The organism is Citrobacter sedlakii NBRC 105722 (genome assembly GCF_000759835.1).
In the GTDB taxonomy this organism is placed as follows: domain Bacteria; phylum Pseudomonadota; class Gammaproteobacteria; order Enterobacterales; family Enterobacteriaceae; genus Citrobacter_A; species Citrobacter_A sedlakii.
This window is the reverse complement of record NZ_BBNB01000002.1, coordinates 287,438-344,119: the sequence shown is the minus strand read 5'-3', so window position 1 is coordinate 344,119 and position 56,682 is coordinate 287,438. Positions and strand designations below refer to the sequence as shown.

Sequence of the window (56,682 nt, the reverse complement as noted above, 5' to 3'; positions counted from 1 at the left end):
TGCTACAGCGAACCGCTGGCAGGCGGGGACGGCCAGCCGCTCGGTTTATCTCAGCCGCACCATACCGCCTATATCATTTTCACCTCCGGGTCGACGGGCAGGCCGAAAGGCGTGATGGTGGGGCAAACCGCCATCGTCAATCGTCTGCTGTGGATGCAAAACCATTATGGGCTGACGGCGAGCGACGTGGTGGCGCAAAAAACGCCGTGCAGTTTTGACGTCTCGGTCTGGGAATTCTTCTGGCCGTTTATCGCCGGCGCGAAGCTGGTGATGGCCGAGCCGGAGGCACACCGCGATCCGCTCGCCATGCAGCGCTTCTTTGCCCATTATGGGGTGACGACTACCCACTTTGTGCCGTCGATGCTGGCGGCGTTTGTGGCGTCGCTAACGCCGGAAAGCGCCCGCGAAAGCTGCGCCACGTTGCAACACGTCTTCTGTAGCGGCGAAGCGCTGCCCGCCGAGCTGTGCCGGGAGTGGGAGCAACTGACCCATGCGCCGCTGCATAACCTGTACGGGCCGACGGAAGCGGCGGTAGATGTCAGCTGGTATCCCGCCTGGGGTGACGAACTGGCAGCGGTCACCAGCAGTAGCGTACCGATTGGCTTCCCGGTCTGGAACACAGGGCTGCGCATTCTGGATGCGATGATGCATCCGGTTCCGCCTGGCGTGGCGGGCGATCTCTACCTGACCGGTATTCAACTGGCACAGGGATATCTTGGGCGACCGGATCTCACCGCGAGCCGGTTTATCGCCGATCCGTTTGCCCCCGGCGAGCGCATGTATCGTACTGGCGACGTTGCGCGCTGGCTGGATAACGGCGCGGTGGAGTACCTTGGGCGCAGTGACGATCAGCTCAAGATCCGTGGACAGCGCATTGAACTGGGTGAGATCGACCGCGTGATGCAGGCGCTGCCTGATGTTGAGCAGGCGGTGGTTCATGCCTGCGTCTTTAATCAGGCGGCGGCGACCGGCGGCGACGCCCGTCAACTGGTGGGGTATCTGGTTTCACAGTCCGGCCTGCCGCTGGATATTGCGGCGCTACAGGCGCAACTGCGCGAGACATTGCCGCCGCACATGGTGCCAGTGGTGCTGCTACAACTGGCGCAGTTGCCGCTCAGCGCCAACGGCAAGCTCGACAGAAAAGCGTTGCCGATGCCGGAACTGGCCCCGCGCGCCAAAGGCCGTGCGCCGCTGGCGGGGGTTGAGACGCAGGTGGCGCGGGCGTTCAGCCAACTGCTGGGCTGTGAAGTTAACGACATTGATGCCGACTTCTTTGCTCTCGGCGGTCATTCGCTGCTGGCGATGAAGCTGGCGGCGCAGCTCAGCCGTATTTTCGCGCGTCAGGTGACGCCGGGGCAGGTGATGGTGGCGTCGACGGTTGGCCAACTGGCCGCGTTACTGGAGGCCGAAGACGACGTACAGAGCCAGCGTCTGGGTTTTGAAACGCTGCTGCCGCTGCGTAAAGGCAGTGGACCAACGCTGTTCTGTTTCCATCCGGCGTCGGGATTTGCCTGGCAGTTTAGCGTTCTGTCACGCTATCTCGGTTCGCAGTGGTCGATTACCGGCATTCAGTCTCCCCGTCCACAGGGGCCGATGCAGACCTGTGCCGATCTGGACGCGGTCTGTGAACGCCATCTGGCGACACTGTTGGCGCAACAGCCGCACGGCCCGTATTACTTACTCGGCTATTCGCTCGGCGGCACGTTAGCGCAGGGCATTGCGTCGCGCCTGCGCGCGCGTGGTGAAGCGGTCGCTTTCCTGGGCCTGCTCGATACCTGGCCGCCGGAAACGCAAAACTGGTCGGAAAAAGAGGCCAACGGGCTGGATCCGGAAGTGCTGGCGGAAATCGATCGCGAGCGGGAAGCGTTTCTGGCCGCCCAGCAGGGGAAGGCTTCCCGTGAATTGTTCAGCACCATCGAAGGCAACTATGCTGATGCTGTGCGGTTACTGAGCACCGCGCACAGCGTCCCGTTTGACGGGCGAGCGACCCTGTTTGTGGCGGAAAAAACGCTGCCCGCAGGGATGAGTCCGACAGGCAGTTGGGCGCCGTGGATCGCTGAACTGGAGGTGTATGGTCAGGACTGCGCGCATGTGGAGATCATTTCTCCTGCGGCGTTTGAGAAGATTGGTCCGGTTATCGCCGGGAAGCTGAACGGCATTGAGGCGGATGAATAAATAAACCCGCCAGCCGGACAGGGCATATGCACCTTGTCCGGCTAAGCCATTTCGTCGTTAACCTCTGTTTGAACGTCCAAGCGGCACGACCAGCGGCGTACCCGCGACCGGATCGTCAATGATGGTGCAGCGCAACCCGTAGATTTCCTCAATCAACCCGGCGTTGACAATCGCGCTGGGGGCGCCCTCGGCGACAATTTTTCCGTCCCGCAGGGCAATCAAATGCGTAGCGTAACGGCAGGCCTGGTTCAAATCGTGCAACACCGCCGCAAGGGTATAGCCTTTCTCGCGATTCAGTTCGCTCAACAACTCCAGCAGATCGATTTGATGGCTGATATCCAGCCAGGTGGTGGGTTCGTCCAGCAGCATAATCGACGTTTCCTGCGCCAACACCATCGCAATCCATGCGCGCTGGCGCTGCCCGCCGGAAAGCGTGTCCACGCTCTGGTTGGCCAGATGGATAATACCGGTGGCGCGCATCGCCTGCGAAACGGCTTCCTCATCCTCTTTGCGCCAGCGGGTAAACAGCGGCTGGTGCGGGTAGCGACCCCGCGCCACCAGTTCCTGAACGGTAATATCACCGGGGGTGGTGGCGTTTTGCGCCAGCAGGCCGATGCGCCGCGCGACCTCTTTACTGGCATAACGCTGGATGTGCTCGCCATCCAGCCAGACGTGTCCGTGTACGGGCGTCATCAGGCGGCTCAGGGTACGCAGCAACGTCGATTTGCCGCAGCCGTTTGGCCCGATAATCGCGGTGAAATGCCCGTCCGGAATGGCGACGCTAAGATTGTCGGCAACGGTGAATTTTCCATAACCCAGCGTTAACTGGTCGCCACGCAAACGGGCTACTGATTCGGTCATTTTTTGCGGGACTCCTGAATTAACAAGGCGATAAGGTAAATACCGCCGAGGCTCACGGTGACAACGCCCACCGGAAGCTGGTACGGCATAAACAGTTGCTGTGCGCCGAGATCCGCCGCCAGCAGCAGCAGCGCCCCGCAGAGCGCGGACTGGGTTAATCCCCAGCGGGCGGTACCGCTAAGTCGGCGGGCGATGTGCGGCGCGACGAGCGCAACAAACGAAATCGGTCCGGCCAGCGCGGTGGCGGCGGCGGTTAATACCACGGCCACCAGCATCATCATCAGGCGGGAACGCTCGACACTGACGCCCAGCGCGCAGGCGCTGTCATCGCCCATTTCCAGCAGGCGCATTCGGCGTACCAGTAGGGCGGCGCAGATCAGCATGAGAATAATCAGCGGCGCGGACGGCCAGGTTTTTGCCCACGTCAGACCGTTCAGCGACCCGGCGTTCCACAGTCCGGCGGTCAGCGCCGTCTCCAGCGAGGCTTTCAACAGCAGCCAGGTGTTGAACGCCACCAGCATCGCGCGTACGCCGATACCGATGATGATCAGGCGGAAGGTCTCGATGCCGTTGCGCCAGGCGAGCAGCCAGACCAGCAGCGAGGTAAGAATACCGCCCGCCATTGCCGCCAGCGCGATGGCGGTCAGATGCTGGCCAAACAGCACCATTGCCACCAGCACGCCGCTCCAGGCGCCGGTGTTAAAGCCCATCACGTCGGGGCTACCTAAGGGGTTTCGCATCAGCGACTGAAAAATCGCCCCGCTGACCCCGAGCGCTGCGCCGATCAGCAACGCCATCAATACCCGCGGCAATCGCCATTCGGTGACGACCATCGTGATACTGCGCGGCGCATCGCCGAGCAGGGCGGCGATAATCTGCGAGGTTTCGAGCGTTACGGCGCCGCTGCGCAGACTCCACATACCGACTAGCAGGCAGGCAAGCAACAGTAGCAGGCAACTGATAAACAGACGACGGGAGATATGCCTCATGCGGCACCTCGCGGGCGTCGACGAACCAGAAAAATCAGCACCGGCGCGCCGATAAAGGCGCTGACGACCGAGACCCGCAGTTCGCCGGGGACAATCAGCCGTCCGATGATATCCGCAAACAGCAACAGGGCAGGGGTGGCGATCAGCGTGACAGGCAATGACCAGCGGTGGTCGGCGCCCACCAGCCAGCGCGCCATGTGCGGCATCATCAGGCCGATAAAGGCGACAGGCCCGACGATCGCCGTGGCGCTGCCGCAGAGCACGGTGATGGCCAGCAGGCCGATAAGCTGTGTGCGCGCGACTTTGCTGCCCAGCGCTGTAGCGGTATCACTGCCAAGACTCAGACTGTTGAGCGCCCGGCTCAGCATCAGCGCCGTCGCTCCCGCGATCAGTACCGGTACAATGACCACCTTGAGCGTTTGCAGGCTGCGGATATCCAGCGAACCGGCCTGCCAGAAGCGCAGTTGATCGTAGACGTCCGGGTTAAGCAGCGCGATCCCGCTGGTGAGGCCTTCCAGCACCGCCGCCAGCGCGACGCCGGCGAGCGTCAGGCGCACCGGACTGAGCTGTCCGCCGCCCTGGCTACCGGTAAACGCCACGATCAGCGACGCCACCAGCGCGCCCGCAAAAGCCATTACCAGTTGCTCCTGCGGTGTGGAAAAGCCAAACAGCGCCGCCCCCAGCACGATGGCGAAACTGGCGCCGGAATTGACGCCAAGCAGGCCGGGATCGGCCAGTGGGTTACGGGTGAGCGTTTGCATGAGCGCCCCGGCAAGGCCGAGCGCGCCCCCCGCCAGCAGACCCGCCAGCGTGCGCGGCAGACGGGCGTCAAGCACGATCGTGCAGTCGGCGCTGTGGCAACTGCCGCGAAGCGCATCCAGCACCACGACTGCGGGGAGGGGCTTGGCCCCGATGATGAGACTTAATGCCGTGGCGACAATCAGTAATAACAACAATCCGGGCACGGCAATGGCGCGCGTCACGGAAACAGAGCATGACATATCCACTTCCCTGATAATGATAGTAATTATCGTTATCGATCTTATTTGAATATGTTACCATGTGCAGCCACGGAATTGATAATAAAAGTACCCATCAAGGTTTTGTAATGAATCGACAATCCTGGCTCCTCAACCTCAGTCTGTTGAGGACGCATCCTGCTTTTCGCGCGGTCTTCCTCGCCCGTTTTATCTCGATCGTCTCGCTGGGGTTGCTCGGCGTGGCGGTACCTGTTCAGATCCAGATGATGACTCATTCCACCTGGCAGGTCGGTCTTTCGGTGACGTTGACCGGCAGCGCGATGTTTATCGGGCTGATGGTTGGCGGCGTGCTGGCGGACCGCTACGAGCGGAAAAAAGTGATCCTGCTGGCGCGCGGCACCTGCGGCATTGGCTTTATCGGACTGTGCCTGAATGCGATGCTGCCGGAGCCGTCACTGATGGCGATTTATCTGCTCGGTTTGTGGGACGGTTTCTTTGCCTCGCTCGGCGTGACCGCATTGCTGGCGGCAACGCCTGCGCTGGTCGGGCGCGAAAACCTGATGCAGGCCGGGGCGATCACTATGCTGACCGTACGTCTGGGCTCGGTGATTTCGCCGATGCTCGGCGGACTGCTTCTTGCCTCTGGCGGCGTGGCGTGGAACTACGGGCTGGCGGCGGCCGGAACATTTATAACTTTGTTGCCATTGCTGAGTTTACCCGCTCTGCCGCCTCCGCCGCAGCCGCGTGAGCATCCGTTGACGTCGCTGCTCGCGGCATTTCGCTTTTTGCTTGCCAGCCCGCTAATCGGGGGGATCGCGCTGCTCGGCGGATTGCTGACAATGGCCAGCGCCGTGCGCGTGCTGTATCCGGCGTTGGCGATCGGCTGGCAGATGTCAGCGGCACAGATTGGCTTATTGTACGCCGCCATTCCGCTCGGCGCGGCGGTTGGCGCGTTGACCAGCGGACAGCTGGCGCACAGCGTGCGGCCGGGGTGGATTATGCTGCTTTCTACCGTGGGATCGTTTCTGGCGATCGGTCTGTTCGCCCTGATGCCCATCTGGGCGCTGGGCGTTGTCTGCCTGGCGCTGTTTGGCTGGCTGAGCGCAATAAGTTCGCTGTTGCAGTACACCCTGCTGCAAACCCAGACGCCGGAACAGATGTTAGGACGGATTAACGGTTTGTGGACCGCGCAGAACGTGACCGGGGACGCCATTGGCGCGGCCTTATTAGGCGGACTGGGCGCTGTGATGACGCCCGTGGCGTCGGCCAGCGTCAGCGGGTTTGGTCTGGTGATGATTGGCGTACTGTTGATGCTGTTGTTAAGCGAGCTGCGGCGGTTTCGCCAGCAGCCAGCCAGTGCCTGAGTCGCGACGCGCCGTCAGGCACAATAACATGTTAAAACAGGTCGGCGAGGCGGTCTAAAACCCGCATTGCGCTGTAATAGTCCAGACGGAAGGATTCGGTGCCCATCGCATAAACGCGTTTGTTCTGAACCGCAGGCAGGTGCGCCAGCAGCGGGTTGGCATAAATCGCTTTCTCGTCCTTTTCGTCACCGGCAAACAGGAACAGCGCCTGGCCATTCAGCCCGGCGGCGAGATTTTCTCCGCCAAGCTGGATGATGTCGTGACGTTTGCCCTGGCTCTGGCTGGCCTGTAACCCGGCAGGCAGTGTCGCCAGCGTAAAGCCAAGCTGTTCCAGCATCTTGCCCTGTGCCGAGTCCGGAGTCCACAGGTTGGCGGTGTGGGCGGCGGCGGTGTAAACCAGCGCGCTCACCGGCTGCGGCGGCAGGGTTAACTGCTGTTTCACGCTCGCCAGCTTCTTATCGAACTCGGCGATGCGCGCGGCGGCCTGTTTTTCCTGGCCGGTGATCGCGCCTAGCTGGGTCAGCAGCGTCTGCCAGCTTTTATCGTCGTAGTTGATGATAAGCGTCGGGGCGATGGTTGACAGCTGATCGTACAGCGCCAGCGCCGAGTCGCCGCCGGTGGCGCTGATCAAAATCAGGTCAGGCATCTGCGCCGCGACGGCTTCTGCGCTCGGCTCGCCAATGTACAGTCGCGTCAGTTTGCGTACTTTCGCCACGTCGCTCCACTGGCGCAGAAAGCCCTGACTGTCCGCCACACGGTTGTTCGGGGTGGTGGCGCCACTGGCAATGACCGGGGCGTCTATCGCCAACAGCGAACCGGTGAGCGTGACGCTGGTGGAAACGATGCGTTCGGGTTTGCGCTCCAGCGTGTGGCTTCCGCGGCTGTCCGTGACCTGGCGCGGCCAGTCAGCGGCCTGGGCTGAGGAGAATCCGAAAACGGCAAGCGTAATAAGCAGGGTGGGGAGAGAAGACAGTCTCACTAATCGGTTCCTGTACTGAGTGATTAATGCTTCTCATTTTCATTATTAAGGATAAGGGATGCAAGCCTTAGTCGCACATTGTGCTACCCCAGGAGTTGACATACTGCCTGTTTGCTTTTAGGTTAGCGCCCGAAAATATAAATGATAATCATTATTAAAACCTTTATCATTTTGGAGGATGATATGGATACGTCACTGGCCGAGGAAGTACAGCAGACCATGGCAACACTTGCGCCCGATCGCTTTTTCTTTATGTCGCCGTACCGCAGTTTTACGACGTCAGGATGCTTCGCCCGTTTCAATGAACCTGCCGTCAACGGCGATTCGCCAGACAGTCCTTTCCAACAAAAATTACATAATCTGTTCGCCGATGCCAAAGCGCAGGGCATCGCTAATCCGATAATGGTCGGCGCTATTCCGTTTGATACCCGCCAGCCTTCTGCGTTGTTTATCCCGGAGGCCTGGGAAACCTTCTCGCGACAGGAAAAACAGCAGGCCTCGCGTTATTTTACCGGTCATCAGTCGCTGAATGTGACCGAACGCAGGGCGATCCCGGAGCAGGACACCTTTGAAAGTATGGTGGCGCGAGCCGCTGCGCTTACCGCCACGCCGGAGGTTGATAAGGTTGTGCTGTCGCGCCTGATTGATATCACCGCCGACGCGGAGATCGACAGCGGCGCGCTGCTTGAACGTCTGGTGGCGCAAAACCCAGTTAGTTACAACTTCCATGTCCCGCTGGAGGACGGCGGGGTGCTGCTCGGCGCCAGTCCTGAGCTGCTGCTGCGCAAAGAGGGCGAGCGCTTCAGTTCGCTGCCGTTAGCCGGTTCCGCCCGTCGCCAGCCGGATGACGTGCTGGACAGGGAGGCGGGTAACCGTCTGCTGGCATCCGAGAAGGATCGCCATGAACACGATCTGGTGACCCAGGCGATGAAAACCGTTCTGCGCGATCGCAGCAGTGAACTGCATCTGCCGTCTTCGCCGCAGTTGATTACCACCCCGACGCTGTGGCACCTCGGCACGCCGTTTGAAGGTAAGGCGAACGCCGGAGAAAACGCCCTGACGTTGGCGTGCCTGCTGCATCCCACGCCGGCGCTGAGCGGCTTCCCGCATCAGGCGGCGATTAAGCTTATCGCTGAACTGGAACCGTTCGACCGTGACCTGTTTGGCGGCATTGTCGGCTGGTGCGACGCCGACGGAAACGGTGAGTGGGTGGTGACGATCCGCTGTGCGAAGCTGCATAAAAACCAGGTCCGCCTGTTTGCGGGCGCAGGAATTGTCCCGGCCTCTTCGCCGGTGGGGGAATGGCGTGAAACTGGCGTCAAGCTCTCCACCATGTTGAACGTTTTTGGATTGCATTAAGGAGCGATGATGAGCATTCCTTTCACCCGGTGGCCTGACGAGTTTGCCCGGCGTTACCGTGAAAAAGGGTACTGGCAGGATCTGCCGCTGACGGACATTCTGACCCGCCATGCGCAAAACGACAGTACGGCGGTGATCGACGGCGAGCGCCATTTGAGCTATCGCCAGTTGAATCAGGCGGCGGCGAATCTCGCCAGCAGTTTACGCCGTCAGGGCATCAAGCCGGGCGAAACCGCGCTGGTGCAACTGGGCAACGTGGCCGAACTGTATATCACTTTCTTTGCCCTGCTGGAGCTGGGCGTGGCGCCGGTCCTCGCCCTGTTCAGCCATCAGCGTACCGAACTGAACGCTTACGCGAAGCAGATAGAACCCGCGCTGTTGATTGCTGACCGCCAACACGCGCTGTTTGCGGGCGATGATTTCCTGAATACCTTTGTGGCGGAGCACAACACTATTCGCGTGGTGCATCTGCTTAATGACCACGGCGAACATTGCCTGCAGGCAGCGATTGACACCCCGGCGGAGGCGTTTACCGCCACGCCGTCCCCTGCCGACGAGGTGGCTTATTTTCAGCTTTCCGGTGGCACCACCGGGACGCCGAAGCTGATCCCGCGAACCCATAATGACTACTACTACAGCGTGCGTCGCAGCAACGAAATCTGCCGCTTCACCGCGCAGACGCGTTTTTTATGCGCGATTCCGGCGGCGCACAATTATGCGATGAGTTCGCCGGGGTCGCTGGGCGTGTTTCTCGCCGGGGGAACCGTGGTGCTGGCGGATGATCCGAGCGCCACGCTGTGCTTTCCGCTGATCGAAAAACACCAGATTAACGCCACGGCGCTGGTGCCGCCTGCGGTCAGCCTGTGGCTTCAGGCAATTAACGAATGGGGCAGCAACGCGCAGTTGGCCTCGCTGCAACTGTTGCAGGTGGGCGGCGCGCGTCTGTCCGCGTCGCTGGCGGCCCGTATTCCGGCGGAGATCGGTTGTCAGCTCCAGCAGGTGTTTGGCATGGCGGAAGGGCTGGTGAATTACACCCGCCTTGACGACAGCCCGGAGCGAATCATCAACACCCAGGGACGTCCGATGTGTCCGGATGACGAAGTGTGGGTAGCGGACGCCGACGGTAATCCGCTGCCGCAGGGCGAGACCGGACGGCTGATGACCCGCGGTCCGTATACCTTCCGCGGTTACTTTAAAAGCCCTGAGCACAACGCCAGCGCATTTGACGCCAACGGGTTTTACTGTTCGGGCGACCTGATTTCCATCGATAAAGACGGATACATCACCGTTCAGGGACGTGAAAAAGATCAGATCAACCGCGGCGGCGAGAAGATCGCCGCAGAAGAGATCGAAAACCTGTTGCTGCGCCATCCGGCGGTGATCCATGCGGCGCTGGTCAGCATGGAAGATGAGCTAATGGGCGAGAAAAGCTGTGCGTATCTGGTGGTGAAAGAACCCCTGCGCGCCGTCCAGGTGCGTCGATTCCTGCGCGAGCAGGGCGTCGCGGAATTTAAGCTGCCGGACCGTGTAGAGACCGTCGAGGCGCTGCCTCTGACGCCGGTCGGTAAAGTCGATAAAAAACAATTACGTCAGTGGCTGGCTACGCGCACGGCCTGAAGGAGAACACGCAATGGCAATCCCAAAATTACAGGCATACGCGCTGCCGGGCGCGCAGGATATTCCGACCAACAAGGTGAACTGGGCCTTTGAACCCGAGCGCGCGGCGCTGTTGATTCACGATATGCAGGATTACTTTGTCAGCTTCTGGGGGGAAAACTGCCCGATGATGGCGCAGGTTATCGCCAATATCGCCGCCCTGCGGGAATACTGTAAAGCACATCACATTCCGGTCTATTACACCGCCCAGCCGAAAGAGCAGAGCGATGAAGACCGCGCGTTGCTCAATGATATGTGGGGGCCGGGCCTGACCCGTTCACCGGAGCAGCAAAAGGTGGTGGATCTGTTGACGCCGGATGAGGCTGACACGGTGCTGGTGAAATGGCGATACAGCGCGTTTCACCGTTCGCCGCTTGAACAAATGTTGAAAGAGACGGGGCGTAATCAGTTGATTATCACCGGCGTGTACGCGCATATCGGCTGCATGACCACCGCCACCGACGCCTTTATGCGTGACATCAAGCCGTTTATGGTGGCGGACGCGCTGGCGGACTTTAGCCGCGAAGAGCACCTGATGTCGCTGAAGTACGTCGCAGGGCGTTCCGGCCGGGTGGTGATGACGCAGGATCTGCTGCCCGCGCCAGTCCCAGCCAGCAAAGATGCGCTGCGCGCCCTGATCCTGCCGCTGCTGGATGAGTCCGATACGCCGATGGATGATGAGAACCTCATTGATTACGGTCTGGATTCGGTGCGGATGATGGCGCTGGCGGCGCGCTGGCGCAAAGTACATGGCGATATCGACTTCGTGATGCTGGCGAAAAATCCGACGATTGACGCCTGGTGGACACTGCTTTCACGCGAGGTGAAGTAATGGCCGGGTTTGACTTTCAGGGCAAAACGGTGTGGATTACCGGCGCCGGTAAGGGCATTGGTTATACGACCGCGCTGGCGTTTGCGAAAGCGGGCGCACAGGTCACCGGTTTCGACCGTGAATTCGCGCTGGACGACTACCCGTTCGTCACCGAAACGCTGGACGTGGCGAATGCAGGGCAAGTGGCCGAGGTATGCCAGCGTTTACTGGCGCAAACCGAACGACTGGACGTGCTGGTGAACGCCGCCGGGATCCTGCGTATGGGGGCCACCGATGCGCTGAGCGCCGACGACTGGCAGCAAACCTTTGCCGTCAACGTCGGTGGCGCGTTTAATCTTTTTCAACAGACAATGGCGCAGTTTCGCCGCCAGCAGGGGGGAGCGATTGTCACCGTGGCGTCCGACGCCGCGCACACCCCGCGTATCGGCATGAGCGCCTATGGCGCGTCAAAAGCGGCGCTGAAAAGCCTGGCGCTGACCGTTGGGCTGGAGCTGTCGGGTAACGGTGTGCGCTGTAACGTGGTGTCGCCTGGCTCCACTGATACCGATATGCAGCGCACGTTATGGATTAGCGACGATGCTGAACAACAGCGCATTCGCGGCTTTGGCGAGCAGTTTAAGCTCGGTATTCCGCTGGGCAAAATCGCTCGTCCGCAGGAGATCGCTAATACCATTTTGTTCCTTGCTTCCGATCTGGCGAGCCATATCACGCTGCAGGACATCGTGGTGGACGGCGGTTCGACGCTGGGAGCATAACGATGATCTGGAAACGTCACTTAACGCTGGATGAACTGAATGCCACCAGCCAGAACACGATGGTGGCGCATCTGGGGATCCTCTACACCCGCCTGGGCGATGAGGTGCTGGAAGCGGAAATGCCGGTCGATGCCCGCACTCATCAGCCGTTTGGCCTGCTGCACGGCGGCGCGTCAGCGGCGCTGGCGGAGACGCTGGGCTCGATGGCGGGCTATCTGATGACCCGGGACGGTCAGTGCGTAGTGGGGACCGAGCTGAATGCCACCCATCATCGTCCGGTCTCTCAGGGAAAAGTACGCGGCGTCTGTCAGCCGCTGCACCTGGGACGCCAAAGTCAAAGCTGGGAGATTGTGGTGTTTGATGAGCAAGGGCGGCGTTGCTGCACTTGCCGGCTGGGAACCTCGGTGCTCGGTTAAGGTAAATACCCCTCCCTGTGCAGAGAGGGGTTGACGCTTACAACTGCGACACGATGCGGCGTAATAAGCGGATCCGCGGCGCGATCGAGGCGATATCCAGCCATTCTGCCGGGCTGTGGAAACCCGCCCCGACCGGACCAAGACCGTCCAGCGTCGGAATGCCTAACGCGGCGGTATGGTTGGCGTCGCTGCCTCCACCGACGGCCTGCCAGGTAATCGCAATACCTTCTTCTTTACCCGCCTGCTCCACGAGGGCCATCAGCTCGCCCGTCGCTTCACTTGCCGCCATCGCCGGTTTGTGATTGACCTGAACGAGCGTGGTGGTGACTCCGTCAAGGAAGCCGCGCTCGCACATCTCCTGCAACGCCTGATGGACGCGGGCATCTTCGTCGTTTTGCCAGAAGCGTACGTCGAGTTCGGCAAAGGCGCTGTCCGGCACCACGTTAGCAGCGCTGCCGCCGCGAATGACCCCTACGTTAAGCGTCGTTCCGGCGCGGCTGTCGGCGAGGGCATTGATCGCGACAATACTGTTCGCCAGAGCGGTAATCGCCGAGCGTCCTTTTTCCGGTTCGTTACCTGCATGGGCGGCAACGCCGGTGAAGGTCAGGTGATAACCTGCCATTCCCTTACGCGCCTTCACCAGCGAGCCGTCGGCGCGCGCTGCTTCGCAGACCAGCACGCAGCGTGATTTTTTCGCCAGTTCGCCAATCCATTCGTGAGAATAGACGCTGCCGGTTTCTTCATCGGGATTCATGGCGACCGCGATGCTCAGGCGTTCGCGATGTTCCGGCGCCAGCGTGCGCATTGCCCAGAGGATGTTCAGCAGGCCGCTTTTCATGTCAGAGACGCCAGGACCATACAGTCGGTTTTCATCGCGGCTCATCGGGCGTTCGGCCACGGTGCCAGCCGGGAAAACGGTGTCCATATGCCCGACCATCAGCACGTCGAATTTTTCGGCGCCCGGTTTATTGGTGACAAACAGGCCGGGACCGACCTTGTCGCCCAGATCGACGGACTCGACGTGCCAGCCCTCCTGCAGCCAGAGCTGGCGGATGATGCCGGCAACCTGCGCGACACCTTCAAGGGTGGCGGTGCCGCAGTCCACGTTGACCAGGGTTTCCAGTTCGGCAAAATACGTTTCAAGATCCATACATCGTCCTTAATTCAGAGAATGATGCGCATCAGCAGCATCGCGATAAAGGCGTTGACGATCGAAATGACGATCATCAGCGGAATGCGTTTGGCCTGGGTGCCAATCACCCCGAGGATACGGCCCAGATATTGCACCTGCGAGCCCATCAGATAGATAGCCGGAGCGAGGATCGCCAGATGTTCGCCGCTGATGATCCCCTTATCGAACAAACCGATAGCGACGCCAATGCCGCCGCCCATCGACATCCAGCCGCCGATCAGCACAGCGGCGGCTTCGCCGGGTAAACCAAACAGCCCCATCAGCGGGGCGAAGACCATGCCCATGCCTTTCAGCGCGCCGGTGATCTCCAGCGCCTTGATGATAATGAAGGCCATCACGACATTGGGCAATGTGCTGCTGGTGGCGATGTTCCAGCCTTTACGCGCGCCTTCAACGAAGACATCGGTAATAACCGGTTTAGCATTTTGGGCGCTCATCAGGCTTCTCCTTTTTCCGCGGTGACGGCAGGGGCTTTTTTCCCGCTGAACGTCAGGATCAGGCGCATCAGGTTGGCGCCGAAAATTTTCATCACGAACATCACCATGATGCAAACGCCGATAGACGTTGGGACCGCGGGCGTACCGTCCATCGCCATCAGCGTGAACAGGATCGCGCCGGAGGAGAAGAAGTTGGTGATCATTGCGCCGGCGGAAAACTGGAACATCGCGAAGATATCTTTCTCTTTTTCCGTAATCTGACCTTCATCGGACAAATTGCGGGTCAGTGAAGCTCCTACGTCAGTGCTTTGCAGGCTGCCGATCATCGCCAGTCCGGTGTTGCCAGGGATCCCCAGCAGCGGGCGCAGCAAGGGCGTTAACAGGCGGCGCGCGGCGCGCAACGCGCCATAATGCTCCAGTACGTTGATCATGCCGAGGGCGAACATCACCGCCGGAATGAGGCCCAATGCGAATAAAAAGCCGTCCATCGCGCCGTTCCCCCCCACGCCGCGAAAGGCGCTGGTGGTGGTGGTGATCGCGTCGCCTTGCTGACTCACGCCGCTCACGACGCGTCCGAACGCGCCGTTGAGCGTGGTGAAGTCAAAGACCCCATACCACTCTTTTCCACCCAATAACCCGGAAAAAAAGACGGCGGCAAACGCCAGGGCGAAATACGCGCCGGGTCCTGTTCTTTGTTCCTTTACCTCTGTACTACTCATTTCCTTCTCCTTGTAGATATGCGTTTAGCTCACTTATTCTGACGATGTAAGCAATTAAAAAGATGATTCAAATCATTTCATTGGCGGCTACAACGGTGAGGAAACAAAAATTGTGAGCTGTAAAAAAAGTTTCACATTTTGTGCGGTTTTCCTGCGGATAGTGATCCGCTTAACAATGCAATGTAAATATCAGGTGATGGTTCAGGTTTATTAGGTTGTCAGGTTGTTAAAACTGAAAAAGATGTTATAGAAACAAAATGTAACATCTCACTTCTCTGGAACATGCAAACGGATAACAACCATGAATAAATCAGGGAAATACCTCGTCTGGACAGTGCTCTCGGTTATGGGGGCGTTCGCTCTGGGCTACATTGCATTAAACCGTGGGGAACAGATCAACGCGCTATGGATCGTGGTGGCGTCGGTCTGCGTCTATCTCATTGCCTACCGTTTTTACGGCCTGTACATTGCCAAAAATGTGCTGGCGGTTGACCCGACGCGCATGACGCCCGCCGTGCGTCATAACGACGGGCTGGACTATGTGCCGACCGACAAAAAAGTGCTGTTCGGTCACCATTTTGCGGCGATTGCCGGGGCAGGGCCGCTGGTGGGGCCGGTGCTGGCGGCGCAGATGGGTTATCTACCGGGAATGATCTGGCTGCTGGCCGGGGTGGTGCTCGCCGGGGCGGTGCAGGACTTTATGGTGCTGTTTGTCTCGACCCGTCGCGACGGGCGTTCGCTCGGCGAACTGGTGAAAGAGGAGATGGGGCCGACCGCCGGGGTCATTGCGCTGGTGGCCTGTTTTATGATCATGGTGATCATCCTCGCGGTGCTGGCGATGATTGTGGTGAAAGCGCTGACTCACAGCCCGTGGGGGACGTATACCGTGGCGTTCACCATTCCGCTGGCTATCTTCATGGGGATTTATCTGCGCTATCTCCGTCCGGGACGCATTGGCGAAGTGTCGGTGATCGGTCTGGTATTCCTGGTGTTTGCCATTATCTCCGGCGGCTGGGTCGCGGAAAGCCCAACCTGGGCGCCATACTTTGACTTTAGCGGCGTACAGTTGACCTGGATGCTGGTGGGGTACGGCTTCGTGGCGGCGGTGCTGCCGGTGTGGCTGCTGCTGGCGCCGCGTGATTATCTCTCCACCTTCCTGAAGATCGGCACCATTGTTGGCCTGGCGGTAGGGATTTTGATCATGCGCCCAACCCTGACCATGCCTGCGCTGACCAAATTTGTCGACGGTACGGGGCCAGTCTGGACCGGTAACCTGTTCCCGTTCCTGTTTATTACCATTGCCTGCGGCGCGGTATCCGGGTTCCATGCGCTGATCTCCTCGGGCACCACGCCGAAGATGTTGGCGAATGAAGGACAGGCCTGCTTTATCGGCTATGGTGGGATGCTGATGGAATCCTTTGTGGCCATCATGGCGCTGGTTTCCGCCTGCATCATCGATCCGGGCGTCTACTTCGCAATGAACAGCCCGATGGCGGTTCTGGCTCCAGCCGGAACTACGGACGTGGTAGCGTCTGCCGCGCAGGTGGTCAGTAGTTGGGGCTTTGTGATTACGCCGGATACGCTGAACCAGATCGCGAACGAGGTCGGCGAGCAGTCGATCATTTCCCGTGCGGGCGGCGCCCCGACGCTGGCGGTGGGGATGGCGTACATTCTCCACGGTGCGCTGGGCGGGATGATGGATGTCGCCTTCTGGTATCACTTCGCGATTCTGTTTGAAGCGCTGTTTATTCTCACCGCGGTGGACGCCGGGACGCGCGCTGCACGCTTTATGTTGCAGGATCTGCTGGGCGTGATCTCGCCGGGGCTGAAACGTACCGATTCGCTGCCCGCTAACCTGCTGGCGACGGCGCTGTGCGTGCTGGCCTGGGGTTACTTCCTGCATCAGGGGGTCGTCGACCCGCTCGGTGGCATTAACACCCTGTGGCCGCTATTTGGTATCGCCAACCAGATGCTGGCGGGCATGGCGCTGATGCTTTGTGCGGTGGTGTTGTTCAAGATGAAGCGCCAGCGTTATGCATGGGTGGCGCTGGTGCCTACCGCGTGGCTGCTGATTTGTACTCTGACCGCCGGCTGGCAGAAAGCCTTCAGTCCGGATGCGAAAGTGGGCTTCCTGGCGATCGCCAATAAGTTCCAGGCGATGATCGACAGCGGCAATATTCCGGCGCAGTACACCGAATCGCAGCTGGCGCAGTTGGTATTTAATAACCGTCTGGATGCCGGGTTGACGATCTTCTTTATGGTGGTGGTTGTGGTGCTGGCGCTGTTCTCCATCAAGACCGCGCTGGCGGCGCTGAAGGTGGACACGCCGACGGCGAAAGAAACGCCGTACGAGCCGATGCCGGAAAACGTGGATGAGATCGTCGCGCAGGCGAAAGGCGCGCACTGAGTTATGCATCACCCTCTCCCGCACCGGGGGAGGGTGTTTCTGTTAAGGGGGAATGATGTTTGATACGCTTTCGAAAGCCGGTAAATATCTGGGCCAGGCGGCGAAGCTGATGATTGGCGTACCGGATTATGACAACTATGTTGAGCATATGCGGGTGACGCATCCTGAGCAGACGCCGATGACCTATGAAGAGTTTTTCCGCGAGCGTCAGGATGCGCGATACGGCGGGAAGGGCGGCGCGCGCTGCTGCTGATGCTCATCCTGATTTCTGTGGCTGGGGCAGTGACTTCCTGCGCCTTGTAGGATGCTGAGCATCAGTCGTTCTGCTTATTTCACCGTCCAGGCCTTCGAGAATCGACGATTGGCGAACAGTTCCTGCAGACCGTTGATCTGTTTCAGGCGCAGCACTTCATCGTCGTCCATGCCCAGCTCTTTGCCTATTTTAGCGTCATCCCAGCCCAGTAACGCCAGTTCGCGGACAATTTCTGACATCGCGTGGATCTGATGCCGTCCCCTTGCCCGGTTATGGCGAATGGTGGCCGCCATCCGATCGTGGCGTTCGCCTTCCAGGCAGGTAATGGGTAAATACCCTTTCAGCCGCGTTTTTAGCGCCGCCCGGCCTTTGCCCAGCTCGTGACGGTGAAAGCCATCGACAATTTCATACTCTTCTTCACTGGCCTGAGACACCACAATGGGTTGGGTGAAACCATCCTCTTCAATGGATTTCAGCAGCAGTTTCTTTTCCGGTGGCGCGACGGTATTGGGGTTGTAATCATTGGGCGCGATATGCTCGTTTTTGATCCATAAAACGCAGTCTACCGGTTGGTCGCGAAACGGGCTGACGCGATGAATGGCCATTCTGAATTCGTTGATGGCTTTAATGCGCTCTTCTTCGGACAACGCAGAAAGAAAGTGCGTGAGTTCCTGTGTTAGTCGTTGTTGCATAAAATTCCCCACTCTTTACGTTTTGCTTTCATGCGATCGCTGTAACGTTGGTAACTCTTTGGCTTCGTCGGACTGAAAGAGAGCGCCCGACACCAGTAATCATTATTCAGTAAAACCTTACAGATGCGCCGCCAGGACGGAATGTCTTTCGCGCCAATATCACCCGCCTGGGTTTCCGGGATCTCCCCGTCACCTTTTTTCTTATACCACTGCAAATAGACGGCGATTTTGTTTCGGTAATGCTCTGCCGTTTTCTCCGGCATGCTTTGCAAGAGCAGCATAGCGTACTGCTGCCAGCTTAAATGGTCGGGCTTGAGGATCTTCCGATGCCCGTAAAAATGATTGTTTTGTCCGGCGTATATTCCGCCGCTTCTGACGCCGCTGACACGTTCACACATAAGCGCCCATCTTTCAGGTTCAATAACATGATACAGCCACAGTCCCTGGCGTTGTTCAGGGCCAAACGGTTCGCAAATGCGCATATAGCGAGCCGGAACGCCAGCCTGATACATCAGGTTATAAAGCGGATTGCAGGGCAGTTTTGTTTGTGCGAACCAGGTCCAGATATCCGCGGTTTTCCAGTCATATATCGGGTAGATATACCAGGTGTGTCCGCCCGGCGCGGCGGTGGTCCAGGGTTTATCATCGGCAAAACGTTGCTTACTCAGGCTGGCGATGGCGACAAAACGGTTATAAGACTCGTCTGCACGAATACCGACCATCATGGCGGCCGGGCGTTTATTAGAAAACCAGTCGGCGAATTCGCGTACGAATTGTTCAAACGTCATCCCGGACTGATAGAAGGAAAAATAGCCCGGGTCGGTAATCGCATCCGGCGGCGGCTGGCGCACCCAGCGGGTATTGGGTTCCCAGCATTGCCATTCTGGCTGGAATTGTGAGAGTGAATTTTGCGTTGTCAGGGGCAACGCCACCCAATAGAAATGCTCAATGACGTCGGAATATGTCTGGCGCAGTGCGTCAATATAGTCGATGGTGCAGGAAAACTGCGCCTCCCAGTCAATAAACAGTATGCTAATTTTTTTGTTTAACTTGCGTGCAAGCTGTGCAGTTAAATGCAGCATGAGCCCGGAGTCTTTCCCGCCTGAAAATGAGACACAGACGCGTGGAAGATTCTCAAGGGTCCATGATATTCGTTCTTCTGCGGCTTCAAGAACGTTTTGATCTAAAGGAATCTTATAAACAGACATATAAAGCCTATCCCTGAACGGTAATACCATTAATATAATACAATAAGTAATTATATACGATAGGCCGTTTGAGGGATTGTGCAAAATTCATATTTATTATGAATGTGTTGGCGCTAAGTATTTATATAACAAATGCTTAGCACTCAAAATATTAAGCATCATTATCAATACGAGAAATTATCTCGGCAAACGTTTTATTATTCAACGAGGCGCGATTGTATAAATAATAAAGTTGAATAGTAGGGAGCGTAAAGGGATAACTGATGCGCTTGAAATGTAAAAGTGGTTGATAGAAGTCATAGATGACCTTGGGTATAAATCCAATAATATCTGTAGCCGCAATGACATTTGCAATAGCAATAAGTGACTGGCTGCGGAAACCAATACTTCGACCTTTAATAATATTTTCTGGATGGGTCTGATATTCTTTAAAACCTGGATCATCATGCATAAGCATCGTGAATTGCTCTTCCAGAATATCTTCCAGGGCAGAGTTTTCGTTAATACGGGGATGGTCTTTGCTGCATACCAGAATACATTCAACGGGATTAAACGGCTTACAAAGAATAGAGCGGTTATTCACTGGATATAAAGAAATGACCAAATCGGCTTTGCGGTAAGCTAACAAATCCTCAGCCGATTCTTTGCCAGTGAGAATGTCATGGTGTTCGATTTCTATGTTGGTATTTTGACGAACTTTATTAATTAAACTTATCACATTATCAGCAATAATGATTTGAGGTCCGTAAATAATGAACTTTTTCCTGATTTCTGTCTCATGCATGATATTTATCGTCTGCTCAAGACTGTTCAGATTATTTTCCAGGTGGTGATGTAAGTTAATCCCCATCGTTGTTGGGGTAATGCCTTTACCAGAACGGATAAATAACGGATCGTTTAACTGCGTCCGTAACCGCTGTAGAGACTGGCTCACCGCTGAGGGTGTGATGTAAAGCGTTTCAGCCGCCTTACTGATGCTGAGATGCTGATAAATACATTCAAAAATAACCAACAGGTTAAGATCGAATTTTTTGAGATCGTAAAGGTTAGCCATGTTTTTTTCCTGTTTCCATTTCTAAGATGAAATTATCTGTTGCATGAATGTTTTAGGTGTTGTCACTGAATAAAATTTTTCAATGCAAACTTAAAGTGACATTTAGTATGGCTAAAGTAACACATTCCATTTTTTTTTGGAGAAGAAATTAAGAAGTATTGAGGGCGATTATGGTCAATTTAATTTTAATCACCCCACAAAATGTTAATGACTTTTCATCATGGTTTCCAGTTGCGCGTTATCAGGTAAACCGACGACCTGCTGCAGCACATTGTCCTTATTCATATAATAGATAGCAGGCGTCACGTTTGCGCCCAGATCGTCCATAATTTTTTGATGCATATTCAGGATCTTCATTTGTTCAGGCGGGACGGAGGCCGGCACGTTAAGTGGCATTTTGCCACCCGAGGCTTCATAGTCATGCCAGACTTTAGCCGGATCTTTTGCCGCCAGAATGGCGGCGGCGGTCGCCGGGCTTTCCGGCTTAATGACCCCGACAAGCAAAGTACGTAGCTGCACTTTTCCGGATTCCACCCACGGGCGGGCCTGCTGCCAGAACTGTTTACAGTACGGGCAGAAGGGATCGGCAAAGACGTACAGCACCACCGGCGCATCTTTTTTGCCATCCAGCAGCCACGTGGCTTTTTCTATCCGCTGCCAGATTTCCCGGCCAGCCGGGGCATAAATCTCTTTCTCGATCAGTTGATTGCTCAGATTGTCGCCTTTTTCATTGTACATATAACCCGAAATCGCCTGTTTTCCGTCCGGCGTCAGGTAGATAGTCACCCCCATGTCCTGGTATTTTCCCAGATACCCTTTCATCCCACCCGGCGCGTCGAAAGACTTGATGATAGTAATGCCTTGTTTTTCGATGGCTTTAACCGGCGCCGGAAGCTCTTCGCCATGAGCGAGAAAGGGCAGCAGGGTGAGCAGAAGTGTGCGTTTAAACATTTTTATTCCTTATAAATCCAATGCGTTACGAGCATGATGGGCAAACCTATCACAGCCATAGGCAACATCTCGGAGGGAATGATTGCCCTTTTCCCGGCAGGGTGTTGTAATCCTTTTCGCTGTTACAGCCTTTGTTAAGGTAATGTAGAGCGCAACACTTAGCCAGTTTCACTGGCGCTGAAGTTACCTACGGGTAGTTCAGGTAACGGGGCCGCCTGCGAAGGCGGCCCTTTTTACGTTGGATTGTTCAGGTTCACCACGTTGGTGAGAGAAGGTTGTTAGCTAACGCTTATTGATTTGATAAAGGAAACGCATTAGCCCTGTCAGTCATTTTTCGTTACCTTACAACTCAACGAAAACACGGAGGAAGTACAGATGTCCTTGATTAACACTAAAATTAAACCTTTTAAAAACCAGGCGTTCAAAAACGGTGAATTCATCGAAGTTACCGAAAAAGATACCGAAGGCCGCTGGAGCGTGTTCTTCTTCTACCCGGCTGACTTTACTTTCGTATGCCCGACTGAACTGGGTGACGTTGCAGACCATTATGAAGAACTGCAGAAGCTGGGCGTAGACGTTTACTCTGTGTCTACTGACACCCACTTCACCCACAAAGCATGGCACAGCAGCTCTGAAACCATCGCGAAAATCAAATATGCGATGATCGGTGACCCGACTGGCGCCCTGACCCGTAACTTCGACAACATGCGTGAAGACGAAGGTCTGGCAGACCGCGCGACGTTTGTTGTTGACCCGCAGGGTATCATCCAGGCGATCGAAGTTACCGCTGAAGGTATCGGCCGTGACGCATCTGACCTGCTGCGCAAAATCAAAGCTGCCCAGTACGTTGCTGCTCACCCAGGCGAAGTGTGCCCGGCGAAATGGAAAGAAGGCGAAGCGACGCTGGCTCCATCCCTGGACCTGGTGGGTAAAATCTAAATTTCCGTCGTCTTTCACGCCATAGCTGCGTTGGCGTCGCCTGTTCACCCCGGTCACTGACTTCCGTAAGCTCCGGGGATTCTCAGGCTAGCCGCCTTGCTGTGACGCGAAATACTTTGGAAATTGTTTCAGTCATGGGCGCGCCTGCGCCCATTTCATTCCAGCACCATGACGCAAGTTGCATTCAGGCGGCCCGTTTAAGGCAGCTTGCATGATGATGTTTTCAGAGAGGGAAGAATGATGCTCGACACAAATATGAAAACCCAGCTCAAGGCTTACCTTGAGAAACTCACTAAACCTGTTGAGCTGATTGCCACGCTGGATGACAGCGCTAAATCGGCAGAAATCAGGGAACTACTGGCTGAAATCGCCGAACTGTCGCCGAAGGTGACGTTCAAAGAAGAGAACAGTCTGCCGGTGCGTAAGCCGTCTTTCCTGATTACCAACCCAGGTTCTGACCAGGGACCTCGTTTCGCAGGTTCTCCGCTGGGCCACGAATTTACTTCTCTGGTACTGGCGCTGCTGTGGACTGGCGGCCATCCGTCGAAGGAAACGCAGTCTCTGCTGGAGCAGATCCGCGATATCGACGGCGAGTTTGAATTCGAAACCTATTATTCGCTTTCCTGCCATAACTGCCCGGACGTGGTGCAGGCGCTGAACCTGATGGCGGTGCTGAACCCGCGTATTAAGCACACGGCGATTGACGGCGGCACCTTCCAGAACGAGATCACCGATCGCAACGTGATGGGCGTACCGGCGGTCTTTGTTAATGGTAAAGAGTTCGGTCAGGGGCGTATGACGCTGGCGGAAATCGTCGCTAAAGTGGATACCGGCGCAGAAAAACGCGCAGCCGAAGAACTGAACAAGCGCGACGCTTATGATGTGTTGATTGTCGGCTCCGGCCCGGCGGGCGCGGCAGCAGCGGTTTATTCCGCGCGTAAAGGTATTCGTACCGGCCTGATGGGCGAACGTTTCGGTGGTCAGGTGCTCGACACGGTAGACATTGAAAACTACATCTCCGTACCGAAAACCGAAGGCCAGAAACTGGCGGGCGCGCTGAAGGCGCACGTCAGCGATTACGATGTTGATGTGATCGACAGCCAGAGCGCCAGCAAACTGGTTCCGGCAGCCGTTGAAGGCGGATTACACCAGATCGAAACGGCGTCCGGCGCGGTGCTGAAAGCGCGCAGTATCATCATTGCGACGGGTGCGAAATGGCGCAACATGAATGTGCCGGGTGAAGATCAGTATCGCACTAAAGGCGTCACTTACTGCCCGCATTGTGACGGCCCGCTGTTTAAAGGCAAGCGCGTCGCGGTGATTGGCGGCGGTAACTCCGGCGTTGAAGCGGCGATTGACCTCGCGGGCATCGTTGAACATGTTACGTTGCTTGAGTTTGCGCCTGAAATGAAGGCAGACCAGGTGTTGCAGGATAAAGTCCGCAGCCTGAAAAATGTCGACATTATTCTGAACGCGCAGACCACGGAAGTAAAAGGCGACGGTTCGAAAGTGGTTGGTCTGGAATACCGCGACCGCGTCAGCGGTGATGTTCACAGCGTTGAGCTGGCGGGGATTTTCGTACAGATTGGTCTGCTGCCGAACACCAACTGGCTGGAAGGCGCCATCGAGCGTAACCGTATGGGTGAAATCATCATCGATGCGAAATGCGAAACAAACGTGAAAGGCGTGTTCGCTGCCGGCGACTGCACCACGGTGCCGTACAAGCAGATCATCATCGCGACCGGCGAAGGGGCAAAAGCGTCACTGAGTTCCTTTGACTACCTGATCCGCACGAAAACGGCATAAAAAGAAAGTAAGACGATACCTGCAATAAGAAAGCCCTGCCGAAAGGCAGGGCTTTATCGTTTATGAAGCGGTGAGTTTAACGTACGACCAGCACCGGCAGCGTTGCATGGCGCACGACGCTGGAAGCGTTAGATCCCAGCAGGTGCGTGGTGATAGACGGGTTACGTGAACCAATCACCACCACATCCGCATCCAGTTCTTCACCCAGCTCATTGACCACGTCGCGGACGCTGCCGAAGCGGACGTGCTGTTTAATACGTGACGGATCAATGCTGAAGTGCCCAACCATGGTCTGCAGTCGGGTCTCGGCTTCATGCTGCAGATGTTCTTCGAAGCGACGAACGTCGGCGGCAAAACGATGCAGGCTCAAGCTGGCAGAGCCTGGCAATACATGTAACAAATGAATCACGCCATCCTGCTGCGCCAGAAACTCAGCGTGGCGGATCGCCTTGTCGCTTAGCTCCATTTCAAAAACATCAACCGGCATAATGATCGTCTTATACATACCCGTTTCTCCCTGTTAATGAATACTCAAATCATTCAAGCATATAATAATATTTCTTTCTGCTCTTTGTCTGGCACTTTTTCACTTCGTCCTGTTTCTTTAGCGAAAATGCCCCGCGCGTGCAGCCAGGAATAATCCCAAAGGCGCGCTGCGTGACGGCTTTTCCCCGCTGATGGCTACCCTTTAGAGATGCGCCGATTTTAAAACCCTGTACCGGAGGTTATATGAAAGCACTGACGTACCACGGTCCGCATCATGTTCAGGTTGAAAATGTTCCCGATCCCATTATTGAGCAACCTGACGATATCATCCTGCGAATTACCGCGACCGCCATCTGCGGTTCCGATCTCCACCTGTATCGCGGGAAGATACCTCAGGTTAAGCATGGCGATATTTTTGGCCATGAGTTCATGGGAGAAGTGGTTGAGACCGGTCGCGACGTAAAGACCCTGAAGAAGGGCGAACGGGTCGTGATCCCTTTTGTGATCGCCTGCGGCGACTGTTTTTTTTGCCGTTTGCAGCAATATGCCGCCTGTGAAAACACCAACGCCGGCAAGGGCGCGGCGCTGAATAAAAAACAGATCCCGCCGCCGGCCGCGCTGTTTGGCTACAGCCACCTTTACGGCGGCGTGCCGGGCGGACAGGCGGAGTATGTTCGCGTACCGAAAGGCAACGTCGGGCCGTTTAAGGTTCCGCCTTTGCTGTCTGACGACAAAGCGCTGTTTCTGTCGGATATCCTGCCTACCGCCTGGCAGGCGGCGAAGAATGCGCAAATCCAGAAAGGCTCGAGCGTGGCGGTCTTTGGCGCTGGCCCCGTCGGGCTACTGACCATCGCCTGTGCGCGGCTGCTGGGCGCTGAGCAAATTTTTATCGTCGATCATCATCCCTACCGACTGCGTTTCGCCGAAGCGCGTTACGGCGCGATCCCGATTAATTTTGACGATCATAACGATGCGGCGGAGCTGATTATTGAGCAAACCGCGGGGCATCGCGGCGTGGATGCGGTGATTGACGCCGTGGGGTTTGAAGCCAAAGGCAGCACCACGGAAACGCTGCTGACCAACCTGAAGCTCGAGGGCAGCAGCGGAAAAGCATTGCGCCAGTGTATTGCTGCGGTAAGGCGTGGCGGGATTGTCAGCGTGCCGGGCGTTTACGCCGGATTCATCCACGGCTTCTTGTTTGGCGATGCGTTTGATAAAGGGCTGAGCTTTAAAATGGGGCAAACTCACGTCCATGCCTGGCTGGGCGAGCTGCTGCCCTTAGTGGAAAAAGGACTGCTTAAGCCGGAAGAAATCGTCACTCACTATATGCCGTTTGAAGACGCAGCTCGCGGGTATGAGATCTTCGAAAAACGTCAGGAAGAGTGCCGAAAAGTCATCCTGGTGCCGGGCGCGCAAAGTGCAGAGTCGGCGCAGAAAACGGTGAAAGGGCTGGTGAATGCGATGCCAGGCGGCGTTATCTGACCCTTACCAGCGCTTTTCCAGATACAGGACTGCTGCGATGACGATTGCCGCCATCACGAAAAACCCCAGCAGTATCGCAAAAGTCTCGTTCATGACTGTACCTGCCGGTGAAACCGATTAATAGCCTGTCCTGTCAGGCTATTTCATTTGCCCTTTGGAACCGGGCAGTGCGCAAACTGGCGGCGATAAAGACGCCGACTGAAACCGGCTCTAAGTATGGATCGGGCGGTGAAAGGATGAACCAGGAAGAAGGGATGATTTTCGGAAAGAGGATGCAGGGCATCCTCTGGGTAAAGCGGAAAATCGCTTATGCAGATGAGGGATTAACGCAAATAGTCGCCTGCGGCTTCTGGCTGGTATTCCAGTTCGAGCACTTCAAGGTGCGTGGAGGCGCCGCCCGGCAGTTTCCAGTGAATGCTGTCGCCGACGCGCAGGCCAAGCAGCGCCGCGCCCACCGGCGCCATCACCGAAAGCTGGGTATTACTGTCGGTCATTGCCGCAGGATAAACCAGCGTGCGCACGCGAATTTCGCCATTGCTCAGATCGCGGAATTTCACCCGACTGTTCATGGTGACGACGTCAGGCGGCATAGTTTCTGGCGAACACATCTGGGCACGATCCAGCTCGGCATTTAACGCGTCAGCAATGGGTAAGTCAGCATACGCGGGCTGCTCCAGCAGGCGATCGATGCGTTCTGCGTCAAGGTCGTTAATGATGATAGTTGGTCTGGACATTTTTACTCCATGTCGTCAGTACTGCGTTTTGCCGCAGGTATAGATTCCCAAAAGAAAACCCTCACCGTCTGGCGGCGAGGGTTTAACTCTCCTGATGATACTGAGACTTCCGTGCACTTTGAAGTGATTTAGCTCACATTCAGGCAATTACCTGGTTGCTTACGGCTTCACGGAATTCTCGGCTAATACCCCACCTTGTCGAGAATAAAGTCTTTGCCGCAGTTTCCCGGATGCGGTTGCGGGGCGAAAGAGTCTGCCGTCAGCGGCGCGTTGATGGCACTGGCTTTCAGTGAAAACTGGATTTCGGTTAAATACGCAGGATTACCCTGACAGCTTAGCTTCACTGCTTTGCTATTTTCTTTACCCCAGCGTCTGGCAAACGCCGCGTCGAACGCGCTGCGGCTGACACGTTGACCATAATGGTCGGCGAGGAAGGTTCCCAGCTCGCTGCTTTTGATCTCTTTATTCAGACGCACCATTGTGCCGAAGTAAGCATCCGGATCAAAGCCGAAGCAGGCGCCGTGTTTGGCGTACTCGTAGCGCTCAAGGCAGGAGCGTCCACCGGCGCCCGGCATCACTTCGCTCAGTTTGGCGGCGCTTTCCAGCGACAGGCCGGTTTCCGGCGCCGCGCATTTGCGGCTGGCGCGCGCTTCCGGCAGGTTAGGGATTGGACGCGTGGCGCAGCCAAACCGCATCCAGCGCCGTTCATCCACCCCGCGCGAGGCCACGGACTTCGGCAACCCTGGCCATAAACCGTGTACCGTCAGGAAATCAGCCTTATTGGCGGTCTCTTTTTGCAGGCGGCACTCGTCAGGTTCATGGCGGTTGCGCTCATGCTGGCTCTGGCAAAATCCGGTTTGCCAGGAGAGCGCCAGCACGTAGCGATCAAAATCGCCATACTGTTTTGCCTGAAGCGGTTCGGCGAACGCCGATGAAAAAGGAAGCAGGGTTGCAGCCAGAAGAACAGATTTTTGCCAGATTGGTTTCATGGTGAGCGTGGGACTTATATAAAAACTGAATAGTCTCTATTTAACCATAAAAAAGCCCGCCGGGTATGATTACCGGGCGGGCGGTGGGGTTATTCCGTTTTCTCGCGTGGAAAAATCAGTTCCACATAGCCAGTATCGGCCAGCCAACCAGCAGCAGCATCGCGATGTAAATCACCCCGAAGATTGCGCCAAGACGCCAGTAATCTTTAGATTTCACGTAGCCACAGCCGTAGATGATGACGCCAGGGCCCGTAGCATACGGGGTCAGGCAGCCCATGATACCGATGGACAGCACCAGCAGAAGACACAACTGCTCCATAGGAACGCCCGGAATGCCTTTACCAATCGCCAGGATCACGGGCAGCATGGTGGCAGTGTGCGCCGACAGGCTGGCAAACAGGTAGTGAGCAAAATAGAACACCAGTACCAGCACAATGACTGTCGCATTAGGCGAGAAGCCTTCCAGATGCGCGCTCATGGTGTTAGCAAACCAGTCGATGAAGCCAGAGCGGGTCAGGCCGTTTGCCATCACCACCAGGGTGGCGAGGTTAACCAGGGTGTTCCACGCGCTATTATATTTGGTGATATCTTTCCACGGCACTACGTGCAGCGCCAGCATCAGCGATACCGCCAGCAGACCGACCGCGGTGGCGTCAATCAGTTCACCGCCAAACACCCACAGGCCTAAGCTCAGCAGAACCAGGCCGATCAGCGTCCACTCTTTGCGGGTCAGACGGCCCATGGTTTTCAGTTCATCGCCCGCCCAGGCAGCAACTTCCGCACTGTGCGTCACTTCCGGCTTGTACAGAACGTAAGAGAGCCATGGCGCAACGATCAGTAAAATGATGCCGACTGGCAGGAAGCCGAGGAACCACTGCAACCAGCTGATCTGCACGCCCGCGATTTTACTCACGAACTCCAGACCCAGCACGTTTGGCGCCGCGCCGGTGACAAACATAGAGGAGCTCAGGCTGGTACTGATCACCATCATCCACATCAAATAGCCGCCAATACGACGCGCTGACGGATCGTTCGGGAACGATTTAAACAGCGGTGGCAGGTTTTTGATCACCGGGAACACGGTGCCGCCGGTACGGGCGGTATTGGACGGCGTAAACGGCGCCAGCAGGATGTCGATGATGACAATTGCATAGCCCAGAGTCAGGGTGCGTTTACCCATGAACTTCACCAGGAACAGCGCGATTCGGCGACCGAGGCCGGTCACTTCGTAGCCCAGCGCGAAGATAAACGCGCCGAACACCAGCCAGACGGTGGTACTGGAGAAGCCCGCCAGCCCCCATTTCAGCGCCTGTTTGCCGGCGTTAAAGGAAGGATCGGCCAGTTCTGTGGCATCAAACAGCAGGTAATGGCTGCCAATGACGCAGATGGTGACGGCAATAAAGCTGATCGCGGTAGCCGGAATAGGCTCCAGGATCATCCCGACAATCATCGCCACGAAGACGGCGAAGTAGTGCCATGCCTGAGGGGGCATACCGTCCGGAACAGGGATAAGAAACATGACGCCCATGACGATTAGAGGCGCCAATAATTTCCATATATTATCTTTAGATAAAGACATAAGTGCTTCTCCGAAAAGGAAATTTTAATAAGTGTTTAAATGGTTAACCTGAGAAAGTTGAGCTAAAAACCACGTCACGATCAGCAGATCGGCGCTACCGCCGGGGCTGAGATTGCGTTCAATACACGCCTGATCGAACTGGTGAAGCCGGTCGAGATCGTCGGCGCTACGAATGCCGCCGCTTTGCAGTAAGGCTGTGGCCTGCTGCTGGATCCAACGCAAACCTGCCGCCCCGCCGCGCGAGGCGACGTTGGTATCGCCATTGCGCGCGATCAGCACAAGCAGCGTGTCGAGCAGCGCCAGTTCCGGGTCGCGTCCCGTGGCGAGCAGGGTGCGGTAATGCGGCAGTGCGTGGCGGATCACTAAGGGGTATCCCGCCTCGGCTTCGCCGCGCGCGCCGGTTAAGCCCAACTGGAAATAAAGACGCTGGCCTGCGGTTTTTTGGTGATTGTTATTGCGCAGTTCGCGTGTCGTCAGGCCCCGGCAAAAGCTCGCGGCGGCGGCGCAGATCGTTTCAGGCGTAATGGGGCGCTGCAGCTGATGTAAGCGGCCAATGGCGGCGCACAGCAAACCCAGCGAAAAAATGCTGCCCTTGTGGGTGTTGACCCCTGCGGTGGCGCGGAACATATCCGCTTCGCAGGCCATACCTAATGGACGCAGCCCGCTTAACACCGAGTCTGCCGGTAGCTGTGCGCAGCAGGCGCCGTATTCGATAAAACGCGGCAGCCAGCCCTGAATGGCCTGCGCGCTACGATGAAAATCGGCGAGCGCCATATCTTTATGCGCGCCGCAGTTCAGGCGATCGACCAGTCCTGGCTTCGGCGACAGATTCACTTCCGTCAGCATGGCGCGCCAGGCGAGATGCGCGTAAGCGTCAAACAGCGTGCGCGGCAGGGCGGTGGTTTCACCGTGCGTATCGGGAATCGGCAGCATGTAATAGCGCCTCCATGTGGTTAAGAAGATCGGAGAGCGTATGGGTTTTCCCGCGCGCGCACGCTGCGGCGCTTTGCCCGCACAGCAGGCAGCGGCGGGCAGGCAGCGCAAAATGGCGACGGGAGAGAATTTCGCCTCCGGGCGTCAGGACGTCGATGTCCCACAGGCGTCCCAGAGGATGGTTATGTTCAAGCTCTATCGTCGCGAGCTTGATGTCACGGGCCGGCGCTTCTATGGAGATCATGCCTTCCGGCCCGCTTGCAGAGGCCAGTGCAGCCTGCTCCCTGATTAACCAGCCCGCTGTCTCCGCCAGCGCGTACAGGGCAGTCACGCCGTGATTAAAGAGGCGACGGGTGAGTGCGCTGTCTTTGATCGGGCCGGGCGCCACCACGGTAAAGGAGACCAGTGGAATGGGATGGCGCTTAAGCCAGGCGTGTTGCCTTGCCTGTCTCTCATCCCGGCTGGCGAGCAGCTCGGGAATAGAAACCGCGTGGCGGGTGGCCTGTTCAGGAAGCAGGTGCATGGCTTATTCCTTCACCTGATGAACAACGTCAATCACGGAACCGTCGCGATAACGCACCACGGCGATCACGCGGTCAGTGAACGCGATGGGACGCGGTTCGCCAGTGAGCTGTTGCGCGCGCTCGCGCAGCCACGCGATCGGCACCACTTTCATACCGGCTTCTTTCAGGCGTTCCGCCAGTTCCGGTCGTGCCGGGTTAACGGCAATGCCGTGGTCGGTCACCAGAATGTCGACGCTGGAGCCCGGGGTGACGCAGGTCAGCACGTTATCGACCAGCGTGGGAATGCGACCGCGTACCAGCGGCGCGACGATGATGGACAGCGCAGCAGCGACCGCGGTGTCGCAGTGACCGCCGGACGCGCCGCGAATCACGCCGTCGGAGCCGGTCAGCACGTTGACGTTAAACTGGGTGTCCACTTCCAGCGCGCTCAGCACCACCACGTCCAGGCGGTCAACGGAGGCGCCTTTGGAACCCCAGTTTGCGTACTGGTTCGCGCTGATTTCGATGTGGTTCGGGTTGCGCGCCAGCGACTGAGCGGCGTTGCGATCGAAGCTCTGAACGTCTAACAGTTTGCGAATCAGCCCCTTTTCATGCAGGTCGACGATGGTGGCGGTGATGCCGCCCAACGCAAAGTCCGCACAAATGTTGCGGCTGCGCATTTTGTCTTCAAGGAAGCGGGTGACCGCCAGCGACGCGCCGCCGGTGCCGGTTTGCAGCGAGAAACCTTCTTTGAAGTAGCCGGAGTTAACAATCACGTCCGCCGCGCTGCGGGCAATAAGCAGCTCGCGGGGGTTGGTGGTCATACGGGTGGCGTCTGCGCCGATTTTATCGGCATCGCCGACCTGATCGATCTGAACGATAAGATCGACCTGATCCTGGGCGATGCTGGCCGGATTATGCGGATACGGCAGCAGTTGTTCCGTCAACAGCACCACCTGATTGGCGCTTTCGGCGTCGACCCGGGCATAGCCGAGCGAACCACAGCAGGCTTTCCCGGTATAGCCGTTGGCATTACCAAACGGGTCGCAGGACGGCACGCCGAGAAAAGCGACGTCAATATTCAGCTCGCCGCTTTGCACCAGATTGACGCGCCCGCCGTGGGAGTGGATCTGCACAGGCTCGGCCAGCAGGCCACGCGAGATCTCTTCCGCCAGCGGCCCGCGCAGGCCGGAAGTATAGATGCGGCTGACCACGCCTTTACGAATATGGTCAACCAGCGGCGCGTGGCAGTCGCTCAGGGAGCTGGAGGCCAGGGTCAGGTTTTTAAAGCCCATGCTGGCGATAGTGTCCATCACCAGGTTAATGGTCAGATCGCCGCCGCGAAACGCATGGTGGAAGGAGATGGTCATCCCGTCCTGTAAACCGGAACGGCGGATGGCTTCTTCCAGGTTTGCGCACAGCTTTTGGTTGCGCGGTTTCTGCGCCTGCAGGTTCTGTTTGGACGCGTTTTTATAGCTGGACAGGTTGCTTTCAGCGCGGCGGCTCCAGGCCGTTACCCGTTCCTGTCGTTGAGACTGTTCGTTTTTCTGGGTCATTATTTTTGCCTTATTCTTCGCGGATGCCGGAAAGTTCTGCGCGGGAGAGCACCAGACGCGCGCGCTCGATCACCGGGCTGTCGACCATCTTGCCGTTCAGAGAGACCACCCCAAGTCCCTCGCGGGCGGCGGCTTCAGCGGCTTCCACGACCAGACGCGCATGGTTGACCTCTTTTTGCGTCGGGGCGTACAGGTTATGCAGCAGTTCAATCTGGCGTGGGTTGATCAGCGATTTGCCGTCAAAGCCCAACTGTTTGATGTGCGCGGCTTCATGCAGAAAACCCGCTTCGTTGTTGGCATCGGAATACACGGTGTCGAACGCCTGGATACCGGCGGAACGTGCGGCCTGCAAAATAGCGCAGCGGGCGAACAGCAGTTCGGTGCCTTCCGGCGAGCGCTCGGTGCGCAGGTTGCGCACATAGTCTTCCGCGCCCAGGGCGATACCGATTAGGCGTTCAGAGGCGTGGGCGATCTCTACCGCGCGGGTAATGCCCAGCGGTGACTCAATGGCCGCCAGCAGGCCGGTGCTGCCTGGTTCGCGGCCGCAGGCTTTTTCAATGCGCAGGATTTCGTTTTCAATATCAATAACGTCCTGCGCCGTGTCGGTTTTCGGCAAACGAACCACGTCAGCGCCGCCGCGAACGACAGCCTCCAGATCGTTGACGCCAAACTCGGAGTCCAGCGCGTTGACACGCACGATGGTCTCTACATCGCGATACAGAGGATGCTGCAGCGCGTGGTAAACCATGCGACGAGCCGTGTCTTTCTCACGCAGCGCAACGGAATCTTCCAGGTCGAACATCAGCGCATCGGCGGGGTAAATAAAGGCGTTGCTGACCATGGCGGCGTTGGCGCCCGGAACAAACAGCATGCTGCGGCGCGTGCGGGTTTTACGTTGTTGTAAAGACGCGGAAATCATTGGCGATCCTCCCATGGCAGGGCCGGGATGCCGCTGGCGCGAGCCAGTAACGCTTCCAGTCGTGCGCGTAAAATACAGTCCAGCGCGCCTTTATCATCGACATTCACTTGCACGCCGCGTACGTCATATTGCGCAAGAACCGCCAGAATGGTGGCGCGAATGGCCTCGCCAAACTGTTTCTCAACGCTGCTATTGATTTGCAGGTCAATCTCCTGCGTATCGAGAGGGGCGATGCGGATCATCACATCACCCGACTCAAGTGTGCCTGCGACGGCAGCCTGGTTTATTTTCATTTTTCACCTGTTACTAATGCGGGGGTCTTTTGGCGGACTGTCGCACCGTTTGCGGGACGTTCAGCCATTTGTTGCAGATAGTGCAACGTGGCAGGCGGCACCAGCGGCGCGATAGCCGTGAGATCTTTTTTAACCAGCAGCTTGCGGACCAGCGAGGCCGAGATGGGCGTCTCCTGGTAACACAGGCGCTCTATTTCCACCAGTTCAATCGGTGGGGCGGGAAGGGTGGGCGTCTCCAGCCAGAAACGCATGTCGTGGTTATACTGGGCGGTGACGGTACAGAACGGTTCCGTTCCGACGAAACGATGGGTGATTCCCAGGGCAGGCGCCAGATGCTGACGGAAAATTTTCAGGTCAATTTCCGTATAGCAGTGATTAATGACGCTCTGTTCTTTAATGAAGTAACACGGGAATGTGGCGCGGGAAATAATGTATTCGGAACCGCGATGCACAGTGAGACGCGGGATATCCGCCGAGCCTTTGATCACCAGATCGAACCGGTCTTCATAAGGAAAGCGCGAGGTGTCTTCTTTCACCAGAAACAGATGCAGCCAGTCGCACTGCGCCGCCGCCTGCTGGATCAGATAGCGGTGTCCGTTGGTGAATGGGTTGGCGTTCATTACGATGCAGCCGATTTTTTTACCGTCGTGACGCAGACGGGTTAACGATTCTGCATAGCGTTTCAGGCGGGTTGCGCTGTTTTCCATCAGCACCATGATGCCGGGAACATTGGCGAGGGTCGAAAAACCGCACTGTCGGAACAGGGCTTCGTATTCCGTTTTGGTGCAAATGAACAGATGCGTGCAATGTCTTTCGTAAGCGAGATTGATCAACTCTGTCGCCAGCGTGAGCGCTAATCCTTCGCCGCGTACCGATTCGCTGATGGCCACGCACTTAATGATATTTCCGGCAATGCCGCCGCAGGCGATAAGGCGGTCATCACGGGTCACCGTAATAAACACCTCCACGGTGGTATCGATGCTTAAATCATTCTCTTTCAGGAATTGTGTGATCGCCGCCATTTTTATATTTTCTGAGCGTTTGACCCGTGTAAACACATTATTACTAAACATAGTAAAGGCATCCTGAGAAGCTATATTGTTGCCGTTTTGAGGCGAATGTTGTACGAAAAAGCAATTTAATAACGTTTTGTTTTCATTTGGAGGAAAAGAAAATTTTGCGACGAGATATTTCTTTTTCTCCCGAACACATACATCGTAAGGAGTATTTAGGGGGTAAATTTTGATTTATTTCACAAACACTTAGATGGTTTTTATGGGTTTAATGGTTTTAAGTTTTTTAATTATTCTAATCACAATTTGAGATGTGGTTTTAAGTTGTTTAATTGATTTAAAGTGATGAATCTGTAACGATCACTCTTATTCCGCTTGCGTGGGAGTAAAACATTTTTATTACATTTAGCGTGCGTGCTCTGTTTATAATGCCGGTAAAGGAACAGCAATGTTGGTTCAAAAAAATAAAAAGCCGTTTTCTTTTTTTCGACAACTGGCATTTCCGTTGCGTATTTTTCTGCTTATTCTGGTTTTCTCTGTGTTCATTATCGCCGCGCTGGCGCAATATTTTTCCGCCAGTTTTGAAGACTATTTGACCCGCCACGTTCGTGATATGGCGATGAACCAGGCGAAGATCATCGCCGCGAACGACAGCATCATTGCGGCGGTGAAAACCCGTGATTACAAGCGACTGGCAACCATTGCCGATAAGCTGCAAATCGACACGGACTTTGACTACGTGGTGATTGGCGATCGCAACTCTGTTCGCCTTTATCACCCGAACCCGGAAAAAATCGGCTACCCGATGCAGTTCATCAAGCCAGGCGCGCTGGAGAAAGGGGAAAGCTATTTCATCTCTGGTACCGGCTCAATCGGCAATGCCATGCGCGCCAAAACGCCGATCTTTGATAATGAAGGCAATGTTATCGGCGTCGTCTCCATCGGTTATCTGGTCAGTAAAATAGACAGCTGGCGGCTGGACTTTATTCTGCCGATGGCGGGCGTGTTTGTGCTGTTGCTGGTGGTTCTGATGCTACTTTCGTGGCTGTTCGCCGCCCATATTCGTCGTCAGATGATGGGCATGGAACCCCGGCAGATCGCCCGGGTGGTGCGCCAGCAGGAGGCGCTGTTTAGCTCGGTGTATGAAGGGCTGATTGCGGTGGATCCTGACGGTTTTATCACGGCGATTAACCGTAGCGCGAGAAAAATGCTTGGTCTGCGCTCGCCAGGACGACAGTGGTTAGGCAGGCGTATTGAGGACGTGGTGTCGCCGTCCGATTTTTTTACCGATCGCATTGCTGAAAAACGCGTTGACGTCATGATGAATTTCAACGGCCTGAGCGTGATTGCTAATCGCGAAGCGATCCGTTCCGGCGAGGAACTGCTGGGGGCGATTATCAGCTTTCGCAGTAAAGACGAAATCGCCACCCTGAACGCCCAGTTAACCCAGATCAAGCAATACGTAGAGAGTCTCAGAACGTTACGCCACGAACATCTTAACTGGATGTCGACGCTCAATGGCCTTTTACAGATGAAGGAGTACGATCGGGTCAGGGAGATGGTGCAGGGCGAGTCCCAGGCGCAGCAGCAGCTTATCGACAGTCTGCGCGACGCCTTTGCCGACCGCCAGGTAGCGGGATTGCTGTTTGGTAAGGTACAGCGCGCGCGTGAACTGGGGCTTAAAATGACGATTGTCCCTGGCAGCCAACTGCATCACCTGCCGCAAGGGCTGGACAGCACTGAATTTGCGGCGATTGTCGGCAATCTGCTGGATAATGCCTTCGAAGCGAGTTTACGCACAGTGGAAGGCAATAACGTGGTGGAACTGTATCTGAGCGACGAAGGTGACGAGGTGGTGATAGAAGTCGCCGACCAGGGCTGCGGCGTGCCAGAGGAGCTTCGCGACAAAATATTTGAACAGGGTGTCAGCACCCGTACCGATGAGCCGGGTGAGCACGGCATTGGCCTGTATCTGATTGCCAGCTATGTGAGACGCTGTGGCGGGATGATAACGCTGGAAGACAATTCCCCCTGCGGCACTCTATTTTCTCTCTTTATTCCGAAAGTGAAAAAGAACAATGACGGAACCATTAACCCTATTAATCGTTGAGGATGAAATGCTGCTTGCGGAAATGCATGCAGAATACATCCGCCATATTCCCGGTTTTAACCAGATCTGGTTAGCGGGCAACCTGGCGCAGGCAAGAATGATGATCGAACGCTTCAGACCGGGACTCATTCTGTTGGATAATTACCTGCCCGACGGGAAAGGGATCACCCTGCTGCACGAGCTGACCGAGTCGCACTATCCTGGCGGCGTAGTGTTTACCACGGCCGCCAGCGATATGGAAACGGTATCGGAAGCGGTGCGCAGCGGGGCGTTTGACTATTTGATCAAGCCCATCGCTTATGAGCGACTGGGACAGACTCTGACGCGCTACCAGCAGCGCAAACGGATGCTGGAAGGTAATGACAGCGCCAGCCAGCGACAGATTGATGAGATGTTTAATGCTTATGCCCGTGGGGAGCCGAAAGACGATCTGCCAACCGGAATTGATGCGCTTACCCTAAACGCGGTGAAGAAGCTGTTCGCCGACCCACAGGTACAGCACACCGCCGAAACCGTCGCTCAGGCGCTGACCATCAGCCGAACCACTGCCAGACGGTACCTTGAGTATTGCGCCAGTCGGCATCTGATTACAGCGGAAATAGTGCATGGAAAGGTAGGACGGCCGCAGCGCATTTACCACGGGTGATACACGTCAACCTTCACGCTGCCTCACTGTTCGCTACGCTCAAAACCCCAGTCACATCGTTATTATGCTCCTGGGGATTTCCCCGCGTCTTATCCGGCGCTGATCTCCCCCGGATAATATCAGCCGCCAGTGACGGCGGAAGACGTGCCTGGCACCATCACTTCGGTGGCGATAATCACGATTAACAGCCCCACCATGACCGGTACGGAAGTGCGTTTTACCACTTCAAACGGCGAAATTTTCGCCATTCCGGCTACCGCGACCACCACGCCGGAAACCGGAGAAATCGTCCGTCCCAGGTTGGAGGCTTGCAGCATCGGAATCGACAGGTACGCCGGGTTGATGCCGGACGAATGCGCCAGCTTGGGAATCATTTCGACAAACGCATAAAACGGCGCGTTACCGGAGCCGGTGGTCATCGCTGCCAGCATGGTCAGAATGACCAGCACCAGCATCAGAATGATGCTCGCCGAACCAAACGACGTGGCGATGGAGATCAGACTCTGGATAAAGCCAATCGTGCTCAGACCCTGCGCGAAAACGCCTGCGGCCACCAGCAGCATCACCACGTTGGCGAAAGCATCCGCCATGCCGCGATACGCGACTTCCAGCCCGGAGAAGACTTTCTGGGTATTAAAGCCACGAACAAACTCCAGCACTGCCGCAATCAGCATACACAGCACGAGAATGGTGATGATGTGCAACTGCGGTCCCCACTTGCCGTCAAAAATCAGTACCCCAATAATCGGTGTAAACGGCAGGATGGCATACAATGCCGGGGCTGTGGTGGTGATCTCATTCACGTCCAGTATTTCATGGGCGATGTTTTCTTTTTTATCCAGATAACGCTGCCAGAAAAAGTGCGCTACCGCCATACCGATAATGGCGGCTATGGAGATCGGCAACGTCGTTTTAAAGGCAAAGTCGATGAGCGGCATTTCGGCGGCTTTCGCAGCCAGAACCACGTCGCCGGAGGTAGGCGAAAGGATAATCGCGGCAGGGGACGCACAAATTGCCGCTGCGGCGCCGCGGCTGATCCCGACGTTAACCATGACCGGGAACAGCGTCGCCATCAACAGTACGCCGAGGCCGGTAGCAGAAGACACCGCCAGCGACATCAGACAGGCCACGAAATAGGCGGCAATCATCAGCAGGTAAGGCGAGTTAATGTACTGCAGCGGCCTGGATGCCAGCTTCACCACCATATCATTTGCGCCGATATGGGTCATATAGGCGGCGAAACCGCAGAGCATCATGATCATCATGCCGAGATCGCCGCCGCGGCTCATTAGCAGGATCTTGATGTACTCGACAATATCGGTCGCCGTGTAACCCGTTGTCGATTCACTGGCAGGCAGAACCTTATGTCCCATCAACGCGCTGATAATCAACAGCGCCAGACCGCCGACAAAGAGTACGCCGGTCGCGGAATATCCCTTAATTATGTAGCGGGCGACGCCCACGATAACCACTACTCCAATAAGGAGTTCAATCACTGTTAACATTGTTTCCCCTGTCGCATGGACACCCAGATTTGAAAATAAGAAAATACCAATTAAGTGGTGTAAAAATGTGCCGAATAACCCTGCGACACTCGCTGATTAAAATCAAGAAACAGACGAATTAAATCTGAGTTATCGGCTTTTTTTACAATAATGCTACCGGTTCAATATATCTTAGCCGCCTTTATCCTTGTTATGGGTGTTTGTTTTATATTTGTTCAAATTATGATGCATCAATGTTAATAATTTGCAGGGCAGGAGAACATCGCGCGAAGCAGAACAAAAAAACAGCGATATCTCGCTGATAACACAGCAATAAATATACCCAAATATAATAAGGGTATTTGGGTGAAAATAAATCTTAGAACAATCTGATTCTGGATTAAATCACCGCTGTTAAGGTCCCATTAAACTTTTTTTTGGTACAATTTAAGCTGTACTTAAGCAGGGTAATAAATATTGTGATGGTGGCTAAAAAATTCTTTTTCCTTATTGTTTTTCTTTTTATTCAATCCGGCCTGCAACAGCAGGCATTGGCTGAAGAGAAAGGATGGTTTACGACGTTTACCGACAATGTCGCGGAGACCTGGCGGGAGCCGGAACATTATGATTTATATATTCCTGCGATCACCTGGCATGCGCGTTTCGCTTACGATAAAGAAAAAACCGATCGTTATAATGAGCGTCCGTGGGGCGGCGGTTTTGGTCAGTCACGTTGGGATGAAAAAGGAAACTGGCATGGCCTGTATATCATGGCCTTTAAAGACTCCTGGAATAAATGGGAGCCCATTGGCGGCTATGGTTGGGAAAGCACATGGCGCCCTCTGCCGGACGATAACTTCCGACTGGGGCTGGGCTTTACCGCAGGCGTTACGGCGCGCGATAACTGGAATTACATTCCTGTCCCGGTGCTGCTGCCGCTGGCGTCAATTGGGTACGGACCGGCAACGTTTCAGATGACCTACATCCCCGGTACCTACAATAATGGTAACGTCTATTTTGCCTGGATGCGCTTTCAGTTCTGAAGCGATAAGTGATTAAAAAGAGTAGATAAAACAATAAGCTATATGCTTATGCTAAAAAATAACGCGATATTTATCACTTTTTACCAAAGTTCGACTGGACAAAGCGTACCACAATTGGTGTACTGATACCCGACACAGCATTTGTGTCTATTTTTCATGTAAAGGTAATTTTGATGTCTAAGATTAAAGGTAACGTTAAGTGGTTTAATGAGTCCAAAGGATTCGGTTTCATTACTCCGGAAGATGGCAGCAAAGACGTGTTCGTACACTTCTCTGCAATCCAGACCAATGGTTTTAAAACTCTGGCTGAAGGTCAGCGCGTAGAGTTCGAAATCACTAACGGTGCCAAAGGCCCTTCTGCTGCAAACGTAACCGCTCTGTAAGCCTACGTCAGCAAGAATTCAAAACCCGCTTAATCAGCGGGTTTTTTTTGATTTTTAGTGGCTGCTGGCGGCGGTAACTAACCAGAACGCCAGTGCGGTCATGGCAAACGAGCCGAGCAGGTTGACCAGCACATTCAGCATTGCCCAGGCAACACGTCCTTCCTGAAGCAGAAAAACCACTTCCGCGGAGAAGGTTGAGAAGGTCGTTAGCCCGCCGCAAAACCCCGTGGTGATAAGCACTTTCCACACAGGATCGATGTGGGTCATCCGACTAAACCACGCCAGTCCCATGCCAATGATAAATGCCCCCAGTAAATTCGCGGTCAGGGTACCCACAGGGATCGCCTGATGTACCGGATTAAACCGCATACTGAGCATCCATCTCGCTACACTTCCTGTACCACCGCCAATAAAAACTGCTAAAAGAAGTTGTAACACTGCGTAATCCTGTTATTTGATGAGTAATGGGTATGAGTGTAACGCTGAATAACCAGGGTTGGCGAGTGTAACCAACCCGACTGGAGGGTGTATGTTCGCTGCTGCCGGGCAATTTGCCGTCAGTCCCGTATGGGAAGAAAACGCAGAAACCTGCGTATCGTTGATGTCGCAAGCGGTCAAACGCGGCGTCTCGCTGCTCGTTCTGCCAGAAGCGCTGCTGGCGCGCGATGATGCGGATCCCGATTTATCGGTTAAATCCGCCCAGCGACTGGAAGGGGAGTTCCTGCAGCGGCTTTTGCAGGAAAGCGCAAACAATACCCTGACCACTATCCTGACTATCCACGTTCCTTCGCTTCCCGGACGCGCGGTGAATACGTTGGTGGCGCTGCGCGCCGGGAAAATCGTGGCGAGCTACGCTAAGCTGCATCTTTACGATGCGTTTTCGATACAGGAATCGCGAAACGTCGACGCCGGAAAGGCGATTGCGCCGCTGATTGAGGTGGAAGGGTTTAAGGTCGGGCTGATGACCTGCTACGATCTGCGTTTTCCTGAGCTGTCGATCGCCCAGGCGCTACAAGGGGCGGACGTACTGGTACTTCCGGCTGCCTGGGTACGTGGGTCGCTGAAAGAGCACCACTGGTCAACGCTGTTGGCGGCCCGGGCGCTGGACACGACTTGTTATATGGTCGCTGCCGGTGAGTGCGGGAATAAAAATATTGGTCAGAGCCGGATTATCGACCCGTTTGGCGTAATCGTCGCGGCGGCGGCAGAGTGCCCGGCGCTGATCATGGCGGAGATTTCTGCCGCGCGGATCCGCCAGGTGCGCGCGCAGTTGCCGGTGTTACGTAATCGCAGATTTGCGCCACCGCAATTATTATGACGTTTTTTTAAACACTGCTTGATTCACCTTGTTACAGATTGCTATTGTGTGCGCGCGTCAAATGACCGTTAATGTTATCCGGTTATCAAGGCACGCTTTGCTGCCTGTTTTAATTCGAGAAGGTATTTATGGGTGAGATTAGTATTACCAAACTGCTGGTGGTTGCCGCACTGGTTGTTCTGCTGTTTGGTACCAAGAAGTTACGCACGCTGGGTGGAGACCTGGGCACGGCAATCAAGGGCTTTAAAAAAGCCATGAACGATGACGATGCGACTGCAAAAAGAGACGTAGACGGTAACGTTCAGGCTGAAAAACTCTCTCATAAAGAGTGATGCCCGGAGCAGGATGCTCATCCGTTTTATGCTGACGAGAAAAAACCCGCACACTGGCGGGTTTTTTTTATGGCTGAAATGTAACGATTCGTTACTGAATCACTTCACTTCCATTCCTTTCGCCTGCAGGTCAGCATGGTAAGAGGAACGCACGAACGGACCGCAGGCGGCGTGGGTAAAGCCCATTGCCAACGCTTCCGCTTTCATCTCGTCAAACTCATCCGGGCTGACGTAGCGCTGTACCGGCAAATGGTGGCGACTCGGCTGCAGATACTGACCCAAAGTGAGCATGGTAACGCCGTGACGGCGCAGATCACGCATCACCTCAATGATTTCAGCATTCGTTTCGCCCAGACCCACCATCAGGCCTGACTTGGTCGGGATCTCCGGGTGCGCTTCTTTAAAGCGTTCCAGTAACTTCAGCGACCAGTTGTAGTCCGCGCCCGGACGAACCTGACGATAGATACGCGGTACGTTTTCAAGGTTATGGTTGAACACATCCGGCGGGGTGGCGGTCAGAATATCCAGTGCGCGATCCATACGGCCACGGAAGTCAGGCACCAGTGTTTCAATTTTTATGTTTGGGCTCTTTTCACGGATTGCGGTAATGCAGTCTGCAAAATGCTGCGCGCCGCCGTCACGCAGATCGTCACGATCCACGGAGGTGATGACCACATAGCGCAGCGCCATATCAGCAATGGTTTGCGCCAGCTTCACCGGCTCATTGGCGTCAGGGGCAACAGGGCGACCGTGAGCAACATCACAGAACGGGCAGCGACGGGTGCAAATTGCGCCGAGGATCATAAAGGTGGCGGTGCCGTGATTGAAACATTCCGCCAGGTTCGGGCAGGAGGCTTCCTCACAGACGGAATGCAGGCCGTTTTTGCGCATGGCGGCTTTAATGCCCTGGATACGCGTGGAGTCCGCTGGAAGCTTAATTTTCATCCATTCCGGTTTGCGCAGCAGGGCTTCGCGCTCTGTCGCCACATTTTTGACCGGGATAAGGGCCATCTTATCGGCATCGCGGTATTTAACACCGCGTTCCATCACAATGGGTTTACTCATAGCGTGCGTGTTCCAGTTGCGAATACGAAGGAAAGCGTTTTAATTCAAGGAAATGTTGTATTTATCAACTATTTTTGAATTCACTACAGGCAGTATATCATTGAAACGGCCCTTAAAGCAGCCTGAGTGGTCGGTAAAATGTAAAATAGTTGTTGTTTTGTGCCATATGCCCAACCTCAGTTGTGACCCGACAGCAACATTTCCTTTTCAAAAAGCATCACGAATAACCGTAATCACGTTTTCAAGAATGGGATCGCGCAGGCTCAGTCGATTGTAATGGAGCGAGTAGTCGACCTGCTCGCGGTTCAGGGCGGGGTGCGGCAGCCGCTGTAGCGACCAGCACTGGTTGAACAGCGTGAAAAAACGGGCTGGCATAATGCCGACAAGATCGCTGTGTGCGATCAGCGAGGCAAGGGTGAACATGTTATAGCTGCTGAAGCTGATTTTCCGGTTCGGGAAAATCTCCTGGATCCGCTGGCGCAGCAGCGTGAAGCTTTGCCCTTCTATCATCAACAGACTGTGTTCCGCATTGTCGACGTGCTCAGGGGTTGACGCGCCAGTCAGGAGTGGATGGTTCTGCCGGCAAACCAGTTCAATGTTGTCGGAAAAGAGAACCTGATGCTGGACCACGCGATTGCTGTAGACGTGGTTATCAATAATCAAATCGGTCTGGAACTGGCTGAGTTGGGCTTCGGCGTCATGCACGGGAATATTCCGCAACAGCAGTTGCGGAAAGCGGGTTTTGATCGCCTGGTAGAGGGTGGGCATCACCAGCGCGCCGACGGACGGCGAGGTGCCAATGGTAATGGTTCGCTGTTTGTCATAACAGCCGGTAAGATCGAGAGCGCCGAGAATCGACTCAAGACCCTGGCTGATATATTCGTGCAAATGAGTGGCATAGGCGGTTGGCGTAACACCTTGTCCTTTGCGAATAAACAGCGGGTCGGGAAAAATAGTGCGCAGTTTCTGAATAGACTGGCTGATGGCCGAAGGCGTCAGATTGAGTATTTTGGCGGCGTTAACGATACCTTTATGAACATAAACAGCCTCAAAGATAGTCAACAGATTCAGGTCGATATTTCTTAGCGTTCTGAAAATTTGCGGTTTATCTTCGGGCCGGTGTTCGTAACAATGGCCTTTCGGCTGACTATTCTCACTCACGCTCACACTCCAGATTTATTTGTTTTATGAATAATTGCGTGAGTTATATTTATGAGCTGCATATATTTTCTCCACCCTTACTCATCTTGCCATTGCGAAAAATGATTGCAAAAAGAATGACGATTGAATAATTAACGCGCGTCGATGAAAAATAGAATGACGACGAAACAAAATATTTCGTTAACGATTCAAACACAGAGATAATGAAAATATAGAAACCAGGCGGTTTTGTAAAGCCTTCAAGGGATCTGGATTAATGACCCAGCTAATTTGTGGGTCATTATTATCAATTGGTTAAGCAGTAATATATTCGTGAGGAGGATTATTTAGCAGGGCTAAAATATTTGCCAATAAACGTGGCCGAATATTTTCCGTGGTGGCTTGTTTATCCCACTGCGATATTTTTGTCATTTCCATTCCCGCATAACCACATGGGTTAATACGCAAAAATGGCGAAAGGTCCATATTTACGTTCAGCGCCAGGCCATGGAACGAGCAGCCGCGGCGAATACGTAATCCGAGGGAGCAGATTTTCTTTTCACCGACGTAGACGCCTGGGGCATCGGCGCGGGGATGTGCGTCTATACCGACTTCCGCCAGCGTATTCACGACGGTTTGCTCCAGCAGGGTGACCAGTTCCCGGACGCCCAGCTTGCGGCGTTTGAGATTGAACAGGACGTACATCACCTGTTGGCCAGGGCCATGATAGGTCACTTGTCCACCGCGATCGCTTTGAATCACCGGGATATCGCCGGGCATCAGGACATGTTCCGCTTTTCCCGCCTGGCCCTGGGTAAAGACCGGGTGATGTTCTACCAGCCAGATTTCGTCGGCGGTGTGCTCATCGCGGGTGTCTGTAAATTCGTGCATGGCCTGGGAGACGGGCTCGTAGGGTTGAAGGCCGAGCTGGCGGACCAGTATTTTATCCTGAGACAAAACAGCATCTCCGTAGAGAAAACAAAAGAGGGAAAAAGTATATCACAGCGAGAGAGGAGAGGGGTTACCCGGACAATGCCGGGTAACGTTAACAGATTTACAGCACCATACGGACGATCTCAATGTTGCCGAGCTCTTCGTACAGTGTTTCAACTTGTTCAATATGCGTGGCGTTGATGGTAATAGAAACCGAGTGGTAATTGCCTTTGCTGCTTGGTTTTACCGTCGGAGAGTAATCACCTGGCGCATGGCGCTGTACCACTTCAACCACCTGATCGACCAGCTCAGGTAACGCCTGCCCCATAACTTTGTAAGTAAAAGGCGTAGGGAATTCAAGCAGTTCGTTAAGTTTGGTTTTCATGTCAGCTCCGGCGTAACGTAAAAAAATGACAACTCCCGCGGCAAGGCGGGAGTTTTACTGATGCTTAGTATATGGGGATGGAAATCACACTTTCAAGTGTTCGATTTTTAACCAAACCAGTGATGGAACATTAATTTAATGTAATCAATGATTTTACCGAAGAAGTTGCCTTCCGGGATTTCCTGCAGCACAACCAGCGGACGTTGCTCAATGGTTTTGCCGTCGAGCTGGAAGTTAATGGTGCCGACCACCTGATTTTTCTGCAACGGCGCGTGGAGTTCCGCGTTGTTCAGAACATAGCTGGCCTTCAGATCTTTCATGCGTCCGCGCGGGATGGTCAGATACACATCTTTATCCACGCCTAAGGAGGCGCGATCGGTATCGCCAAACCAGGCGGGTTCAGAGGCGAACTCTTTACCGGCTTTCAGCGGGTTGACGGTTTCGAAGAAACGGAAGCCCCAGGTCAGTAGCTTTTTGCTTTCGGTTTCACGACCTTTATAGGTACGTCCCCCCATCACTGCGGAGATCAAACGCATCTGCCCTTCGGTCGCGGAGGCGACAAGGTTATAGCCCGCTTTTGCCGTATGTCCGGTTTTGATACCGTCCACATTCAGGCTGTTATCCCATAACAGGCCGTTGCGGTTCATCTGGCGAATGCCGTTAAAGGTGAACTCTTTTTCTTTATACACCGAGTATTCGTTCGGCACATCGCGGATCAGCGCCTGGCCAATCAACGCCATGTCGCGAGCGGAGCTGTACTGACCTTCCGCATCCAGACCATGTACCGTCTGGAAGTGGGTGTTTTTCAGTCCCAGCGCGTTCACATAGCTGTTCATCAGACCTACAAACGCGTCCTGGCTCCCTGCGGCAAAATCCGCCATCGCCACGCAGGCGTCGTTACCGGACTGCAGGTTGATGCCGCGAATCAGCTGTGAAACCGGCACCTGCATTCCTGGCTTCAGGAACATCAGAGAAGAGCCTTTGAAGACCGGGTTACCGGTCGCCCAGGCATCATTGCCAATCGTGACCAGATCGGTTTCTTTGAATTTTCCCGCTTTCATTGCCTGACCGATAACATAGCTGGTCATCATTTTGGTCAGACTGGCCGGATCGCGACGGGTGTCGGCATTTTGTTCAGCCAGCACCTTGCCGGAGTTGTAATCAATAAGGATGTAAGACTCCGCATCGATCTGCGGAACACCCGGGATCATGGTTTTAATATTCAGGTCATCGGCATGCGCGCCTGAGATAGCGGCTGTGAAGAGAGCCGTGGTGAGCGCCATGCGCTGCATGAAACGAGCGGAAAAAGTGGTCTTCATGGTCTGAACTACGACATCCGTGATGGAATTGAAAAAAGTGCCTTACTATAGCAAATGCACTACCGGCAGGCATCTGACTTTCCGGGTGACTTTTGTTAACGTTGTTAACGTCACTTACAGAAATTGACAAATCAGATGCCGCTTTTACGTTATTGCGCGCCGGTGATGAATGACTGCAGCTGGGCTTCGGATTGTAAACGCTGCTGTAGCGCGCTGGCTTCCGCTTTACTGGCGAAAGGACCGAGCTGAATTCGCCACACGGCGCCGTTCTGGGTCACGCGGCCAGGCACGTTAAACTGCTGTGCTAACCGCGTCTGATACTGTTGCGCGCGCCCCTGGTCGCTGACTGCCCCGACCTGAACAACATAATGACCGGATGCTGTAGCAGGCGCTGCGGCAGGTACCGTTGCAGTTGGCGCGCTCACAGGAGCGGTTACCGGCGCGGCAGTGGTGGGTTGCGCAGCCGGTGTCGGTTCACTGCCTTCCAGAACGCCTGACGCTAAGGTCGTTGGCGCGCCGAGGAAACCGCTACTGTTTACCGGCGCGCCAGCGCTGTCTTCGCTTTTCAGCGTGGCGTTACTGATCGCGCGAACATCGCCCTGAGGCTGGATAGCCTGTGGTGCGGAGGAGGCGCTTCCCATGCCGCCGCTCAGGTCTGGCCGCGCGGGCAGGGCATAGGTTTGTTTTGCCACAGTGGTACACGCCATGCCGGGACCCGACAGGGAACCGTCCTGGGCGACCACGATCGGATCGATGCGCACTTTGGTGTTATTCGAGGTGTTCAGACGGTCGGCGGCGGCGCGCGACAGCGAAATCACCCGATCGTTGCCGTAAGGGCCACGATCGTTAATGCGTACGACGATCATCCGGCCATTGGCGAGGTTAGTAATTCGCGCATAGCCAGGGATCGGCAATGTAGGATGCGCAGCCGTCAGCTGCATCGGATCAAACATCTCGCCCGAAGCGGTGAGATTGCTGCCCGGTTCGGCATCGTAAATCGCAGCAAGCCCGGCCTGACTGAAGCGCGACGGATCCTGCACAATCTTATAATGCTTACCGTCTCGCTGGTAATCCTGATTAGCGGTCGGGCTGAGCGGCTCGTAACGCGGCTCCGCTCCGCCGATCTCCACCACCGGTCCATTACATACCGCTGGCTGCGGCGCAACGATGGTCGCTTGCTGACCATCATCGCTCGTACATGCCGCGAGCAGCATAATTCCTGCTGCGACGCAGACTCCAGGCAACTGCTTACGCATTGCGCACCCCTTACACGCTTTTCGATAACATTTTTCTGTGGGTATGGATCGACATGACAATCCCGAACCCGGCCATCAGCACAATCAGCGCCGAGCCTCCGTAACTGACCAGTGGCAGCGGAACGCCTACAACAGGCAGAATACCACTCACCATACCAATATTAACGAAGACATAAACGAATAATATCAACATTAAACCACCGGCCATGACGCGACCAAAGGTGGTTTGCGCGTGGGCGGCAATCCACAGTCCACGCATGATCAGCAGGATGTACAGCGCCAGCAGGATAAGGATCCCCACCAGGCCCAGTTCTTCGGCCAGTACCGCGAAGATAAAGTCGGTATGACGTTCCGGAAGAAATTCCAGCTGCGACTGCGTCCCGTGCAGCCAGCCTTTACCGCTCAGGCCGCCTGAGCCAATCGCGATCTTAGACTGAATAATATGGTAGCCCGCGCCTAATGGATCGGTTTCCGGGTCGAGAAGCATCATGACGCGCTGGCGTTGATAATCATGCATCAGGAAGAACCAGAGGATCGGAATAAACGCGGCAAGCAGCAGCGCCGCCACGCCAATCAGACGCCAGCTCAGGCCCGAAAGGAACAGCACAAACAGGCCGGAAAGGGCGACCAGAATTGAGGTGCCCAGGTCAGGCTGCGCCGCCACCAGCAGGGTCGGCATAAAAATCAGCACCAGTGCAATGGCGGTATTCTTCAGCGATGGCGGGCAAACGTCGCGGTTGATAAAGCGCGCGACCATTAGCGGAACGGCGATCTTGGCGATTTCGGATGGCTGAAAGCGCACGATGCCGAGATCCAGCCAGCGCTGCGCCCCTTTTGATATTGCCCCGAAGGCATCGACCGCCACCAGCAATATGATGCAGACAATGTAAAGATAGGGCGCCCAGCCTTCATAAACGCGAGGCGGAATTTGCGCCATCACCACCATGATCACCAGACCAATGGCGATCTGCCCGACCTTACGCTCCATCATGCCAATATCCTGGCCGCTGGCGCTCCAGATCACCAGCGAGCTGTACACCAGCAGCGCCAGCAGAATCAGCAACATGGTGGGATCGATATGAATTTTATCCCAGAATGTTTTTTTGTTCGGATTATCCGTCATCGTTATTGATCCTCCGCCGCCGCAACCGCCGGGTTTTCAGCTGGCAGACTGGTGTTATTGTCACCCAACATAATGTGGTCAAGAATCTGACGCATAATGGTCCCCACCGCCGGGCCAGCGCCGCCGTTTTCGAGGATCATGGCGACCGCAACCTGTGGGTTATCATAAGGCGCGAAGGCCGTCATCAGCTTGTGATCGCGCAGGCGTTCGGCAATTTTATGCGCGTTATAGGTTTCGTTGGCTTTCAGGCCAAAGACCTGGGCCGTACCGGATTTGGCCGCGATTTTATACGGCGCGCTGGCAAAGTATTTATGCGCAGTACCGTTACCGCGGTTTGCCACGCCGTACATACCGTCTTTCGCCAGTTCCCAGTAACCAGAGTGAATGTCGCCAACCGGCGGTTCGTGGGGCTGTACCCACGGAACCTGCTTGCCGTTTTCGGAAGTGCTCATCAGCAGATGTGGCACTTTTACTACGCCGTCGTTAATCAGGATCATCAGCGCTTTGCTCATCTGAATCGGCGTGGCCGTCCAGTAACCTTGTCCGATACCCACCGGAATGGTATCGCCCTGATACCACGGCTTCTTAAAGCGCTTCATTTTCCATTCGCGGGTCGGCATGTTACCGGAGCGCTCTTCCGCGAGATCGATACCGGTATAGTGCCCGTAGCCAAATTTACCCATCCACTCGGACAGGCGGTCAATACCCATGTCATACGCGACCTGATAGAAGAAGGTATCGGCGGATTCTTCCAGCGATTTGGTGACGTTCAGATGTCCGTGGCCCCACTTTTTCCAGTCGCGGTAGCGTTTTTCAGACCCCGGCAACTGCCACCACCCCGGGTCGAACAGGCTGGTATTGCGGGTAATCACGCCTGCGCTTAACGCGGAGACGGCGACATACGGTTTTACCGTCGAGGCCGGTGGATAAACCCCTTGCGTGGCGCGGTTGACCAGCGGCGTGTTCGGATCGTTAAGCAAACCGGAATAGTCTTTACTGGAAATGCCGTCGACAAACAGGTTCGGGTCATAGCTGGGCATTGACACCAGAGACAGCACGCCGCCGGTGCGTGGGTCGGTCACGATCACCGCCGCGCGGCTGCCAGCGAGTAGCGTCTCAATATACTGCTGCAGTTTTAAATCAATGGTGAGGTGGATGTCGTGCCCGGCCTGCGGCGGCACTTCTTTAAGCTGGCGGATGACGCGGCCCCGGTTATTGACTTCAACTTCTTCGTAGCCGGTCTGGCCGTGAAGCACATCTTCATAGTAGCGCTCAATGCCCAGCTTACCGATGTCATGGGTGGCGGCATAGTTCGCCAGCTTGCCGTCTTTATCCAGCCGTTCGACATCTTTATCATTGATCTTCGACACGTAGCCGATGACGTGAGTGAGTGCGGAGCCGTAAGGGTAGTAGCGGCGCTTATAGCCTTTCACTTCGACGCCAGGGAAACGGTACTGGTTTACAGCAAAACGCGCGACCTGCACTTCGGTCAGGTTGGTTTTCACGGGAATGGAGGTGAAACGGTGTGAACGGGCGCGTTCTTTCTTAAAGGCCGCGATATCGTCGTCGGTGAGATCCACGACGTTGCGCAGGGCGTCTAACGTTTGCTGCACGTTGTCTACCTTTTCCGGCATCATTTCGATCTGGTAAATCGTGCGGTTCAGGGCCAGCGGAATGCCGTTACGGTCGTATATAATGCCGCGGCTGGGGGCAATGGGCACCAGCTTGATGCGGTTTTCATTTGAGCGGGTCTGGTAGTCGGTATACCGGACGATTTGCAGATTGTACAGGTTGGCGATAAGCACGCCGGTGAGCAGCAATATACCCAAAAAGGCGACCAGCGCCCGGCGCACAAACAGCGCGGACTCAGCCGTATAGTCGCGAAAAGAATTCTGTAGTTTCATCCGCTGCGTAGTCTACTCAAGCTCAACGATCACTCACGGTGATAGGGGTGATTAGTGGTAATGCTCCATGCCCGATACAGGCTCTCGGCGACCAACACCCGAACCAGCGGGTGGGGAAGGGTCAGCGCGGAGAGCGACCAGCTTTGTTCCGCCGCTGCTTTACAGGCGGGAGAGAGGCCCTCCGGCCCGCCGATGAGCAAGCTGACGTCACGCCCGTCCAGCTTCCAGCGTTCCAGTTCCGTTGCCAGCTGCGGCGTGTCCCAGGGTTTACCCGGAATATCCAGGGTGACGATGCGGTTTTTGCCTGCGGCGGCCAGCATCAGTTCACCCTCTTTGTCGAGAATACGCTTAATATCCGCGTTCTTGCCGCGTTTGCCCGCTGGAATTTCGATAAGCTCAAAAGGCATATCTTTTGGAAAACGCCGCAGGTACTCGGTAAAACCGGTTTGTACCCAGTCGGGCATTTTCGTGCCTACCGCGACAAGTTGAAGCTTCACGCATTAACTCCAGAGTTTTTCCAGTTCATACAGGCGACGGCTTTCTTCCTGCATTACGTGGACAATCACTTCACCCAGGTCAACGACGATCCAGTCGGCAACGCTTTCGCCTTCCACGCCCAGCGGCAGCATGCCCGCCGCGCGGGATTCCTGCACAACGTGATCGGCGATAGACATCACATGGCGGCTGGAGGTGCCGGTACAGATAATCATACAGTCAGTGATGCTGGATTTGCCCTGAACGTCTAAGGCGATGATGTCCTGACCTTTAAGGTCATCAATTTTGTCGATAACAAAATCCTGGAGTGCTTTACCCTGCAAGTTTTCCTCCTGGGGCATGAATGCATAAAACAAATAAGTCTGTCAGTATACCTGAACCCACACGGGTACGGGACAAATGTCACCGGCTCAGGTGCGGAAAGTGGGCTATCATCCCACCCCATGCAACAGAATGCATCGCCATTTTTGTAAAACAATTTCTGCAAAGGGCTGAAGGGCGGGAAAAGTCTGGCAGCGGAGAATAGCAGCCTGTCAGGGGGTGTCAATGGTCGAAGCGTGTCTGGCGCTAAAAAACAGACCTTTCATTCTCCCGGCTGCCATACCGCTCTGCTGTTCAGTACCCGCAGTGTGGCAAAATCGTCGTGGAAATCAATGGCGCTCCAGCAGCCTTGCTCAACGCGAAAGCGCCACATGGCGGTCGCGGGCATAGAAAGCAGCTTTGCAATCAGCAGGCTAAGTACGCCCTGATGGCTGACCATCAGCACATGTGTATGATGCTGGTAGTCGGCAAGCTGGCTTATCAGCCGATCTACCCGGCCTGAAAACGCCTGAAATCCTTCACCGTTGGTGGGGATCGCATTTTGCCAGTCGTTGCACCACGCCGCGTAATTGCTCGCATCTTCTTCGCAAAGATCCCGGTGATGGCGCATTTCCCAGTCGCCGAAAAACATTTCATTCAGCTCGGGGCGGGTCAGGAGAGGAAGATCTCGCCCGGCTAAGACTAAGCGCGCCGTATGCTGCGCCCGCTCCAGCTCGCTGCACAGTACCTGCTCAAAGGGAACCTGCTTGAGCAGTGTGTTCAGCGTCTGCGCCTGAGTAATGCCTCGCGCCGTCAGCGGCGTGGGAGCATGGCCGCTGTACAGACCGGCTACATTGGCTTCGGTTTCACCATGACGAACTAACCAGAGTCGCATTTTTCCCTCGTGAACGTATTCGCGCAAAACATGATATTGGCCCTGATTGCGCGCGCTGTTTTCTTTAAAATAACGTTTTTTGCCAGGAGCGGCACGATGTCTTTGTTTTCAAGCGCACACGGCGGGAATACCCGCGAGGCCGCCGAGCTACTCGGTATTTCAGCCGATCGGCTGCTGGATTTTAGCGCGAATATTAACCCGCTGGGTATGCCGGCGTCGGTAAAACGCGCCATCGTCGACAATCTTCATCTTGCCGAGCGCTATCCGGACGTTGAGTACCGCCATCTTCATCAGGCGCTGGCGAAACATCATCAGATCCCCGCATCCTGGATCCTGGCGACAAACGGCGAGACGGAGGCGATTTTCGCGCTGGTGGACGGCCTTAAACCGCGACGGGCGATGATTGTCACGCCGGGCTTTGCCGAATACGGTCGCGCCTTACGCCGCGGCGAATGTCAGATTGACCTGTTCGCCCTGCGTGAGGCTGACGGCTGGCAGCTCACCGACGCTATCCTTGGCGCGCTACGCGCTGAGCATGACTGCCTGTTTCTCTGTACGCCTAATAATCCTACCGGCCTGCTGCCGGAGCGGTCGCTGCTCGAGGCCATTGCGCGACGCTGTAAGGCGCTGAATATCGCACTGATTCTGGATGAAGCCTTTCTCGATTTCATCCCCGACGAGCCGGGGTTTATTCCCACCTTGCAGACTAACCCGCATATCTGGGTGCTGCGTTCGCTGACCAAGTTTTATGCCATTCCGGGGCTGCGTCTGGGGTATCTGGTCAACAGCGACGAGCAGGCGGTCGCCAGAGTACGCGCCCGGCAGATGCCCTGGTCGATCAATGCGTTTGCGGCGCTTGCCGGAGAACATCTGCTGGATGACATCGCCTGGCAGCGGGCGACCTGGCAGTGGCTAAAAGAGGAAGGGGAACGCGTTTATCAGCAGTTGAGCGCGCTGTCGGGTTTGAGCGTCTATCCTGGCCGGGCAAATTATCTGCTGCTGAAATGCGAAAGGGATCTGCAGCGCGCGCTCCTCGAACGGCATATTTTGATCCGTAGCTGCGCCAATTATCCAGGGCTTGATGCGCGTTATTTTCGGGTGGCGATACGCAGTAGCGGAGAAAACGACCGTCTGCTGGCGGCGTTAGCGGATGTGCTTAACGATACAAACCGTGCAGATTAATATAGTCCAATACTGCTTTCGGCATCAGGTCGTCGCAGGATTCGCCGTTTTCCAGACGCTCGCGAATAAGGGTGGCGGAGACATTAAACCACGGTGTTTCGGCAAGATAGATTTTGCCCGCGGGCAGCCGGTGCAGATCGTCCGGAGTATGCGTCAGATGCTTTTCCAGCCAGCGCTGATGCTGCTCCTGCGCCATCTCCAGTGGGTAACCTGGACGGCGGCAGACGATCAGATGGGTGTTATCAAGGATGGTTTCGTAGTCATGCCACGTGGGAAAGGTTAGCAGTGAATCCTGGCCGATGATAAACGCCAGCGGCGCATCCGGACCTTGCTCCTCTCGCCATTCTTTCAGCGTTTGCGCGGTATAAGAAGGCGTATCGCGCAGCAGTTCACGCTCATCAAGGGTGAACAGCGGTTTATCGGCTATGGCCAGCTCGAGCATCGTTTTCCGCTGGGCGCTGGTGGCCTCCGGCTGTGGACGATGCGGGGGAACATTGTTCGGCATCACAATCACCCGTGACAGGCCAATCAGGTTGGCCAGGGTTTCCACGGGCTTGAGGTGACCATAATGCACCGGATCAAAGGTGCCGCCAAAAAGTGCCTGTAACGATTTCATATCAACCATCAATAAAAACGTCTGCCAGCGCCTTATGGCAAATCAGCAGCGAAAGACCTTCGAGTTCCGCCCAGACTGACTGGCCATAATCCTGCTTCAGCGTTATTTCTGTACGTGTCAGTAGCTGCACCGCCTGGCGCAGTTGCGTCAGACTTAGTCGGTTCAGGGCTTCGCTCGTCATGGCACGGCGGTTTTGCCAGACGCGGTGTTTATCAAACAGCGCGCGCAGGGGCGTATGGGCGGCCTGGCGCTTGAGGTTGACCAGCAGTAAAAGTTCACGCTGCAGGGTGCGCAATAAAATGACCGGCTCACTGCCTTCCAGACGTAATTGCTGAAGAATATGCAGTGCGCGTTTGCTCTTGCCCATCACCAGCGCATCGACCCAATGAAACGGGGTAAAGTGCGCGGCATCGTTCACCGCCTGTTCGACACGGGGTAGCGTGAGTTTTCCGTCCGGCCACAGCAATGACAGGCGTTCCAGCGCCTGCGCCAGCGCCAGCAGGTTGCCTTCATAGCAATAGCACAGCAGCTGATTTGCCGCGTCATCCAGTTGCAGATTCTTTTGTTTTGCCCGGGCGGCCACCCAGCGCGGAAGCTGAGCCTGCTCCGGCGTCTGGCAACTGACCTGCACGCTCCGATCGGCCAGCGCGCTGAGCCACGCGGCATTTTCCTGGGCTTTTGTGAGCTTATTACCGCGCACCAAAAGCAGGAGATCGTCATGCAGTAACTGCGTGAGGTGGGCCAGCTGCTCGTTGATGGCGGCGTTTGGACCGTTTTCCGGCAGCAACAGCAACAGCGTCTGTCGACTGGCGAACAGACTCATCGCCTGACACTGTGAAAACAGCGCATTCCAGTCGGTGCTGTTGTCGAGCGAAAAGGTATGGTGTTCTTCGAACCCCTGCGCTGCCGCTGCCTGACGAATGGCGTCCTGGCTTTCCTGCAACAAAAGAGGGTCGTTACCGAGTAATAAATACGCCGCGCGCAGCCCTTCGGAGAGCTGCGCGCGGAGTTGTTCAGGGTACAACCGAATCATCAGTTACCCAGCGTGGTTGAAACGCGTGAGGAAGAAGCCGCAGGTGTGACCACGGTATTTTCAGTTTTTTCTTCTTCCTGAACCGAGCGGACATCAGCGATTTTTACGCTGGACAGCTTACGAATCAGCTGTTCAGCCGCTTTGTCATACATTTCGTTGATGATCATCTGCTGTTCGTTATCCTTCGCCAGCGCCATCTGCGGGTTGTCGAAGAATGAACGGTACACTTTGGTGTTGATCGGGTAAATACCGTGTTCCGGGATCAGCACCGAGGCGTTAACGTTCATGACCATCTGATACTCAGCCGTCTGTCCGTCCTGGAAGACCGACGCCGTATCCTGAGAAATACTGACGGCGCCCAGACGTAACGATGGGACATCTTTACGCATTGAGCCTTTTTCCAGCAGCTCAACATCGTTCAGGCGCAACTGATTACGCACCGCACGACTCAGTGGGCCGTTAGGATCCCCGGAGTCGAGGATCATGGTTTTCATGGTGTCCGGAACCTGCGTAGTGCTACGCAGATGCCAGCCACACCCGGCGGTGGTTAACACCGCCAGAGATAACAACACTGTTGCCAGATATCGCACGCTTCCTCCCGCGCTTAGCCAACGACCAGATTGAGAAGTTTACCCGGTACGTAAATCACTTTACGCACGGTCACGCCCTCAAGATATTTTGCGACCAGATGTTCCTGACCCGCACGTTCACGAACCTGTTCTTCGGTCGCATCCACCGGAACGGTGATTTTGCCACGCACTTTGCCGTTGACCTGCACCACGACGAGGGTGGAGTCTTCAACCATCGCGGCGTCGTCAGCCACCGGCCACGGCGCATTGTCGATATCGCCTTCGCCTTTCAGCGACTGCCACAACGTAAAGCAGACGTGCGGAGTGAACGGGTTAAGCATACGCACAACCGCCAACAGCGCTTCCTGCATCAGGGCGCGGTCCTGTTCGTCTTCCTGCGGCGCTTTCGCCAGCTTATTCATCAGTTCCATGATCGCGGCGATAGCGGTGTTGAAGGTCTGACGACGACCAATATCATCGGTCACTTTGGCGATCGTTTTGTGTACGTCGCGACGCAATGCTTTTTGATCTTCACTCAGCGCGGCAACGTTCAGCGGCGCAGCGTCGCCACGTGAAGTATGCTCGTAAACCAGTTTCCAGACGCGTTTCAGGAAGCGGTTTGCCCCTTCAACGCCGGATT

General features: G+C 55.6%; 58 protein-coding genes (2 of these 58 only partly in view). 19 read left to right on the top strand and 39 right to left on the bottom strand.

Annotated features, from left to right (window positions below):
- Positions 1-2,175: the 3' portion of an enterobactin non-ribosomal peptide synthetase EntF gene (gene entF, locus CSE01S_RS06020; RefSeq protein WP_042285630.1), read on the top strand. Its footprint begins 1,725 nt before the window's first position; 2,175 of the gene's 3,900 nt are visible here — the last part of the coding sequence; its start codon lies beyond the left edge, outside the window; it ends in the stop codon at positions 2,173-2,175.
- Between the two features lie 57 nt (positions 2,176-2,232).
- Here the strand turns inward: entF and fepC are convergent, their stop codons facing one another.
- From fepC to fepD, 3 genes are read right to left on the bottom strand one after another with little or no spacing between them, the layout of a single operon-like run.
- Positions 2,233-3,036 (bottom strand): iron-enterobactin ABC transporter ATP-binding protein, encoded by an 804-nt coding sequence (gene fepC, locus CSE01S_RS06015; RefSeq protein ID WP_042285629.1) that lies wholly within the window; start codon positions 3,034-3,036, stop codon positions 2,233-2,235.
- On the bottom strand, positions 3,033-4,025 hold the full coding sequence (gene fepG / locus CSE01S_RS06010) for an iron-enterobactin ABC transporter permease (RefSeq protein ID WP_042285627.1): 993 nt from the start codon (positions 4,023-4,025) through the stop codon (positions 3,033-3,035). The genes fepC and fepG overlap by 4 nt, the downstream gene beginning before the upstream one ends.
- Positions 4,022-5,026, bottom strand: a complete 1,005-nt coding sequence (gene fepD, locus CSE01S_RS06005; RefSeq protein ID WP_042285624.1) for a Fe(3+)-siderophore ABC transporter permease — start codon at positions 5,024-5,026, stop codon at positions 4,022-4,024. Before fepD ends, fepG begins: the two co-directional genes overlap by 4 nt.
- Positions 5,027-5,133: 107 nt before the next feature.
- Between fepD and entS the strand changes: the two genes are divergently transcribed.
- The gene (gene entS, locus CSE01S_RS06000) at positions 5,134-6,369 is read left to right on the top strand and encodes an enterobactin transporter EntS (RefSeq protein WP_042285620.1); all 1,236 of its coding nucleotides are present in this window, start codon (positions 5,134-5,136) and stop codon (positions 6,367-6,369) included.
- Positions 6,370-6,400: 31 nt separating this feature from the next.
- Here the strand turns inward: entS and fepB are convergent, their stop codons facing one another.
- Positions 6,401-7,372 (bottom strand): Fe2+-enterobactin ABC transporter substrate-binding protein, encoded by a 972-nt coding sequence (gene fepB, locus CSE01S_RS05995; RefSeq protein WP_392397382.1) that lies wholly within the window; start codon positions 7,370-7,372, stop codon positions 6,401-6,403.
- A 159-nt stretch (positions 7,373-7,531) separates the two neighbouring features.
- On the opposite strand from fepB, the gene entC reads away from it, so the two are divergent.
- From entC to entH, 5 genes are read left to right on the top strand one after another with little or no spacing between them, the layout of a single operon-like run.
- Complete coding sequence (entC, locus tag CSE01S_RS05990; protein ID WP_042286202.1) at positions 7,532-8,707, top strand: isochorismate synthase EntC; 1,176 nt, start codon at positions 7,532-7,534, stop codon at positions 8,705-8,707.
- A 9-nt stretch (positions 8,708-8,716) separates the two neighbouring features.
- Positions 8,717-10,324 carry a (2,3-dihydroxybenzoyl)adenylate synthase EntE gene (entE, locus tag CSE01S_RS05985; protein ID WP_042285617.1) on the top strand — a complete coding sequence of 536 codons (1,608 nt, stop codon included), beginning with the start codon at positions 8,717-8,719 and terminating at the stop codon, positions 10,322-10,324.
- Positions 10,325-10,337: 13 nt separating this feature from the next.
- Positions 10,338-11,195 (top strand): isochorismatase, encoded by an 858-nt coding sequence (locus CSE01S_RS05980; protein ID WP_042285616.1) that lies wholly within the window; start codon positions 10,338-10,340, stop codon positions 11,193-11,195.
- Positions 11,195-11,950, top strand: a complete 756-nt coding sequence (gene entA, locus CSE01S_RS05975; protein ID WP_042285615.1) for a 2,3-dihydro-2,3-dihydroxybenzoate dehydrogenase EntA — start codon at positions 11,195-11,197, stop codon at positions 11,948-11,950. The genes CSE01S_RS05980 and entA overlap by 1 nt, the downstream gene beginning before the upstream one ends.
- 2 nt (positions 11,951-11,952) lie before the next feature.
- Positions 11,953-12,366, top strand: a complete 414-nt coding sequence (gene entH / locus CSE01S_RS05970; RefSeq protein ID WP_042285612.1) for a proofreading thioesterase EntH — start codon at positions 11,953-11,955, stop codon at positions 12,364-12,366.
- Between the two features lie 37 nt (positions 12,367-12,403).
- Here the strand turns inward: entH and CSE01S_RS05965 are convergent, their stop codons facing one another.
- Genes CSE01S_RS05965 through CSE01S_RS05955 form a run of 3 tightly spaced genes read right to left on the bottom strand, consistent with a single transcriptional unit; the run spans position 12,404 to position 14,714 of the window.
- The gene (locus CSE01S_RS05965; protein ID WP_042285608.1) at positions 12,404-13,516 is read right to left on the bottom strand and encodes a M20 family metallopeptidase; all 1,113 of its coding nucleotides are present in this window, start codon (positions 13,514-13,516) and stop codon (positions 12,404-12,406) included.
- 14 nt (positions 13,517-13,530) lie between these two features.
- Positions 13,531-13,995: a YjiG family protein gene (locus CSE01S_RS05960; RefSeq protein ID WP_042285605.1), complete on the bottom strand. Its 465-nt coding sequence runs from the start codon at positions 13,993-13,995 to the stop codon at positions 13,531-13,533.
- Positions 13,995-14,714: a nucleoside recognition domain-containing protein gene (locus tag CSE01S_RS05955; protein ID WP_042285602.1), complete on the bottom strand. Its 720-nt coding sequence runs from the start codon at positions 14,712-14,714 to the stop codon at positions 13,995-13,997. The genes CSE01S_RS05960 and CSE01S_RS05955 overlap by 1 nt, the downstream gene beginning before the upstream one ends.
- A 301-nt stretch (positions 14,715-15,015) precedes the next feature.
- On the opposite strand from CSE01S_RS05955, the gene cstA reads away from it, so the two are divergent.
- Together cstA and CSE01S_RS05945 are read left to right on the top strand one after the other, a co-directional pair.
- On the top strand, positions 15,016-17,121 hold the full coding sequence (gene cstA, locus CSE01S_RS05950) for a pyruvate/proton symporter CstA (RefSeq protein WP_042285597.1): 2,106 nt from the start codon (positions 15,016-15,018) through the stop codon (positions 17,119-17,121).
- 55 nt (positions 17,122-17,176) lie between these two features.
- Positions 17,177-17,374, top strand: a complete 198-nt coding sequence (locus CSE01S_RS05945) for a YbdD/YjiX family protein (RefSeq protein ID WP_042285592.1) — start codon at positions 17,177-17,179, stop codon at positions 17,372-17,374.
- A gap of 74 nt (positions 17,375-17,448) precedes the next feature.
- Here the strand turns inward: CSE01S_RS05945 and CSE01S_RS05940 are convergent, their stop codons facing one another.
- The 4 genes from CSE01S_RS05940 to dsbG form a co-directional block, all read right to left on the bottom strand.
- Positions 17,449-18,066 carry an IbrB-like domain-containing protein gene (locus CSE01S_RS05940; RefSeq protein ID WP_042285588.1) on the bottom strand — a complete coding sequence of 206 codons (618 nt, stop codon included), beginning with the start codon at positions 18,064-18,066 and terminating at the stop codon, positions 17,449-17,451.
- Positions 18,051-19,274, bottom strand: a complete 1,224-nt coding sequence (locus CSE01S_RS05935) for a phosphoadenosine phosphosulfate reductase (RefSeq protein ID WP_042285585.1) — start codon at positions 19,272-19,274, stop codon at positions 18,051-18,053. Before CSE01S_RS05935 ends, CSE01S_RS05940 begins: the two co-directional genes overlap by 16 nt.
- A 151-nt stretch (positions 19,275-19,425) precedes the next feature.
- Positions 19,426-20,328 (bottom strand): DNA-binding transcriptional repressor CitR, encoded by a 903-nt coding sequence (citR, locus tag CSE01S_RS05930; protein ID WP_042285581.1) that lies wholly within the window; start codon positions 20,326-20,328, stop codon positions 19,426-19,428.
- 204 nt (positions 20,329-20,532) lie between these two features.
- Positions 20,533-21,279, bottom strand: a complete 747-nt coding sequence (dsbG, locus tag CSE01S_RS05925; RefSeq protein WP_042285578.1) for a thiol:disulfide interchange protein DsbG — start codon at positions 21,277-21,279, stop codon at positions 20,533-20,535.
- A gap of 375 nt (positions 21,280-21,654) precedes the next feature.
- Here dsbG and ahpC point away from each other — a divergent pair, with 375 nt between their 5' ends.
- Entirely contained in the window at positions 21,655-22,218 is a 564-nt protein-coding gene (gene ahpC, locus CSE01S_RS05920) for an alkyl hydroperoxide reductase subunit C (RefSeq protein WP_000052802.1), read from the top strand.
- 240 nt (positions 22,219-22,458) lie between these two features.
- Positions 22,459-24,024 (top strand): alkyl hydroperoxide reductase subunit F, encoded by a 1,566-nt coding sequence (ahpF, locus tag CSE01S_RS05910; protein ID WP_042286200.1) that lies wholly within the window; start codon positions 22,459-22,461, stop codon positions 24,022-24,024.
- A gap of 76 nt (positions 24,025-24,100) precedes the next feature.
- Here ahpF and uspG read toward each other — a convergent pair whose 3' ends face one another.
- Complete coding sequence (gene uspG / locus CSE01S_RS05905; protein WP_042285573.1) at positions 24,101-24,529, bottom strand: universal stress protein UspG; 429 nt, start codon at positions 24,527-24,529, stop codon at positions 24,101-24,103.
- A 224-nt stretch (positions 24,530-24,753) separates the two neighbouring features.
- Between uspG and CSE01S_RS05900 the strand changes: the two genes are divergently transcribed.
- Positions 24,754-25,992, top strand: coding sequence for a zinc-dependent alcohol dehydrogenase (locus CSE01S_RS05900; protein ID WP_042285569.1), 1,239 nt, complete (start codon positions 24,754-24,756; stop codon positions 25,990-25,992).
- 3 nt (positions 25,993-25,995) lie between these two features.
- On the opposite strand, the gene yldA is transcribed toward CSE01S_RS05900, so the two are convergent.
- From yldA to citC, 10 genes are all read right to left on the bottom strand, one after another.
- The gene (gene yldA, locus CSE01S_RS23465; RefSeq protein WP_275477531.1) at positions 25,996-26,085 is read right to left on the bottom strand and encodes a small membrane protein YldA; all 90 of its coding nucleotides are present in this window, start codon (positions 26,083-26,085) and stop codon (positions 25,996-25,998) included.
- 230 nt (positions 26,086-26,315) lie between these two features.
- A complete protein-coding gene (gene rnk / locus CSE01S_RS05895) occupies positions 26,316-26,726 on the bottom strand; it encodes a nucleoside diphosphate kinase regulator (protein WP_042285567.1) in 411 nt (136 codons plus the stop codon).
- Between the two features lie 182 nt (positions 26,727-26,908).
- Positions 26,909-27,715: a ribonuclease I gene (gene rna / locus CSE01S_RS05890; RefSeq protein WP_042285565.1), complete on the bottom strand. Its 807-nt coding sequence runs from the start codon at positions 27,713-27,715 to the stop codon at positions 26,909-26,911.
- A 115-nt stretch (positions 27,716-27,830) separates the two neighbouring features.
- Complete coding sequence (gene citT / locus CSE01S_RS05885; protein ID WP_042285563.1) at positions 27,831-29,294, bottom strand: citrate/succinate antiporter CitT; 1,464 nt, start codon at positions 29,292-29,294, stop codon at positions 27,831-27,833.
- 24 nt (positions 29,295-29,318) lie between these two features.
- Entirely contained in the window at positions 29,319-30,227 is a 909-nt protein-coding gene (gene citG, locus CSE01S_RS05880) for a triphosphoribosyl-dephospho-CoA synthase CitG (protein ID WP_042285561.1), read from the bottom strand.
- A complete protein-coding gene (gene citX, locus CSE01S_RS05875) occupies positions 30,199-30,750 on the bottom strand; it encodes a citrate lyase holo-[acyl-carrier protein] synthase (protein WP_042285557.1) in 552 nt (183 codons plus the stop codon). Before citX ends, citG begins: the two co-directional genes overlap by 29 nt.
- Before the next feature lie 3 nt (positions 30,751-30,753).
- Positions 30,754-32,286 (bottom strand): citrate lyase subunit alpha, encoded by a 1,533-nt coding sequence (citF, locus tag CSE01S_RS05870; protein WP_042285554.1) that lies wholly within the window; start codon positions 32,284-32,286, stop codon positions 30,754-30,756.
- Positions 32,287-32,296: 10 nt separating this feature from the next.
- Complete coding sequence (gene citE / locus CSE01S_RS05865; RefSeq protein WP_042285551.1) at positions 32,297-33,205, bottom strand: citrate (pro-3S)-lyase subunit beta; 909 nt, start codon at positions 33,203-33,205, stop codon at positions 32,297-32,299.
- Positions 33,202-33,498, bottom strand: coding sequence for a citrate lyase acyl carrier protein (gene citD, locus CSE01S_RS05860; protein ID WP_042285548.1), 297 nt, complete (start codon positions 33,496-33,498; stop codon positions 33,202-33,204). The genes citE and citD overlap by 4 nt, the downstream gene beginning before the upstream one ends.
- The gene (gene citC, locus CSE01S_RS05855; protein ID WP_042285544.1) at positions 33,495-34,571 is read right to left on the bottom strand and encodes a [citrate (pro-3S)-lyase] ligase; all 1,077 of its coding nucleotides are present in this window, start codon (positions 34,569-34,571) and stop codon (positions 33,495-33,497) included. The genes citD and citC overlap by 4 nt, the downstream gene beginning before the upstream one ends.
- Before the next feature lie 388 nt (positions 34,572-34,959).
- Between citC and dpiB the strand changes: the two genes are divergently transcribed.
- Positions 34,960-36,621, top strand: a complete 1,662-nt coding sequence (dpiB, locus tag CSE01S_RS05850) for a sensor histidine kinase DpiB (RefSeq protein WP_042285541.1) — start codon at positions 34,960-34,962, stop codon at positions 36,619-36,621.
- Positions 36,590-37,267, top strand: coding sequence for a two-component response regulator DpiA (gene dpiA, locus CSE01S_RS05845; protein WP_042285538.1), 678 nt, complete (start codon positions 36,590-36,592; stop codon positions 37,265-37,267). Before dpiB ends, dpiA begins: the two co-directional genes overlap by 32 nt.
- A 119-nt stretch (positions 37,268-37,386) precedes the next feature.
- On the opposite strand, the gene dcuC is transcribed toward dpiA, so the two are convergent.
- Complete coding sequence (gene dcuC, locus CSE01S_RS05840) at positions 37,387-38,772, bottom strand: anaerobic C4-dicarboxylate transporter DcuC (protein ID WP_042285536.1); 1,386 nt, start codon at positions 38,770-38,772, stop codon at positions 37,387-37,389.
- 458 nt (positions 38,773-39,230) lie between these two features.
- Here dcuC and pagP point away from each other — a divergent pair, with 458 nt between their 5' ends.
- Both pagP and cspE read left to right on the top strand, forming a co-directional pair.
- Positions 39,231-39,794, top strand: coding sequence for a lipid IV(A) palmitoyltransferase PagP (gene pagP, locus CSE01S_RS05835; RefSeq protein WP_042285534.1), 564 nt, complete (start codon positions 39,231-39,233; stop codon positions 39,792-39,794).
- Between the two features lie 173 nt (positions 39,795-39,967).
- Complete coding sequence (cspE, locus tag CSE01S_RS05830) at positions 39,968-40,177, top strand: transcription antiterminator/RNA stability regulator CspE (RefSeq protein WP_000034826.1); 210 nt, start codon at positions 39,968-39,970, stop codon at positions 40,175-40,177.
- Positions 40,178-40,231: 54 nt separating this feature from the next.
- Here the strand turns inward: cspE and crcB are convergent, their stop codons facing one another.
- Positions 40,232-40,615, bottom strand: coding sequence for a fluoride efflux transporter CrcB (gene crcB, locus CSE01S_RS05825; protein ID WP_042285528.1), 384 nt, complete (start codon positions 40,613-40,615; stop codon positions 40,232-40,234).
- 91 nt (positions 40,616-40,706) lie between these two features.
- Here crcB and CSE01S_RS05820 point away from each other — a divergent pair, with 91 nt between their 5' ends.
- Both CSE01S_RS05820 and tatE read left to right on the top strand, forming a co-directional pair.
- Positions 40,707-41,495 carry a deaminated glutathione amidase gene (locus tag CSE01S_RS05820; protein ID WP_042285525.1) on the top strand — a complete coding sequence of 263 codons (789 nt, stop codon included), beginning with the start codon at positions 40,707-40,709 and terminating at the stop codon, positions 41,493-41,495.
- 128 nt (positions 41,496-41,623) lie between these two features.
- Entirely contained in the window at positions 41,624-41,827 is a 204-nt protein-coding gene (tatE, locus tag CSE01S_RS05815) for a twin-arginine translocase subunit TatE (protein WP_042285523.1), read from the top strand.
- A gap of 99 nt (positions 41,828-41,926) precedes the next feature.
- Here tatE and lipA read toward each other — a convergent pair whose 3' ends face one another.
- The 11 genes from lipA to CSE01S_RS05755 form a co-directional block, all read right to left on the bottom strand.
- Positions 41,927-42,892, bottom strand: a complete 966-nt coding sequence (lipA, locus tag CSE01S_RS05810) for a lipoyl synthase (RefSeq protein ID WP_042285520.1) — start codon at positions 42,890-42,892, stop codon at positions 41,927-41,929.
- Positions 42,893-43,099: 207 nt separating this feature from the next.
- On the bottom strand, positions 43,100-44,053 hold the full coding sequence (locus CSE01S_RS05805) for a YbeF family transcriptional regulator (RefSeq protein ID WP_042285516.1): 954 nt from the start codon (positions 44,051-44,053) through the stop codon (positions 43,100-43,102).
- Between the two features lie 294 nt (positions 44,054-44,347).
- Positions 44,348-44,989: a lipoyl(octanoyl) transferase LipB gene (gene lipB, locus CSE01S_RS05800; RefSeq protein ID WP_042285513.1), complete on the bottom strand. Its 642-nt coding sequence runs from the start codon at positions 44,987-44,989 to the stop codon at positions 44,348-44,350.
- A 97-nt stretch (positions 44,990-45,086) separates the two neighbouring features.
- Positions 45,087-45,350 (bottom strand): DUF493 family protein YbeD, encoded by a 264-nt coding sequence (gene ybeD / locus CSE01S_RS05795; RefSeq protein ID WP_004100153.1) that lies wholly within the window; start codon positions 45,348-45,350, stop codon positions 45,087-45,089.
- Between the two features lie 107 nt (positions 45,351-45,457).
- Positions 45,458-46,669 carry a D-alanyl-D-alanine carboxypeptidase DacA gene (gene dacA, locus CSE01S_RS05790; RefSeq protein WP_042285511.1) on the bottom strand — a complete coding sequence of 404 codons (1,212 nt, stop codon included), beginning with the start codon at positions 46,667-46,669 and terminating at the stop codon, positions 45,458-45,460.
- A 149-nt stretch (positions 46,670-46,818) separates the two neighbouring features.
- Complete coding sequence (gene rlpA / locus CSE01S_RS05785) at positions 46,819-47,925, bottom strand: endolytic peptidoglycan transglycosylase RlpA (RefSeq protein WP_042285507.1); 1,107 nt, start codon at positions 47,923-47,925, stop codon at positions 46,819-46,821.
- A 10-nt stretch (positions 47,926-47,935) separates the two neighbouring features.
- A complete protein-coding gene (mrdB, locus tag CSE01S_RS05780; RefSeq protein WP_042285504.1) occupies positions 47,936-49,048 on the bottom strand; it encodes a peptidoglycan glycosyltransferase MrdB in 1,113 nt (370 codons plus the stop codon).
- A 2-nt stretch (positions 49,049-49,050) separates the two neighbouring features.
- Positions 49,051-50,952, bottom strand: a complete 1,902-nt coding sequence (gene mrdA / locus CSE01S_RS05775; RefSeq protein WP_042285501.1) for a peptidoglycan DD-transpeptidase MrdA — start codon at positions 50,950-50,952, stop codon at positions 49,051-49,053.
- Positions 50,953-50,981: 29 nt separating this feature from the next.
- A complete protein-coding gene (rlmH, locus tag CSE01S_RS05770) occupies positions 50,982-51,449 on the bottom strand; it encodes a 23S rRNA (pseudouridine(1915)-N(3))-methyltransferase RlmH (protein ID WP_042285498.1) in 468 nt (155 codons plus the stop codon).
- Positions 51,450-51,452: 3 nt separating this feature from the next.
- Positions 51,453-51,770, bottom strand: a complete 318-nt coding sequence (gene rsfS, locus CSE01S_RS05765) for a ribosome silencing factor (protein WP_012904988.1) — start codon at positions 51,768-51,770, stop codon at positions 51,453-51,455.
- 260 nt (positions 51,771-52,030) lie between these two features.
- Entirely contained in the window at positions 52,031-52,642 is a 612-nt protein-coding gene (locus tag CSE01S_RS05755; RefSeq protein WP_042285494.1) for an adenosylcobalamin/alpha-ribazole phosphatase, read from the bottom strand.
- 96 nt (positions 52,643-52,738) lie between these two features.
- On the opposite strand from CSE01S_RS05755, the gene cobD reads away from it, so the two are divergent.
- Positions 52,739-53,824, top strand: coding sequence for a threonine-phosphate decarboxylase CobD (gene cobD / locus CSE01S_RS05750; RefSeq protein ID WP_042285490.1), 1,086 nt, complete (start codon positions 52,739-52,741; stop codon positions 53,822-53,824).
- Here the strand turns inward: cobD and nadD are convergent.
- The 4 genes in view from nadD to leuS are tightly spaced (at most 14 nt apart) and all read right to left on the bottom strand, a layout consistent with a single transcriptional unit that may run on beyond the window.
- Positions 53,799-54,440 carry a nicotinate-nucleotide adenylyltransferase gene (gene nadD / locus CSE01S_RS05745; protein WP_082636759.1) on the bottom strand — a complete coding sequence of 214 codons (642 nt, stop codon included), beginning with the start codon at positions 54,438-54,440 and terminating at the stop codon, positions 53,799-53,801. The two genes, cobD and nadD, sit on opposite strands and share 26 nt — an antisense overlap.
- Position 54,441: 1 nt before the next feature.
- The gene (gene holA / locus CSE01S_RS05740; protein WP_042285484.1) at positions 54,442-55,473 is read right to left on the bottom strand and encodes a DNA polymerase III subunit delta; all 1,032 of its coding nucleotides are present in this window, start codon (positions 55,471-55,473) and stop codon (positions 54,442-54,444) included.
- Positions 55,473-56,063, bottom strand: coding sequence for an LPS assembly lipoprotein LptE (gene lptE, locus CSE01S_RS05735; protein WP_042285481.1), 591 nt, complete (start codon positions 56,061-56,063; stop codon positions 55,473-55,475). The genes holA and lptE overlap by 1 nt, the downstream gene beginning before the upstream one ends.
- A 14-nt stretch (positions 56,064-56,077) precedes the next feature.
- Positions 56,078-56,682: the final stretch of a leucine--tRNA ligase gene (gene leuS, locus CSE01S_RS05730; protein ID WP_042285478.1), read on the bottom strand. Its footprint extends 1,978 nt past the window's final position; only the last 605 of its 2,583 coding nucleotides appear in the window; its start codon lies beyond the right edge, outside the window; it ends in the stop codon at positions 56,078-56,080.

Bases quoted from the DNA above. Each gene is read 5' to 3' on its own strand.
- CSE01S_RS05755 (WP_042285494.1), bottom strand. From the start codon at position 52,642: ATGCGACTCTGGTTAGTTCGTCATGGTGAAACCGAAGCCAATGTAGCC.
- ybeD (WP_004100153.1), bottom strand. From the start codon at position 45,350: ATGAAAACCAAACTTAACGAACTGCTTGAATTCCCTACGCCTTTTACT.
- dsbG (WP_042285578.1), bottom strand. From the start codon at position 21,279: ATGTTTAAACGCACACTTCTGCTCACCCTGCTGCCCTTTCTCGCTCAT.
- dcuC (WP_042285536.1), bottom strand. From the start codon at position 38,772: ATGTTAACAGTGATTGAACTCCTTATTGGAGTAGTGGTTATCGTGGGC.
- entE (WP_042285617.1), top strand. From the start codon at position 8,717: ATGAGCATTCCTTTCACCCGGTGGCCTGACGAGTTTGCCCGGCGTTAC.
- CSE01S_RS05945 (WP_042285592.1), top strand. From the start codon at position 17,177: ATGTTTGATACGCTTTCGAAAGCCGGTAAATATCTGGGCCAGGCGGCG.
- CSE01S_RS05960 (WP_042285605.1), bottom strand. From the start codon at position 13,995: ATGAGCGCCCAAAATGCTAAACCGGTTATTACCGATGTCTTCGTTGAA.
- rna (WP_042285565.1), bottom strand. From the start codon at position 27,715: ATGAAACCAATCTGGCAAAAATCTGTTCTTCTGGCTGCAACCCTGCTT.
- citC (WP_042285544.1), bottom strand. From the start codon at position 34,571: ATGTTTAGTAATAATGTGTTTACACGGGTCAAACGCTCAGAAAATATA.
- CSE01S_RS05955 (WP_042285602.1), bottom strand. From the start codon at position 14,714: ATGAGTAGTACAGAGGTAAAGGAACAAAGAACAGGACCCGGCGCGTAT.
- citX (WP_042285557.1), bottom strand. From the start codon at position 30,750: ATGCACCTGCTTCCTGAACAGGCCACCCGCCACGCGGTTTCTATTCCC.
- lipA (WP_042285520.1), bottom strand. From the start codon at position 42,892: ATGAGTAAACCCATTGTGATGGAACGCGGTGTTAAATACCGCGATGCC.
- dacA (WP_042285511.1), bottom strand. From the start codon at position 46,669: ATGAAGACCACTTTTTCCGCTCGTTTCATGCAGCGCATGGCGCTCACC.
- nadD (WP_082636759.1), bottom strand. From the start codon at position 54,440: ATGAAATCGTTACAGGCACTTTTTGGCGGCACCTTTGATCCGGTGCAT.
- CSE01S_RS05940 (WP_042285588.1), bottom strand. From the start codon at position 18,066: ATGCAACAACGACTAACACAGGAACTCACGCACTTTCTTTCTGCGTTG.
- cspE (WP_000034826.1), top strand. From the start codon at position 39,968: ATGTCTAAGATTAAAGGTAACGTTAAGTGGTTTAATGAGTCCAAAGGA.
- cobD (WP_042285490.1), top strand. From the start codon at position 52,739: ATGTCTTTGTTTTCAAGCGCACACGGCGGGAATACCCGCGAGGCCGCC.
- mrdB (WP_042285504.1), bottom strand. From the start codon at position 49,048: ATGACGGATAATCCGAACAAAAAAACATTCTGGGATAAAATTCATATC.
- CSE01S_RS05900 (WP_042285569.1), top strand. From the start codon at position 24,754: ATGAAAGCACTGACGTACCACGGTCCGCATCATGTTCAGGTTGAAAAT.
- citF (WP_042285554.1), bottom strand. From the start codon at position 32,286: ATGACCCAGAAAAACGAACAGTCTCAACGACAGGAACGGGTAACGGCC.
- citD (WP_042285548.1), bottom strand. From the start codon at position 33,498: ATGAAAATAAACCAGGCTGCCGTCGCAGGCACACTTGAGTCGGGTGAT.
- uspG (WP_042285573.1), bottom strand. From the start codon at position 24,529: ATGTATAAGACGATCATTATGCCGGTTGATGTTTTTGAAATGGAGCTA.
- citR (WP_042285581.1), bottom strand. From the start codon at position 20,328: ATGGCTAACCTTTACGATCTCAAAAAATTCGATCTTAACCTGTTGGTT.
- entH (WP_042285612.1), top strand. From the start codon at position 11,953: ATGATCTGGAAACGTCACTTAACGCTGGATGAACTGAATGCCACCAGC.
- rlpA (WP_042285507.1), bottom strand. From the start codon at position 47,925: ATGCGTAAGCAGTTGCCTGGAGTCTGCGTCGCAGCAGGAATTATGCTG.
- cstA (WP_042285597.1), top strand. From the start codon at position 15,016: ATGAATAAATCAGGGAAATACCTCGTCTGGACAGTGCTCTCGGTTATG.
- CSE01S_RS05965 (WP_042285608.1), bottom strand. From the start codon at position 13,516: ATGGATCTTGAAACGTATTTTGCCGAACTGGAAACCCTGGTCAACGTG.
- holA (WP_042285484.1), bottom strand. From the start codon at position 55,473: ATGATTCGGTTGTACCCTGAACAACTCCGCGCGCAGCTCTCCGAAGGG.
- ahpC (WP_000052802.1), top strand. From the start codon at position 21,655: ATGTCCTTGATTAACACTAAAATTAAACCTTTTAAAAACCAGGCGTTC.
- citT (WP_042285563.1), bottom strand. From the start codon at position 29,294: ATGTCTTTATCTAAAGATAATATATGGAAATTATTGGCGCCTCTAATC.
- fepG (WP_042285627.1), bottom strand. From the start codon at position 4,025: ATGAGGCATATCTCCCGTCGTCTGTTTATCAGTTGCCTGCTACTGTTG.
- rnk (WP_042285567.1), bottom strand. From the start codon at position 26,726: ATGTCCAGACCAACTATCATCATTAACGACCTTGACGCAGAACGCATC.
- tatE (WP_042285523.1), top strand. From the start codon at position 41,624: ATGGGTGAGATTAGTATTACCAAACTGCTGGTGGTTGCCGCACTGGTT.
- fepD (WP_042285624.1), bottom strand. From the start codon at position 5,026: ATGTCATGCTCTGTTTCCGTGACGCGCGCCATTGCCGTGCCCGGATTG.
- citE (WP_042285551.1), bottom strand. From the start codon at position 33,205: ATGATTTCCGCGTCTTTACAACAACGTAAAACCCGCACGCGCCGCAGC.
- fepC (WP_042285629.1), bottom strand. From the start codon at position 3,036: ATGACCGAATCAGTAGCCCGTTTGCGTGGCGACCAGTTAACGCTGGGT.
- CSE01S_RS05935 (WP_042285585.1), bottom strand. From the start codon at position 19,274: ATGTCTGTTTATAAGATTCCTTTAGATCAAAACGTTCTTGAAGCCGCA.
- dpiB (WP_042285541.1), top strand. From the start codon at position 34,960: ATGTTGGTTCAAAAAAATAAAAAGCCGTTTTCTTTTTTTCGACAACTG.
- CSE01S_RS05980 (WP_042285616.1), top strand. From the start codon at position 10,338: ATGGCAATCCCAAAATTACAGGCATACGCGCTGCCGGGCGCGCAGGAT.
- mrdA (WP_042285501.1), bottom strand. From the start codon at position 50,952: ATGAAACTACAGAATTCTTTTCGCGACTATACGGCTGAGTCCGCGCTG.
- dpiA (WP_042285538.1), top strand. From the start codon at position 36,590: ATGACGGAACCATTAACCCTATTAATCGTTGAGGATGAAATGCTGCTT.
- ahpF (WP_042286200.1), top strand. From the start codon at position 22,459: ATGCTCGACACAAATATGAAAACCCAGCTCAAGGCTTACCTTGAGAAA.
- entC (WP_042286202.1), top strand. From the start codon at position 7,532: ATGGATACGTCACTGGCCGAGGAAGTACAGCAGACCATGGCAACACTT.
- entA (WP_042285615.1), top strand. From the start codon at position 11,195: ATGGCCGGGTTTGACTTTCAGGGCAAAACGGTGTGGATTACCGGCGCC.
- citG (WP_042285561.1), bottom strand. From the start codon at position 30,227: ATGCTGCCGATTCCCGATACGCACGGTGAAACCACCGCCCTGCCGCGC.
- entS (WP_042285620.1), top strand. From the start codon at position 5,134: ATGAATCGACAATCCTGGCTCCTCAACCTCAGTCTGTTGAGGACGCAT.
- CSE01S_RS05820 (WP_042285525.1), top strand. From the start codon at position 40,707: ATGTTCGCTGCTGCCGGGCAATTTGCCGTCAGTCCCGTATGGGAAGAA.
- yldA (WP_275477531.1), bottom strand. From the start codon at position 26,085: ATGAACGAGACTTTTGCGATACTGCTGGGGTTTTTCGTGATGGCGGCA.